Source organism: Shewanella sp. BC20 (genome assembly GCF_003129585.1).
Taxonomy (GTDB): domain Bacteria; phylum Pseudomonadota; class Gammaproteobacteria; order Enterobacterales; family Shewanellaceae; genus Shewanella; species Shewanella seohaensis.
Genome location: NZ_NHRI01000017.1, coordinates 1 through 57,671, shown reverse-complemented (window position 1 = coordinate 57,671; position 57,671 = coordinate 1). Strand labels below are relative to the sequence as shown.

Below are 57,671 nucleotides of genomic sequence, written 5' to 3'. Positions count from 1 at the left end.
GTGTGGCGATATTAGGCCCCTCTGGTTCGGGCAAATCGACACTGCTTGGCTTACTCGCCGCGCTCGATACCCCCACGTCGGGGGAGATTTGGCTCGATGGCCAAGCCCTATCACCGCTCAATGAAGAACAGAAAGCCGCGCTGCGTAAGCAGAAAGTGAGCTTTATTTTTCAATCTTTTATGTTAGTTGATACCTTAACTGCCCTCGAAAATGTGATGCTACCGGCCGAGCTTGCTGGGGTTAAAAATGCCAAGGAGAAGGCCGAGGCCATGCTGGGGCGCGTGGGGTTATCCCACCGTTTGACCCATTTACCTAAACAGCTATCCGGCGGCGAGCAGCAAAGGGTGGCCATTGCTCGCGCCTTCATTTGTGAACCTAAGGTGCTATTTGCCGACGAGCCAACCGGCAATTTGGACAGTGTTAACGGCCATAAAATTGCCGATATGTTGTTTGAGCTGAACCAAGAGAGCCACACCACGCTCATCCTAGTCACCCACGACTTGCAATTGGCGAAGCGCTGCCAAAGGCAACTGGTTATGGACAACGGCCACTTACAGGAAGAGTTAGATTCGACCTCATCGCACAGCGTGAATGACAACCTTGAATTAAGCGCCAAGGAGGCCTAACCCATGGAGCTTAATTTGGCATGGCGCCTGTTTAAGCGCGAGCTGCAACAGGGGCAGTTGTTATTGATTATCCTCGCCATTACCTTGGCTGTGCTGTCGGTCAGCGGTCTTGCGCGTGTCAGCGAGCGCTTGCAGGTCGCGATAAACGGGCAAGCGACCCAGTTTATCGCCGCCGATCGTATTATCGACTCTCCCGTTCAAATTGATGCCAGCATTCTGGCTAAGGCCGACGAGCTTGGTCTTAAGCATGTGACCAATATGCAATTTAACTCCATGGTGTATGCGGGGGATAAGTTTCAGTTAGTCACAGTGCGGGCGGTTGAGTCTGGTTATCCACTTAAGGGCGACATAGAACTTAAAGCGGCCAATGGCCAAGATGAAAAAGCCCAAGGCTTGCCCCATGCCGATGAGGTGTGGTTCGAGAGTCGCTTAGGGGGACTCTTGGGATACCCGAAAACACTGGAGTTAGGCAACAGTGAGTTTCGTTTAAGTCAAGAAATCAGCCGCTTACCCGATGCGGGTTTTAACCCATTCGCTTCTTCCCCCGTGGTATTAATGCGGATTGAAGATGTCGCCAAGACTGGGGTTATCCAACCCGGCAGCAGAGTGACGTATTTGTATCAATTTGTGGGTGAAGAAAGCGCCTTAAGCGCCTTTGAAAATAGCGTTAAACCGCTGCTGAATAATTCCCAGCGCTGGGTCGATGTGCAGTCTGGTGACTCTCCGATAGCGGGCGCGGTGAAGCGGGCGGAGCGTTTTTTATTGCTGGCAAGCTTGCTCGGTATTGCGCTGGCCTGCGCCGCGATTGGGATTGCCGCCCAGCGTTACTGCCAACGTCATTATGATGTGGTGGCTATGCTTAAAACCTTTGGCGCCTCATCAACTCAAATCCGTCGACTATTCGGCATCCATTTACTGCTGGTGACGCTGTTTGGCATTGTGCTGGGGTTAATCGGCGGGGCACTGCTGGATTTAGGCATTAATCAACTGTTACCCCCTGAAATCGCTGCCTATTCGCCGCCGTTGACGCGGCCGCTACTGCTTGGGATCAGCACAGGGCTTATCAGCGCCTTTATGTTTTCGGCCTATCCTTTAATGCGTCTGCTGGCAATTCCACCACTACGGGTCTTACAAAGACAGCTCGAAGGTTTGCAGCTCGGCATGTGGCTGCATTTACTCCTCAGTTTAGGGGCGATGGCACTGTTGGGATATTTGTATTCCCAAAGCTGGGCGCTGACACTCACAGTAGTTGCGGCTGTGCTGCTACTGGGCGTATTGCTCAGTATTTTAGGCTTTGTGATGATCCGCCTTGGTCACAGTGTTGGCATGAAAACCACCAATCCCTTGCAACTGGCACTTGCGGGTTTACGCCGCCGCGCGCGGCAAAATGCGGTGCAATTGGTGGGCTTTAGTGCGGCCTTGGTATTACTACTGACCATTTTGGCCCTGAGGCAAGATTTACTGAACGAGTGGCAAAAACAGCTGCCCGAGAACGCGCCCAACTATTTCTTGGTCAATATCGCCCCCGATGATGCTAAGCCATTAAATGACTTTATGGCGCAAAAAGGCATAGCTGCAACGGATATCTATCCCGTGATTCGCGGCCGCTTGACTCAAATCAATGGTGAAACCTTGATTTCCGACGAACAGGCCCAAGCGGGAGAGAAGGGACGAGTAGGTATTTCCCGCGAGCTTAATCTCACCTGGCGCAACACCTTGCCCGCCAACAACGAGTTGGTCGAAGGGCATTTTAATCAGGCCGCGGATGAGGTTTCTGTCGAGTCAGGTGTTGCCGATCGTTTAGGTCTAAAGCTGGGCGATACGCTGACCTATATGATTGATAACCAAGAGCTTAAGGTCAAGGTCGCTAGTATCCGTGCCGTGCACTGGGAAACCATGCAGCCAAACTTCTTTATGATCTTCACTCAAGAAGCGCTAGCGCCCTTTGCCTATACCTCGATGGCAAGCTTCTACCTCGACGACAAAAAAACGGATGTGCAAGGGAGTGATGCTCCGAAGAGCACAGTGATCCTCGAACTTATCCAGCAGTTCCCAACGGTGTCGATTATCGATGTCGGCGCTATGGTGGGGCAATTGCGGCAGATTATTGAGCAGGTGTCCCTGTCGCTGACGTTGGTCTTGGTTCTCGTCTTACTGGCCAGTTCTTTAGTGCTTATTGCCCAAACCGAGGCGGGAATGGCGACACGCCAGCGTGAACTCGCGGTGCTGCGCACCTTTGGCGCTTCTGGCTGGTTACTGCGTAGCGCCACTGGACTTGAATTTGCGTTACTGGGGGGCATAGCTGGGGTGCTTGCAGTGATAGTGGCCGAATTTGCCCTGTATCTGTTAAAGACCCAAGTGTTTGAACTTAATGTGTATATGCACTGGCCCTGGTGGGGGATTGCCCCTGTCTGCGGTGCCTTGCTAGTTGCGCTGCTGGGTGTTTGGCGCTGCCGCCAATTGCTCAATCAATCCTGCGCCGAATTATTAAAAGCGGGCGCTTAAGTTAAGGTGCGTTAGCGGTTAAGGCAAATGCCGTAATGCCATTATTTTTAAACCACTTTTGTAAAATAAAAAGCACTGGCCTAAACCAGTGCTTTTTTAATGGCGATTATTTGAGTGTTTTAGGTTGAGGCAAAGTTTGAGGCTAAGTTTGAGCATTTGTCACATTGGCTTACAAATGGAAAAAGCCATCATGTTATCCGCGAAGAACTTAGTCGAGATTGATGAGTCTATTTAACGAGCAAGCGTTGCTTACGTCAGGCAATCGATAGCTTAGCACTGTCATCAAACGAGAAGATTGCTGGATTTTGGCCTTAGGGAGATAAACAGAATGTTTAAAAGAATAAGAACATTACTTAGAGATAATCGCTCCATTTTATTGTTTATCAGCCTAATGCTGGTGTTCAGGAGCGCCGTGGCCGATTGGAATACTGTGCCGACAGGCTCTATGTTGCCGACGATTGTTGAGGGCGACCGCATTCTGGTGAATAAGATGGCTTACGATATCAGAGTGCCATTTACCCATATCCCACTCGTTAAGCTTGCGGACCCAACACGTGGGGATATTATCGTGTTCGACTCTAAAAAAGCCGATAAAAAGCTGATTAAACGGGTGATCGCCGTACCCGGTGATACTGTGATGATGCGGGATAATCGCTTGTATTTAAATGGCAAACCACTCGCATATACACAGCAAACATTAAGTGCCTATGCACCAGCGAATGTCACCGAGTGGCAGGAGGATCTCCTCGGCATAGCCCACAGTATTCGACTTAATCCGCAGCCCTCACAGCTGGCTAATTTTGGCCCAGTTACGGTTCCTGGTAACCAGTATTTGGCGCTAGGGGACAATCGAGATAACAGTGCCGATTCAAGAGTCATAGGCTTTGTGCCCAGGGAGGAGATTGTTGGCCGCTCAAGCTCCGTGGTCTTCTCATTGGATTACAACAATTATTACTTGCCGCGGCCAGAGCGCATGATGCGCGCGTTCTAACTTGTCCTTAGATTTCACTCTTCACGAGATATAAAAATGGCGCCCTTATCGGCGCCATTTTTGTTTGATGATAAAGCGTTTTCACAAAACCTTGTGCGATTACATCAAAAAGCTGAGGTAGCCCTGCAATACAATTAAATTGACTATATCGATAAAGAAGGCGCCGACAATCGGTACCACCATAAAGGCTTGCGGAGAAGGGCCTGTGCGTGACACCAGTGCGCCCATATTCATCACCGCAGTAGGGGTGGCGCCCATACCAAAGCCACAGTGACCGCCGGTGATCACCGCCGCGTCATAGTTGCTGCCCATGATTTTAAAGGTCACAAAATAGGCGAATACCGCCAGCACTGCGGTTTGCACCAGCAGGATAATCAGTAGTGGGATAGCCAGATCCAAAATTTCCCACAACTTGAGGTTCATCAAGGCCATAGAGAGAAATAATGACAGCGCCACAGTACCTATCACATCGATACTCTCAGTATGGGGTTTATAACCTCGGGTCACTTCGGTGATATTGGCGATGATAACCCCAAGGAACAGGGCATAGACAAAGTCCGGCATCTTGAGCCAATTCAGCTGATATTCGCTGACAAACACAGTAAACCATTTGGCTCCAGCAACGCAGATCAGCAGTACAAACAGGGTTTCGATGATTGTCTTAGCGGTCACTTGGTCTTCTTCGAGCTGATCGTAGGTGACCAGTTGAGGATGCGTGGCGTGGTGTTTACGGCCCATGCCGTAGCTTGAGACCAGATTGTGTTTGCCAATTAATCGTTGCGCGACGGGGCCGCCGATAATGCCGCCCATGACTAAGCCAAAGGTGGCCGCCGCCATGGCAAGCTCTAAGGTGTTGATGCCGTAGTTTTCGGCAAAGGTTTGTGACCAGGCAACACCTGTCCCATGGCCGCCTGACAGCGTAATCGAGCCAGCGATAAGGCCTAAGATGGGGTCTAAACCGAGGAGGCTTGCAAGACTCACCCCAACAGCATTTTGAATGACGATATAGACCGAAGCGACGCCTAAAAAGATAAACACTTTTTTGCCGCCACTGAGCAGTAGCTTATAGTTTGCAGATAAACCTATCGTACTGAAAAACATCAGCATTAAGGTATTTTGCATGGGTAAACTAAAGGCGAGGGTGATGTCTTGGAAATGTAAAAAGGCCACGACGGCGGCGACGACCAGTCCGCCAACGATAGGTTCGGGAATATTGTATTGTCTAAAAACACGCACATGGCGATTGATGGAATGGCCAATAAACAGCACGAAGATAGCAATTAAGAACGACTCTAGTTCGCCAATTGTATAAGTGGTGTGCATGATAGTTCCTTACAAATGGTTTTGTGGGAATACCGCTGTACTCAAGCTGGCTGTATTCAAGCTGAGTGAGGGCGACCCATCTCGTTATTTAGCATTATCTAATGCTAAGTGTTAAACGCGCGATCTAAGGACAGATTCTTATCAATCCCCAAGACTGGAGAAGGAGTATTAAGCGCGAATATGAACCGTATTGGTGTAGTTGATCAGCATCGCGACAGAGGGTGCGGATACTGAAGATAATGAACTTGCTCGGAGTGTTAACTGTGCTTCAGTGCGGGCGCTAACACGTCAATAGCGATAAGCAAGAGGTGGGGAGTGTAACAGAAAAATGCGTCAATGTCGTTAAATTGTCTTTAAAATCATTGTGTTGCATTTATGTTTTTCGGCTGTTGCCAGATGCGAGTGCTGCATTGCAAAAAATCACGTCGATAAATAAATCGCCACAGGGGATTTTTATCTCTGATTTTCAAGCCATTATTCAGCATGGCGTTAACCCTCGACTCCGCGCTTGGTAACATTTTATTCTCAAGCCAGTTACCGATAATGGCGGAGTCGAAAAAACTGTTAACTCGCGAGTACGTCCCTTAGCGCAGGTTCGAGTCGCTCAAAGCGGAAGCTAAACCCCGCATCTAGCGCATGTTTGGGGATCACAAATTGCCCTTCGATGAGTAACTCCGCCATTTCGCCCATGGCGAGTCGCAGCATCGCGGCTGGAGTTGTGATAAAGGTCGGGCGGTTTAACACTCGACCTAGGGTGGTGGCAAACTCGGCGTTACTGACAGGATTAGGCGCGGTGGCATTGAAAATGCCCTCGCATTCGTCATGGTTGAGTAAAAAGTCTATCAGCGCCACCATATCCTGAATGTGTATCCAACTCATGCCCTGGCAGCCGTGGCCTATTGGTCCACCTAACCCCAATTTAAACGGTGGCAACATCTTCGCGAGTGCGCCGCCATGGCCAAGCACTATACCCGTGCGTAGGATGCAGACGCGGGTTTTGGTGGCGGCTTGCTGCGCGAGTCTCTCCCATTCCTGACAAATATCATGGCTAAATTCGGGGTGTGGGGCTGCGGTTTCATCGATGGGGATGGCGCCTTGGCGGCCATAAAAACCGATGGCTGAACCACTTATCATCACTTTGGGTGGGGTGCAGCTGTGTAAAATCAGTTGGCTCAGTCGCGCCGTGGTATTCCAGCGGCTATCGCAGATGCGCTGCTTTTGCTGCGCGCTCCAGCGTTTAGCAACAATCGGCTCGCCGGCGAGATTTATCACCGCATCGATATGATTTAAATCATCAACTTCATCTAAGGTACTGAGATATTGGTGCTGCGGGCCTAATAGTTGCCGACTGGTGCCGGGGTGGCGGGTGAGCAAGACCAATTCATGCTCATTGGCTAAATGGGCGACTAACTGCTGACCAATAAACCCACTAGCTCCCGTTATCAATATCTTCATCGTCGAGTCCTTGGTTGATGGTTTTCTTTGATTATAAGCAATATACGATAACGGGCTTGCGGGGATCACTTTATTGCTGTTTTTGGTAACACAACTCCATCGACACCGAATCGGCAAAGCGCAGGGCGTGGGGCTTGTCGATTTCGACACTGGCAAATTCGACCCAAGGATGTTCACTGGCGATGGCTAATGTCTGGCTGGTGAGGTTTTCGAGCAGTGAGAAGCGATTGTTTTCAATCAACTCAATGATTTTTTTTGTGATGGTACGATAATTCAGCGCATCGTCGACATTATCACTGTTGCGCGCCTTGTCGGCACAGTAGTGAATGACGACATTGACGATCACATCCTGCCGATTTTGGATTTCATCTTCTTTTATACCGATAAAAGTGCGCAGTCTTAAGTTTTTAATGCGTATAATCGCGGTTTCTGGTTTCATAATGACAATCTAGTTTTATGGCTTAGGTGATTGAGTTTGAGACTTTTCTTGGGCTAGCCTAACAACTTTATCTAAGATCAAGAAGGATTTTTACGCCATGACACGTTCCAATACGCCGTCTGCCGCTTACAAAGGTTTTGCCGTCATGGCCTTTGTGGTGATTATTTTGGCAGGGATAAAGGCCGCCAGCCCGATTGTTGTTCCCTTTGTATTATCCAGTTTTATTGCGGTGATCTGTAATCCGGCGATTGGCTTGATGACCAAATACCGCGTACCTAAATGGCTCGCCGTGATCCTGCTGATGGGTTTTATCGTGTTGATGGGCTTGTGGCTCGCCTCTCTGGTAGGCAGCTCCATTAACGAGTTTTCTAAGCAGTTGCCGCAGTATCGCGATCAGCTGGTGGAGCAGTTTTCTTGGGTGCTGCATAAGTTGCAGGCGCTGAATATCCAAATCTCCAAGGAACAAGTGCTGGCCTATTTCGACCCCGGCATGGCGTTGTCTATGACCACCAATATGCTCTCGGGTGTCGGCAATGTGATGGCGAATTTGTTCCTGATCATTCTGACCATCGTCTTTATGTTGTTTGAGGCGCAATCTTTGCCGAAAAAACTGCACTTGGCACTGGACGATCCCGACATGCGTTTGCAGCAGATTGACCGTTTTCTGCAATCGGTGAATCAATATATGGTGATCAAGACTTTAGTCAGTTTAGCGACAGGCTTGATTGTCGGCGTGGGGCTTGCGGTGATTGGGGTGGATTACGCGCTGCTTTGGGCGGTTATTGCCTTTTTATTCAACTATATTCCCAACATTGGCTCGATTATCGCGGCCATTCCCGCCGTATTACTGGCCTTTATCCAATTAGGCCCCGCAGCGGCTGGCGGTACTGCGCTGCTGTACGTTGCTGCCAATATGGTGATGGGCAACCTGGTCGAGCCTAAATTTATGGGCCGCGGTCTTGGGCTTTCTACCTTAGTGGTGTTTTTATCATTAATTTTTTGGGGCTGGTTGCTGGGCTCGGTGGGCATGCTGTTGTCGGTTCCCTTAACCATGGTCGTCAAGATAGCCCTCGAATCCAGCAAGAGTGGTAGCTGGTTAGCCATTTTATTATCCGACGATGTGGATGATAAACTGGTGAGCCAATCGACAAGCACCGCTCCGATTTCTGAACCTGTCGATACCCATTCAACAGATAATAAGTAGTAGATAATGCAACGTTTTATAGATGCACTTGCGACGATAGAAGTCGGTGAAGATGCCACGCGATTATTCCATGGCCGCGGTGGTTATTACCCCGGCTGCGAACATCTTTGTTTAGATTGGTTCGCGCCAGTATTGTTATTGACCAGTTTTATTCCCCTCGATGCGGCTGAGTTGGCCCAGTGCCAACAGGCGATTACGGCGCGCTGGCAAGCGATACAGCCCAATCGGCCGTTAAACTTGGTGTATCAATACCGCAGTGCAGGTGAAACCTTTAGCCAAGTTCTGGCGGGTGAGGTGCCCGATCCCCATGTTGTCAGCGAAAACGGCGCCCAGTTTCAGGTGCATTTATTGCGGGGACAAAACCACGGTTTGTTCCTCGATATGGCCAATGGCCGTGAATGGGTTAGAGTTCATGCTCGCCATAAGAAAGTGCTGAATTTGTTTGCTTATACCTGTGGTTTCTCGGTGGCAGCACTGCAGGGCGGCGCCGATGAAGTCGTGAACATGGACATGAGTAAAGGGGCGTTAGCCATAGGCAAGCAGAACCATCTTCTCAATGGCTTTAGTGCGGGCGCACGTTTCTTAGGGCACGATATTTTTAAGTCATGGGGTAAGTTACGTAAGTTAGGCCCCTATGACATAGTCGTTGCCGATCCGCCGAGTAATCAAAAGGGCAGTTTCGTGGCGACTAAGGATTACGTGCGTTTGATCAGGCATTTACCAGAGTTGTTAGCCGAGAATGCCGAGGTGCTACTCTGCTTAAATGCGCCGGAACTCGATACTCAATTTTTGCGCCAGCAGGTCGAAGACGCCGCGCCTGCACTCGAATACCTTGAGCGCTTACCCAATCCCGCCGCATTTGTTGATGTTTCTGAGGAGAAATCATTAAAGGTGCTGCGCTACCGCTTAAAGGCGTAAGCCCTCTGGTCTCTTAAACACTTCATAAAATGCCATCATAAGACCTTGAGAGGCTTTATGATGGCGTCTAATGATGTCGCTTCGCGCCTTATCCCATCTTTACTTAACTAGCCTGTTAATAGCTTAATCGCTCTGAGAGTTGCGATTGCCCATGATGTTCAATGGCAAGACTGACATTGTGTGGGTCTAAGTGCTTAAGCGCAGAAATTTCAGCATAGAGCTTATCCTGCACATCGAGCGGGATATTCATTTGATCCATAAACATATGGATCCCCAAGATATCGCCGTGGCTGAATAAGGTAGTGAGTTTTGCGGCTTCAAACTCAATGATGGCATTCATATCGACCTCCTACTCGCATCATTATTTAATTGATAGCAGTTTGTGCCCGTCTTCCTAGATTCTTTGTTTGTAAGCACGCGCTCTTTAGTGCATTAGGCTATATCAACTGAAAGGCTTTCATGTTGAGATACGTTTTTGCGGCTTTTAAAGCGTTATAAACCGTTTTTATCTTTTACATCGAAACAAAACTGAAAGTTTTCTGTAATTATCAATCTGGCTTTGGTATACTCTGCGCCACGGAAATTCCCTTTCCTCATGGGCAAAATGTCAGCATAGAACGGCATGCCTTTGCGACCTTACAAAATCGAGCAGGAGTTGTTATGGAAGTTCATGAATACGAAAACGCTTACTACCAAGTTAAAGACGACGTGATGACGTCTTTACCTGCACAGAGCGAAGAAGAAGCGGTCTAAGTCTTGTAAACCTAAGGTTTACAGTGCGGATTCTGAGTCTGAAGTAACAAATACAAGCACATGAAAATAGCAACCCTAGGGTTGCTATTTTTTTATCCGTTGTGGGATTGCAAGTAGAGTGGGGAAGATCGTTTAGCCATTCACCTTACGTTTTTCAGGCATGAACTCAACGATAATCCATTTGCCGCCAATTTTATGCAGGCGAATGGTTCTGTCATCAATCCAAGGCTGTCCACCCTTTAAGCCCTTCATCTTAACGACGACCATGACGTCTTTGGTGAACTTACGGAAAAAGTCGATATCGATATCATCAATTTCCATTTCGACATTGGTCATCGACAGGCCGAGCATATTACGCTGTACCGCTGCGGCGATGTAATAGTGGGTTAAGACTTCTTTGAGTGGAGCATCGACATATAACTTGGCTTTCTCCACATCTCGGTCAACATAAATGGCGCTAAAAAAGCCGAGACTCACCTCTTCGGGAGTGAGCACGTGCTGCTCTTTGTCTCCAGCATCGCCACAACCAAACAAAAACAATAATGAAAGGAAAAATAAGGTTCTCATGGCTTTTCGTTATAGGTATTTGTCATGAGTATCGCGATTTTAGCGGCTATGTTCAAGTTTTGTAATAATGGCGGTCACTGCCGAAAATGACTTGACTCGGATCGGCTGCCTGTGGCATATCTGAAAGGATGACTTCATTAGGTTATCCACAGAATCTGTGGACAACTATGTTGAAGACTAGAGGGATAATTTTTAAGTGGCTGATTGTATATCAATTTATTTGCTGGTTAAAAAGTGACGCTTTTCTGTGACGCCGTTATCCAGGCATTTCCTTGTGGATATTTTCTTAGTTTTTCTCAGTCTATTCACAGCGTGTGAATTTCCCCAAACAGCATTTTTATGACCTTTTGAGGATATTTTAAGCGTTTAATGCTGTCCGCTTTGTGAGCTTTTTCTTTCGGAAATAAAAAAGCACTGAGGAGTTCAGTGCTTTTTTGATGATGCTTTAGCTAAGTATATTAGGCTTTGCTGGCATCGTTTTGTGACGCTTGAATCGCCGTCAGTGCGATAGTGTAGACAATATCGTCCACTAAGGCGCCGCGGGATAAGTCGTTCACAGGCTTACGCATGCCTTGGAGCATGGGGCCGATACTGATGAGGTCAGCACTACGCTGTACAGCTTTGTAAGTGGTGTTGCCCGTGTTGAGATCAGGGAACACGAATACCGTCGCTTGGCCTGCAACAGGGCTGTTAGGCGCCTTAGAGCGAGCCACGTTTGGCATGACGGCCGCATCGTATTGCAGTGGACCGTCGATCACCAGATCAGGACGTTTTTCTTTCGCGATACGGGTTGCTTCACGCACTTTATCCACATCTGAACCAGTACCTGAGTTACCGGTTGAGTAGCTGATCATCGCTACTCTTGGTTCGATGCCGAAGGCCTTGGCAGATTCCGCCGATTGAATCGCGATATCGGCCAGTTGTTCAGCGTTAGGATCGGGGTTAATCGCACAATCACCGTAAACCAGCACTTGGTCTGGCATCAACATAAAGAAGATTGAAGAGACAAGGCTAGAACCCGGTGCCGTTTTGATCAGTTGCAGCGGCGGACGAATCGTATTGGCCGTAGTGTTTACCGCGCCAGAGACGATGCCATCGACTTCGTTTTGCGCCAGCATCATAGTGCCGAGCACCATGTTGTCTTCTAACTGTTCTTTGGCAACGACTTCAGTCAACCCTTTGTTGCGACGCAGATCGAGCATTGGCTCAACATAGCGATCGCGAACTTCATCGGGGTCGACAATCACAACGCCTTCACCCAGAACAACGTCTTGCTGTGCTGCAATACGTTGAATTTCATCTTTTTTACCTAACAGCACGCAACGCGCGATACCCCGTTCGGCACAAATCGCTGCGGCCTTGATGGTACGTGGCTCATCACCCTCAGGCAGTACCACAGTTTTGTGGGCGGCGCGCGCAAGTTCGGTGAGCTTATAACGGAACGCGGGAGGTGATAAGCGATGTTCCCTTGGAGAGTTTTTGGTCACGCTTTCAATCCAGCTCTGATCGATATGGCTGGCGACGTATTCTTGGACTAAATCGATACGTACCGCATCATCCACTGGCACTTCGTGGTCGAAGCGTTGGATGTTTAGTGACGTCTGCCAAGTGTTGGTATCGATCAGGAATACTGGTAAACCTGTCTCGAAGGCCTGTTCGCACAGTTTTAAAATTTCAGGCTCTGGCTCGTAGCTACCAGTGAGCAGCAGGGCACCAATCTTCACGCCGTTCATGGCGGCGAGGCACGCTGACACAATCACATCGGAGCGATCGCCAGAGGTCACCAGCAGTGAGTCTGTCTTAATGTGGTTGACCATATTGGGCAAGCTGCGGGCGCAGAAGGTGACTTTACGCAGACGGCGGGTGTTCATCTCGCCGGCATTGAGAATGCGGGCACGTAAATGCTTCGCCAGATCCGATGCGCGTGGCGCAACCAAATCGAGGTTGTAAGGCACGCTACCTAAAATGCGCAGTGGGCTCTTACCCGGCAGTTGGAACATGATGGACGCATCTGAGCGTTGTACGCCTTGATGATCGAATACTTCCGATAAGTCTGGGCGAGCGCGACCTTCATCGTCTACCGGTGCGCCAATCTTGTTGATCACGGCACCAATCAGACGTTTGTTGTTTTTGCCGCCCCACGAGTTGTAGGCAATTTCGAGGCGGTTCATCAGGCCAGTTGGCGTGTCGCTGCCGGGGGTGGCAATGAAAATCACGTCCGCATCCATTGCCTTGGCGATGGCGTAGTTCACATCGTCGGCAAAGGGATGGTTACGGGTTGGCACTAAGCCTTCAACAATCAGGGTTTCGGTATTGCTGGCGCATTCTGCGGCGCGGGCAATGATTTGCTCCATTAGCACATCGGTTTGATCGGCGCGGATCAGTGCTTCGGCATGGGCCATGTCGAAAGGCTCTAACGGATTGACCGTGGGCGATTTGCTTAAAATCGTGGTCGAGCGCTCTGGGCCATTATCATTAGGACGCAGCTGGGAAATGGGTTTAAAGAATTGGACTTTTACCCCGTGGCGCTCTAACGCGCGCACCATACCTAGGCTTAAGGAGGTCAGGCCAACTCCTGTGCCTATGGGGATTAACATGATATTTCGAGACATAAAAACCTCTAAGTTCGATGGTTTTTGGCAGAGTGAGTCGTCTCTGCTTTGCTTGTGTTTATTTAGCTGTAGGTCGCTAATAATAAAGCCGTTTGGCAGAGCAAACGGCTTGAATCATCTTATTATTTTGTAATGAGTTTAATCGAATCTTCGGCGATAACCCACTCTTCGTTGGTGGGAATGACCATAGCAACAGTACTGTTGTCAGTGGTGATGATGCCTTTTTTACCGAAGCGGGCCGCTTTGTTACGCTCACCATCCACATGGAAATTGAAGATTTGCAGCATGTTGAGCACTTTCTCGCGGATGATGTCGGAGTTTTCGCCGATACCACCGGTAAAGACCACGGCATCTAAACGACCGAGCGGTACAGTGTAAGACGCGATATATTTCGCCAAACGGTAGCAGAAGATTTCCAGTGCTAAGGTCGCGCCTTTGTGACCATCGGCATAACCTTCTTCGATGCCACGGCAATCGTTAGTCAGTTCAGAAATCCCGAGCAAACCACTTTGCTTGTTCATCAGGTTGTTGACTTCTTCCAGTGTGTAACCCAGTTGGTGCACTAAGTGGTAGATGATAGATGGGTCGAGATCGCCACAGCGTGTGCCCATGACTAAACCTTCAAGCGGCGTCAGTCCCATTGAGGTATCAACGCTCTTACCGCCTTTAACCGCCGTCACAGAGGCACCGTTACCTAAGTGTGCGCAGATCACATTGGTTTCTTCTAAAGGTTTGTTCAACACTTTAGCGGCTTCACGGCTAACAAACAGGTGGCTAGTGCCGTGCATACCATAGCGGCGAATACCGTGCTCACGGTACAGCTTGTATGGCAGGGCGTAGATGTACGCGCGCTCAGGCATGCTTTGGTGGAATGCTGTATCGAACACCGCCACTTGTGGCAGTTTAGGGAAAGACGCAATGGCCGCGCGAATACCGATAAGGTGTGCTGGGTTATGCAGTGGCGCCAGTGAAGAACATTCTTCAATACCTTTGATGACATGCTCGTCGATGATCACAGAGCGAGTGAACTTCTCACCGCCGTGTACGATACGGTGACCCACGGCTTGGATCTGTGCGGCTAATTCAGGTTGACCAGCAAGGATTTTATTGACGATAAATTCAACGGCTTCGCGGTGAGCGGTAAATGCACCTAAAGAGGACTCATGCTTTTCACCGTTGATTTTCCATTTAATGCGCGAGTCTTCTAAGCCAAAACACTCGGCTAGGCCAGAGATCTGATCGTCACCTGTTTGCGCGTCAATGACGGCAAATTTGAGTGAAGAGCTACCGCAATTGAGTACTAAAACCAGTTTATTAGACATGTGTAAACCTTTTGCCATTGTGTTTAAATTAACGATTCAAAATCTTGGGAACGCTTGCGTAATTTGCCATCGCAGTCTTGGGGCGCAGTGCCAGATTGTGCTATGGTAAAAGCAGTGTTCCTCTGTTGTAGGTGTCTAAAATTGAGTATCAATATTCTCAAAACCTTAGGTGATGGTCGTCGCTATATGAAGACTTGGCCTATGGTTAGACAACTAGGTTTGTATTTTCCTGAGTATCGGGTGGTACGCGCCACTCAGCTTGCCATTCTGGTGATGCCAGTGCTGGCGATTTTGGCGAGTGTGAGTCAGATTTATACCTATGGTTGGGCGTTTTTACCCCAAGCCCTCACTATCGCGTTGTTCTTTATTAGCCTGCCGTTGCAGGGCTTATTGTGGTTAGGCTGGCGTGCGCGCCATCCATTACCTTTATCGCTGTTCGACTGGAGTAATCAGTTGAGTGCGAAATTGTCTGCCATGGGCATTCATTGCCAATCCTTGGGCGCTAAGGCGTGTTACCTTGATATGGCGCTCATCTTAAAAATAGCCTTTGAGCGCTTAGATGCCAGTTATTGGGAGGAGCTTTAAGCCTCCCTTGGCGTCTTAATAGACCGCGTTAATCCCCTGTGAGCTAAACACGGCTTTAATTTTTTCCATGGTGTCGCGACTCGGTGGTGCAATACCATCGAGTTGATAGGTTTCTCCCATCGCTTCCCACTTGTGTTTACCCAGCTCGTGGTAGGGCAGGAGTTCAACTTTTTCAATATTCTTCATGGGCTTGATAAATTCGGCCAGTTGCAATGCCGAGGCTTCATCGTCGGTAAATCCACCCACGACCACATAACGTATCCAGGTAGGCTGATTGCGTTTGGCGAGATACTCGGCAAATTGCAGCGTTCTGTGGTTACTGACCTTTGTCAGTTCAATGTGTTTATCGTCATTCATTTGTTTGATATCAAGCAACACCAGATCGGTATGATCGAGAAGCTCATCAATCACTGGCGTGTACTTACGCACAAAGCCGTTGGTATCTAAACAGGTATGAATGCCTTCTTTTTTACAGGCTTTAAAAAGTTCGGCGACAAACTCCGCCTGTAATATGGCTTCGCCACCGCTGGCGGTCACACCGCCGTTGCTGGCATCGAGGAAGGGGCGGTAGCTAATGATTTGGCTCATTAACTCGTCGACCTGTACTTCTTTGCCACCATCAAGATCCCAAGTATCACGGTTATGACAATACTGACAGCGCATTAAACAGCCCTGCATAAAGGTGATAAACCGTATGCCTGGACCATCCACTGTGCCAAAGGATTCCACTGAGTGGATCCGACCGGTAACTGCCATTGTGACTCCTGTTGAAATAAGTGAGGCTGTAGCACATTGTACTACAGCCTTACCTAATTTAGCTTACAGACCTTTTGTGAAAGTACGTGTGATCACGTCTTGCTGCTGCTCTGGGGTCAAAGAGTTAAAGCGTACTGCGTAACCCGATACCCGGATGGTCAGTTGCGGATACTTGTCAGGGTTAATGACCGCATCCTCAAGCATTTCACGGTTCATCACGTTAACGTTCAAGTGTTGACCGCCTTCGTGTCCTTCGTTGTGGGCGAAATATCCGTCCATCAACGCCGCCAGGTTAGTACGGCGACCATCTTCATCTTTACCTAGAGCATTAGGTACGATAGAGAAGGTGTAAGAGATACCGTCCTGAGCGTGGGCAAAAGGCAGTTTCGCCACTGAGGTTAAAGAGGCAATCGCACCTTTCTGATCACGGCCGTGCATTGGGTTTGCACCCGGTGCAAATGGCGCACCTGAACGGCGACCGTCTGGCGTGTTACCGGTTTTCTTACCATAAACCACGTTAGAGGTAATGGTCAGAATTGACTGAGTTGGGATAGCGTTGCGGTACATTTTACGGTCGCGGATCTTCGACATAAAACGTTCAACTAGGTCACAGGCGATATCGTCGACGCGTGGGTCGTTGTTACCAAATTTTGGATAATCACCGCTGATCTCAAAGTCGACGGCAATGCCGTTTTCATCACGTACAGGTTTAACTTGAGCGTACTTGATAGCTGACAGTGAGTCGGCTGCGATAGAAAGCCCTGCGATACCACAAGCCATGGTGCGACGTACGTCTCTGTCGTGCAGCGCCATCAGCGCAGCTTCGTAGGAGTACTTGTCGTGCATGTAGTGAATAGCGTTGAGTGCTGTGACATATTGGGTTGCTAACCAATCCATCAGGCCGTCTAAGCGATTCATCACGTCATCGAAGTTCAATACTTCGTCGGTGATGGGGTCGGCTTTTGGCGCGATTTGGATTTTCAGTTTTTCGTCAACGCCGCCGTTGATCGCATACAACATGGTTTTGGCCAAGTTTGCACGGGCGCCGAAGAACTGCATGTGTTTACCCACAACCATTGGGCTCACGCAGCAAGCGATAGCGTAATCGTCAGATTGGAAGTCAGGACGCATTAAGTCATCGTTTTCGTACTGGATAGAGCTGGTGTCGATAGACACTTTCGCACAGTACTTTTTAAAGCCTACAGGCAGTTTGTCAGACCAGAGCACAGTGATGTTTGGCTCTGGGCTTGGGCCCATAGTGTATAAGGTGTTTAAGAAACGGAAGCTGGATTTGGTTACCAGTGTACGGCCATCTAAGCCCATACCGCCGATAGATTCAGTTGCCCAAATTGGGTCGCCTGAGAACAGCTCATCGTATTCTGGAGTACGTAGGAAACGCACCATACGCAGTTTCATCACGAAATGGTCAATCATTTCTTGAGCTTGTTGCTCAGTGATGATGCCGTTTTTCAGATCGCGCTCGATGTAGATATCGAGGAAAGATGAGGTACGGCCTAAAGACATTGCCGCGCCGTTTTGGCTCTTCACAGCGGCTAAATAACCGAAGTAAGTCCATTGGATCGCTTCTTGAGCGTTTGTCGCTGGGCGAGAAATATCGAAACCGTATTTCGCGGCCATTTGTTTCATTTGACCAAGAGCGCGGTGCTGCTCAGCAATTTCTTCACGCAGTTGGATAACGTTAGATAAATCTTCGCCCGCTTCGAACTGCGCTTGCAGTGAGCTGAACTGGGCAAATTTATCTTTCATTAAGAAGTCGATACCGTACAGTGCTACGCGGCGATAGTCACCGATAATACGGCCACGACCATAGGCATCGGGTAAACCGGTTAATACGCCGGATTTACGGCACGCCATGATTTCTGGAGTGTAGACGTCGAATACGCCTTGGTTGTGGGTTTTACGCAGTTCTGAGTAGATGTATTTTACATCGGCGTCGAGTTCGCGGTCGTAAGCGGCACATGAGCCTTCAACCATGCGAATACCACCGTTAGGTAACATAGCGCGCTTGAGCGGCGCATCGGTTTGTAAACCAACGATAGTTTCTAAATCTTTATTGATATAACCCGCGTCATGGGAAGTGATGGTAGAGACCATCTTAGTATCGAAATCAACTGGCGCGTGGGTACGGTTTTCTTGCTTGATGCCTTCCATCACTTTGTCCCACAACTTGGTTGTGGCTTCGGTGGCACCGGCTAGGAATGACTCGTCACCTTCATAGGGAGCATAGTTTTGTTGAATAAAGTCACGTACATTGACTTCAGATTTCCAATCGCCAGGGGTAAAACCTTCCCATGCGTTGGCAAACAGTTCAGTTTTGTCGGTCATCGTACTAATACCTTTTGGTTGAGATAAAGGTCATTGGCGCTCATGGGGCAAACCATGTTGAGTATAGGCCAATCGCTATTTCCTGATTAAAGCTCCCTTCAAGATGACGCCCTATGATGGGAACTGGAACTTGGGGATGTTTATCGCGCCAAGTGTCTGTCTATTGATACCCGATAAGATGACAAATATTCGTTTAACTTGGATTATCGGTTATCGATAACTCTTTTATAAATTGGTAAGACCAATTATCCACGAGCATATTAACATAGCTCTTATACTCTCGCATCTTAAACGGGCGAGTTTGTGCCCGGTTAATCGCAAATTTGCTAGCAAGGTAGCATTTTTTTAGCACAATAAGGTTTAAAGCACGCTTTTGCTGGCCGATTATGGGCCAATGTCATCGCTTATTTGATTGACTGTCGCGCTTTTAACCGATGAAAGCTATCACCGTATCGATTGATTTTGATTGTTTACGATTTAGGCAGCCTTTGGCCTGATAAAACCGCCATCGCAAAAGGCTTGTTTATACGGAATGCTGGGCGGTAGTAGGGCATTTGATAGAAATAAGCCGACATGAAATCGTTTCATTTGAGGGGATGGAAAACATGATTGTTTTTACTTAAATGAATGCAGTTCGAACAAGAGCTTGTCACCAAGTCGTCATCTAGATTATGGAAACTCGGCCTCTATAAGGTTAAATCTGCTTCATCTTAGCTAAAAATGCGCTTTAAAAGCGCCATGGCAAAAAGGTGAAAAGTGATTAAAATTGGTATGACCAATTAACCTTTTGTGTTTATGGCTTCAAAAATTTTACATTTTACCTGTGAATAGCATCACGCTTTGGCAAACTCTGCTTCACGGCCAATGCGATTTGTATGTTACAAAGCGTGACTTTAGTGAGTCATCATTTAAGCAAGTCTTAATGTAAATTTTGATTGGTTTGATCTGCGCTTGGGCGCTGTAGGAGAGACCTATGTTGCAAGTTCGCGTTTGTTTATCGGTTTTGGGAGTACAGTTATGAAAGACTCACATGCTAACGCTCCACAAACATCCTCGACTGGCCATGAGCCAATACAGGTTTCTTCACACTTTAGTTGTTATCACCAAGCCGAAATTTACGGCAAAAGCAAAGTGGTTAAGGCGCCTTGGCAATCCTTTGGTTTAGCAGTATTTGCTGGCGCTTTTATAGCCTTAGCCTTTGTGTTTTACCTGACTGTCACTACGGGTGCTGGTGATAGCGCCTGGGGCTTAGTGCGCTTGGTGGGCGGGATAGCCTTCAGCTTGGGCTTAATTTTGGTGGTGATTTGTGGTGGCGAGCTGTTTACCAGTTCGGTGCTGAGCAGCGTTGCATGGGCGCAAAAACAGGTGACCACCAGTGAATTGCTTAAATGCTGGAGCCGCGTGTATATAGGCAATTTCGTCGGCGCCATGTTAATGGTTGGCTTGATCATGGCGGCGGGCTTATATGAGCTCGATGGCGGTAACTGGGGCTTAAACGCGCTAAAAGTGTCGCAACATAAGCTGCATCATACTTGGGTGCAGGCATTCAGCTTAGGTATTTTATGTAACATGTTGGTGTGTCTGGGCATTTGGATGACCTTCGCTAGCCGCGAATCCCTAACCAAAGCAATTTTACTGATCCTCCCTGTAGCCATGTTTGTCAGCAGTGGCTTTGAGCACAGTATTGCAAACCTGTTTATGGTGCCGCTTGGGATCACTATTCAGTCGGTCGCCAGCCCTGAGTTTTTTGCTTCTTTAGGTGTAACCCAAGAGCAATTTGCCGATTTAACCGTGGCAAACTTTGTATTCAATAACTTAATTCCCGTGACCTTAGGGAACATTGTCGGTGGCGGCGTGATCGTTGGCCTCGGTTATTGGTGGATTGAGCAAGGCCAAATTGCCTTACCCGATCCGCAAAAATCCCATCAGGCACACTTTTTTGCATCGCCTCTGCATACTGAAAAGGCGAAAAATAGCCAAGAAAGTAAGTAAGAGAGTCAGTTACTTAGGTTTGTGATAATTGTTCCTTGAGTGACTGTTTGCCTTAGGCTTATAAAATATGCCCAGTGTTACTGGGCTTTTTTTGCTGTATTCGCCGTTGCAGACATTTTTATGCGGATTGCTTGGGTGTGATAGATGTAAGCATTTTGCGTATTCATGCAAGTGAATGAATATTTTATGTACTGATTTACAGCGCTTTAGTTTATAGTGCGGCCTTTTCCGTTTGACATAAAATGGCGCATCTATGACGACTCCACCCTCGACGACTCAGCCAACAGAAGCAGCTCAGACTGCTATGGCACCATCTGCTTCTCACGCTCCCTCATCCTTTCAAATGCCCGATACCTTAGTGATCATCTTTTTTGTGGCATTACTTGCGGGATTAATGACTTACTTTATTCCGATTGGGTCGTTTCAAACCCAAGAGGTGCATTATCTGGCCGATGGCGTCGATAAAGCGCGGACAGTAGTCGACCCTAATTCATTTGCCTATCAATTGGATGATGCGGGCGAACCTAAGCTGCAACCCGTGGCACTGTTTAAAGGCGAGGGCGGGGTTGGCTTTTTTAACTTCGCCTTTGAGGGCCTAACCTCGGGGTCTAAATGGGGCAGCGCGATTGGCGTGATCATGTTTATGCTAGTGATTGGCGGCTCCTTCGGGGTGGTGATGGCCACAGGCACCATAGATAACGGCATCTTAAAGTTAATCGATAAAACCCGTGGCAATGAAAAGTTATTCATTCCGGTGATATTTACCCTGTTTTCCCTCGGCGGCGCCGTGTTTGGCATGGGAGAAGAGGCCATTGCCTTCGCGATTATTATCTGCCCACTTATGATCCGTTTAGGGTACGACGGCATCACCACTGTGATGGTGACCTATGTGGCGACCCAAATAGGTTTTGCCAGTTCTTGGATGAATCCTTTCAGTGTGGCAATTGCCCAGGGCATTGCGGGGATCCCGGTTCTTTCTGGCAGTGAGTTTCGCTTCCCTATGTGGCTCGGGTTCACATTGCTTGGCATCGTTTTTACCATGCGTTACGCCCATCGCATTCAGCAGCAACCCATTCTTTCCCATAGCTATCAGTCCGATGCTTATTTCCGTGAGCACCATGCTAATACAAAGCTCGAGAGCCGCTTTAATCTTGGGGATGTGTTGGTGCTGTTGTTGTTAGTGTTAACTATGGTGTGGGTGATTTGGGGCGTTGTGGCAAAAGCGTGGTTTATCCCCGAGATCGCCAGCCAGTTTTTTACCATGGGCATAGTGGCCGGCGTTATTGGCTGCGTGTTTAAGCTCAATGGCTTAACGCTTAACAAGGTCGCGCAGAGTTTTAAGGATGGCGCTAAAACCATGTTAGAGCCAGCCCTTTTAGTGGGATGCGCCTCAGGGATTTTACTGCTCCTTGGCGGCGGTACACCGACTGAACCGAGTGTGCTTAATTCGATTCTGAACAGCGCTGGCGGGGTGATTGGCCATCTGCCGGATGCACTTTCGGCGTGGTTTATGTTGTTGTTTCAATCCGTATTCAACTTTTTCGTGACCTCAGGTTCAGGGCAGGCCGCACTGACGATGCCACTAATGGCTCCTCTCTCTGATATCGTTGGTGTGACCCGCCAAGTGGCGGTATTGGCCTTTCAACTAGGCGATGGCCTCACCAATATCATAGTGCCCACCTCAGCATCTTTAATGGCAACCCTTGGCGTATGCCGCGTCGATTGGGGCAACTGGTTGAAATTTGTATGGCGTTTTATGTTACTGCTGATGTTGGTCTCAAGCGTACTGGTGATTGGCGCGCACTATCTTGGATTTAACTAGGTGCCGGGATTTAACTAGGTGCGCGGATTTCGCTGGGCGCTGGGGTTCACCTTAAGCTGCGGGTAAATAGGCGCTAAGGTTAACTCAGTTAATTGGTTAAATAGGAGATAAAAAAACGGCATCCGAGGATGCCGTTTTTGTGTGGTTTTCTATCTTCCTATAGGGAAATTAGAATTTCACTTCACCTTCAATAAACCATTCACGACCACGTGCATCATAAGATGAGCGGTTATAGTGTGGCCAACCCGTGTCTGTTGGGTCAAAGTTTGGTCCAGCATTGAACAAGTTCATTACGCCGCCCGTGACTTTAATTGAATCGGTAATGTTATAAGCCGATGTTAAGTTCCACTTAGTTTGCGAGGCAATTTCGTTTGCACTTTCATCAAACGGTTGACCTTTGTCCAAGGCAGCTTTCTTAAATGATTTATAGCCCACACCATGCATTCTAGCGGTGTGGTAAGCACCTAATGTGGTTTCAAAATCATTAACGTACCAACCTAGAATGATATTGGCCTTGTATTGTGGTAAGCCACCATCGTCAATATCATCATCGATTGCTGCAGTAGGATCGGTCTGACCTTCAGACAGTAAAATATAAGTACCGTTGAAGTTCAATTTCAGTTCGCCAAAATCGCCAACATCCCAGCCATAACCTGCAGTTAAGTCAAGACCACGGACTTTCTGATATGCAAGGTTTTGAGCAACGGTATTAATGTGAGTAATAGTACCTAATGCATCACGGGTGATCATATTTTCGTACGTTTCATACTCACGAGCGGCTTTACTGGCAGAAATGTCACTCACCATGTCATCCAGTTTCCACTCCCAAATGTCTAAAGACGCATTTAGGCTCTCACCACCATAGACGGCACCGATATTGGCCGTGTAGCCTGTTTCAGCTTCTAACTCTTTGTTAGCGCCAGTGGTGATGTCAATGTTCAGCTCGTTACAAATTTTATGAATATTTGGATCCGAGTTTGGCTGAGATGGCGTACCACCTAAGGCTTGGCATTGCTTAAAGTCAATTATGTTACTGTAAGCTTTAGTTGCATCGCCATAAACGCGGTGCATATCTGGAGCGCGGAACACTTTACTCACAGAGCCACGTACCAGCAGTTCATCAATTGGGCGGTATTCAACAGTTAACTGAGGTGAAACGTTACCACCGAAATCATCATATCTGTCATAGCGAAGCGCAGCATCAACAACTAGATTGTCAACAACTGGAAGTTTTAATTCCATGTATGTTGCCCAATAAGAGCGTTCACCTGAACCCGATGAGCCACCACGGCTTAAAATATTGCCTTTTACAGACTCAGAATCAGATTCTGAGGCGTAATCTTGGATGGTGTATTCCGCACCAAAAGCGAAATCAGCTGGACCAGCTGGTAACTCAAATGCTGGACCTGAAATGTTGGCTTGAACGTTTTTCTGAGTCGATTGGGCTTTTTCAAATGGCGTGTACGCAACGCTCTTCACATCATCTTTACTGATTGATGATAATAAAGAACGGCCATTTGTACCTTCGGCTAAGTAGTTGAATAATCCACCAACGGTCGCAAAACCACTGCTGTACACATCAACGTTAGTACGGCCGTAATTGATAGAGGTATCCCATGAGTAATCATCAGCAATCACGCCCTCTAAACCAGCAGTGAAGAAGTAGTTGCGTGTATTGGTTTCGCCACCGCGGTTACCAAACTCGTGTAAGCGACGAATGTATTTATAGTTACCATTTTCGGCATTTTTAAAATCACCACCGAGGCCTGTGCTCTTGTCGAATGTCTTGGTCAGTGAATCATCTAAATCAACACCTAATGTGATTTTGTCTCCAGCAACATTGACTGTGTAGTTATCGATACCCATAGGTTCAATAAGCGTTGTTGATTTCGCTTGTGCAAAATCAAGACGTCCTACAAAGCTTAAATTATCTGTGAGTTCATAGTTAAAGTTAGTCGAACTGATAAAGCGGGTACTTTCTGGTGACAGATCACGCCACTTAGAGCGGTCATAGCCACATGCGCTTCCTGTCCAAAGGAAACCGCCAGCTTCACATTCACTTGCCGTTAGTACACGTTGGCCTTTTGGTATCGTCCCGCCAGCTGGTTTTATGCCTGTAATGCCAGCACCATAAGAGCTGTATTGTGAATATTTACTATAAGGTACTTTGTCAGTATCTAAACCAAAAACGGCACGGTCCGTGGCTGCTAAGCGTTCAGTATCAGTAAGTTCGATAAAGGTCGATACGTTACCACGTTCAGAAGATGAACCCAGAGATAAGGCGATACGGTCACTTTGTCCACCACCTTCAGTGGTGTCACCATGACGATATTTTAAAGCAACGCCTTCGAAGTCTCTTTTTAAAATAATGTTAACTACACCACCAACAGCATCGGCACCATAGATTGCTGAACCGCCAGATTGTAACACTTCGATTCTGGCAACGGCTTCCATTGGTAAGTTTGCAGTATCAACGAAGTTATCAGTACCGCCTGCTGGCTTAGGATATTGATTTAAACGCTTACCGTTAATCAGAGTTAATGTTCTGCTGGCACCTGCGTTACGTAAACTGATTGATGATGCTGCTGGAGTAAAACCATGTACTGACTGAGTAGTCATTGCACCAGTGGTTGAAGTTAGGCTTTGTAATGCATCTTGCACGTTAGTAAAGCCTTGCTTAGCCATATCATCAGCACTTAATACGGTCACTGGTGTTGCAGTTTCCATATCGGTACGTTTAATACGTGAACCTGTTACTTCAATTCGTTCAACTTTAGCACCGTCTTCTGCAGCAATTGCTACTGAAGTTGATAATGCTACAGAGGTTGCTCCACCAATTAACGCAAAGCGAATCGCTTTGGCTAATGTTACATTAGCACGCATTTTATTCTCCCTTACTCTTATTGTTCATTTTTATTTTTATTAAATGGATTCTTTTGTAATGAAAGAGTGTTCCATTTAATTAGGCTCAGGATATAAACACAAGAAAATAACAAGTGCAACAGCCGTTATTTTTGATTAAATGTTAAAAAGTTGATTATGAAAATATTTAACAAGATTTCATATTGTTTATTCTGGCATGTTTTCGTCTTTAAATGGGTTGTTTTGTTTCTTAGTTGTTTGATTTGTTGCTTATTTGTTTTGCTTTGGATTTTATTGGTTTCTTAATTGGTTTTTATTTGTTTCTTGGAATGGTTGCGTTTTATTTTAAAATAAAAATATATATTTTATAGTCCATTGTACTGTTTGATTTTATGGTTTTTGAATTTAATGGTTGGCGTATTGTTTATTTTCTCTCTGGGAAAGTTTTTAAATTGAAAAGGCATCTTTTTATTTTTGATGGAAATTTAAGCAAGGTTTGTGCGTTTTAGATTCTTAAGGAGTGTTAAATAAATATCGGGATTGAATATAAATTCAATCCCGATATTCTGTATGCCATATTATTAAATTATTTTTGTTTATTAATTAATCTATTTAGTTATACGGTTATCTATACTGATTATTTATACTCAACATGCTGGTTGGTAAAAATATAATCAATTGGGTTGGGTAAGTAATGGATTAAATACCGTATAGCGACATAACAAACGACTAAGGTTGCAACACCGAGTTCGAAGTCGGCAAGTAATTTTACCCATTGGCTGAGCTCGTTCATTTGACTAAATTGCGCGAGCCAATGAGCGGTTTTAAACAGTGCCGTCGCGCCGATCACCATGGGAAAGGTGAATGCAGCATAGCCAGGGCTAAAGGGTAATTTGAGCAGATGAAAAAAAGCGAGATAAATCACTGCAGTCATCAATACCGCAATACTGGCCAATACGGCGACCAAGGCAATCGAAGGTTGCTCGCACACAGTTAAGTAGCCCGCTAAGGATAAACTGGCTGGCGCGGCGAGGATGGCAATCGTTGGTTTAGCGGCATCGGGCACGGCCTGACAGAAGATTAATCGATAGAGCATCAATGGCAACATGACTAAATATGCGAACATGCCGAAGGCCAAGATCAAGTTCACTAACCAAGGCGCTCCATTACTTGGGAAGGATACTGCCGCCACTATGATGCCAATGGGTGGCACAAACCAGCTGGGCACCATATGTTCGAGTTGGAAGTCGATAGCGCGGTAGTAAATAAAGGCGCCTAAAAAGATGACATGGATAACAATGGCGGTTAGCCAGAGGGTTAAGCCGGCATGGGGGAAATAATGGCCGAGTAGGTTCGACACTACCATCAAGGCCATGGCGAATGTCGGGATCACACTACCGACGACCGGATGGCTGAGTTCGTTTTTCAGCACAGAGGGATGCAGTATAAATTTTGCCGCAAGCAGCATGAGTAAGACTGAGGCGATGGCTGCCCCTGTCAGTTGGCCCCAACCATTGAGTGAGGGCGCCACACTCTCCCAAGTCCAACCTAAGCTTGCAATCGCGAGGGCGAGTCCGCCCATAGGGCTAGGTAATTTTGCTGCCTGTGCTGTCCAGCGTTTACGTTTTGAAGTCATGTTTGTTACCTCTCAACACTGACATTAATTCGATGTGTCTATCTGTTAATGTCAGTGTATGGTCGAGAGTTTGATAAATAAAATTGATTAATTTTATTCAGAAATTCAAATTTTCTAATGCTTAAGGTTTTCGTTTACACCGCAGCAAAGTATGCCCAAGACCAAGGTTGTCAGTGTCTTCATCGACATATAAGCCCGCTTGATGTAGTAACGTTATCAAGTCCTTAGAGTGGTACATACGGCTATTGCCATTGGCCATTGCAGTAAAATACAAGCTAGTCGCATTGACGCAATAGGCTGAGGCGGCGGAGGGTTGTCTGTCCCAGAAGGTTTCGACAATGAACAACTGACTGTTTGGCGTCATCGCCTGAGCGGTGCGTTGCAAAATACTGAGGATTTGCTCCAAAGAGAAGCAGTCGAGGAACTGGCTCATCCAATAGGTATCGGCGCCTTCGACAAAGGGGCGTGATTCATCGAGCAAATCGGTGGCAAAGGTATGGATCCGCTCGGCAAAGCCATGCTTGGCAGCATTGTCTTTGGCTACGGCTAATTGGCCTGGGAAGTCCATCAGGGTGACTTCAACCTCTGGATCAAACTCGCAGCAGCTTAGCGCCCATTTCCCCGTATTTCCGCCAATATCGACTAAATGCTTGGGCGAATGGGCAAACACTAAGGGTAAAATCTGCGGAAAAGCGTGATCAGAATAATAGTGATCGAAGGCAAACCAGCTGGCCTTTGCCTGAGCAGGTAAATCCTTAAGGGCGGGGTAAATCGTCTGCCAATCGCCAAATACCGCTAAGCCCGCGGGTTTACCCGCGACTAGTGCCTTATCGAGTTGAAACAGTCCCTGATAACACACGTCCTGCACAAAATTGAGGTTAATGGCCGCCATATCATCGTGCAGTAAAAAATAGCCTGTTTTATCGAGCACATAGGCATCGCCATTGAGCCATACCAGTCCCATACTCAATCCCATATCGAGTAAGACGCCAAGGGCATACTCGTTTAACACACTGATTTGCGCGAGTTGGGCAATGCTTACCCCTTGTTCGCCTGCTTGATCAATGGTGGCTAATACTTCAAATTTCAGCAGGCAATGGGCAACCTGAAAACTGATGGGGCCAAAGGCGATTTTTTGCGCCTCAAATTTGGCATCAAAGGCATTTAAGGCTTTCGGGGTGTGATAGAAGGACATAAATTGACTGAGTTTACAAAGAAATACAGCCTTTATAGCGAAGTTAACGGCAAAAGTCAGAGCAGCGATGGAAAACTATGAACTAGCTCCAACTTAGTGGATAAATGCAGATCTAAGGGGCGGTTAAGCGGTGTTCATCGCGATTACCTATAAATTTCAGCCATAAAAATACCCAGACAATGCTGGGTATTTTTGCAGGCCGAATCGCCTGATTACTGAATGTTCTCTTCGTCGCCAAACTGGCCTTGGAACAGTACCGAAGATAAGTAACGCTCGGCAGCCGAAGGCAGGATAACCACAATGTTTTTATCTGCAAATTCAGGCAGAGCCGCGATGCGGTTAGCCGCAACCACAGCTGCACCAGAAGAAATACCGACTAAAATGCCTTCTTCTTGCATTAAGCGGCGCGCCATGTCGATGGCTTCATCGTTGGTGACGGTTTCAACGCGATCGATTAACTCAAGATCTAAGTTACCAGGGATAAAACCTGCGCCAATACCTTGGATTTTGTGCGGACCTGGTTGCACAGGTAATCCCGCTAGGGTTTGGGTGATAACCGGTGAGTCAGCGGGTTCTACCGCAACAGAAGTAATGGCTTTGCCAGCCACTTTTTTCAGGTAACGGCTCACGCCTGTGATAGTACCGCCAGTACCTACACCCGCAACAAACACATCCACAGCACCATCTGTATCGTTCCAAATCTCTGGACCTGTGGTTTTTTCGTGGATTTCAGGGTTAGCAGGGTTATTAAACTGCTGCAGCATAATGTATTTTTCAGGCGCTGATTGACGGATTTCTTCCGCTTTATCGATAGCACCTTTCATGCCTTTTGCACCTTCGGTCAGCACTAGGTTTGCACCTAAGGCTTTAAGCAGTTTACGACGCTCTAAGCTCATTGTATTTGGCATAGTTAACGTCAGCTTGTAACCACGGGCGGCCGCCACATAGGCTAAGGCAATCCCGGTATTACCTGAGGTAGGCTCAATCAGTTCGTGATCTTTGGTGAGCAGGCCTTTTTTCTCGGCATCCCAAATCATATTGGCACCGATACGGCATTTGACACTGAAACTTGGATTACGTGCTTCGACCTTTGCCAGCACTTTACCTTGGCTTACGCGGTTTAAACGCACTAACGGGGTGTTGCCAATAGTATATGAATTGTCTTCGAAAATTTTGCTCATGGATTGCTTGCTCCTATGTTTGCACTATTGAATCATAATCGCCTGTGGCGCATTTAGAAGTGATTGTTTGTTCTTCTTTATTCGATTTGGTTATTAAAGATAATCCTGTTATTCGCAAAGCCCAATTGGCTGTGGGTTTAACTGTGTTAACCTCTTGCTAACATCAATAAAAAATTACGCGTATAAAAGAATAACCACTTGATGTTTCACTTATAAAACCGCTATCGGAACCGGATTGCCATACTATGAAGCAACAACAAACGGACTTGGGCAAAGATCCAAGAACTATGGTCACCCCTAAGGCATTCACTATTGCCGAATCTGTGCTTTACACCCCGCTAGCGACGCCATTAAGGCGGGCGCTGGCGATGTTAATCGACGGTTTATTCATCACTATTTTAGCCGAACAAATGGATTGGCTGTTTGTTCTGCTGGTGGTGGGGATTATTTATATCGAGAAACGCAGTCGCCAATTTGGCCGCTTACTCAAATGGGGCCTTTATGCTGCCATGCTGGGATTAATGCTCTTTAGCTCGGCGGGAAATTTGTGGAATTTCCATCAATCGAATCAATCCACCCGCGAAAAGGTCTCCGCGCCCCAGGATATTAACGCTGTTGTTAAGGCGATTCCAGATCTTGTCTCCCTAGGACTCTGTGACAATACCGATTGTGCTCGTGAACAGATCCGTGCTTTGCAGCAGACACTCGAAAATGTGCCCATGGAGGGAATGTCGGCAGCTGAGCGCCGCGATATGGTATTAGATACTTTAGCGAGCACGGAGTTATCCGATGCCGATAAAGCGCTGTTACGTGATGAAATGATGGCGGGCAGCCTCTGGCCCGAGGTGAAGGTGTTTGAAGTCACCCTAGACTCCACCAAGGGCTCTGTGAAAAATTCAGCAAAGGATTTAGCTAAGGATCCAAACACATTATCATCGCTGCCACAGCTAAATCAGTCGTCCACAGGTAAGCTTGATGCCGTTCCCGTATCTGAACCGCGAACCGATGGATTAGCCCACGTTCAAACCGATAATCGAGCGGCCATGCAAAACGCTCCCTTAGTTCCTGACATCAATCTCAATCCAGCACATCAAACTGAAAGCCGCAACAGTGAAGCCGATGAGGAAGAGAGTGACACCCGCAGTGTGCTGGCGTGGATCAAAGGCTTTATGAGCGATATGGGCTTAGGTTTTGGCTGGGCCGCATTTTACTTCACTGTGTTTACCGCCAAATTTGATGGTCAGACCTTAGGTAAGAAACTCTTAGGCATCCGCGTTATCCAACTCGATGGCGCTAAAATTAGCCTTTGGGGAGCATTTGGCCGTTATGGCGGTTATGCAGCGGGCTTCACGACGGGCTTACTGGGCTTTATGCAGATATTTTGGGATGCCAATCGGCAGGGGATCCAAGATAAAATATCTTCCACAGTCGTGATAGACTTAGCGCAAATGCATAAAAAGCAACAATTAGAGCAGCAACAGGCGCAGGCTGAACACGCATTGGCCGCCGTGCCAACACAGAATAATGCGACGTCTGCTCACCTTACAACAAGCACCCGTTCGGAGCACCTATGAAACAGGTCGTTATTTCTGGCAGCGGTTTATTTACGCCGCCACACAGTATTTCAAATGAAGCTTTGGTGGAGAGCTTCAACGCCTATGTCGATATGTTTAACCTTGAAAATGCAGGATTAATTGAGCAGGGCCATGTCGAGCCGCTGTCTTATTCCTCCAGTGAGTTTATCGAGAAGGCCTCGGGCATCAAACACAGATATGTGATGGTTAAAGACGGTATTCTCGATCCTGAAATCATGATGCCGCTTATTCCTGAGCGCAGCAGTGACGAGTTATCTATGCAGGCCGAAATTGGGGTTGAGGCGGCAGTGATGGCGCTTAAACAAGCGGATGTGAAGGCCGAGCAAATCGATTTAGTGATCGTTGCCTGTGCTTATACGCAGCGCGCTTATCCAGCGATGGCGATTGAAATCCAGCGGACACTGGGGACCCGTGGCTATGGCTACGATATGCAGGTTGCCTGTTCTTCGGCCACCTTTGCCATTGTGGCTGCCGCCAATGCGATTGCAACGGGCTCGGCGTCACGGGTGTTAGTGATTAACCCCGAAATTTGTTCGGCGCAGGTGAACTACCGTGACCGTGACAGTCACTTTATCTTCGGGGATGTGGCGACTGCTATGGTGCTTGAAGAGCAAAGCCTAGTGGCCGCTAATAAGGGCTTTAACATTGTTTCAAGTCGTTGTTTTACAGATTACTCGAACAATATTCGCAGTAATTTCGGTTTTTTAAATCGCTGCGATCCAAGCTCGGCGCATCAGGCGGATAAGTTATTCCACCAACAGGGCCGCAAAGTCTTTAAAGAACTGTTGCCGATGATTTATCAACATTTAGACGAGCATTTGGCCGAGCAATCTCTTACGCCACAGTCCTTTAAACGTTTGTGGTTGCATCAAGCCAACATCAATATGAACCAATTTGTGGTGAAAAAGCTGCTAGGGGATGAGGTAACGCCTGAGCAAGCGCCCGTAGTGCTCGACGAGTATGCCAATACCGCCTCCGCTGGCTCTGTGATTGCCTTCCATAAATATTCCGCTGACTTTAATGCGGGCGATTTAGGGCTATTAAGCTCCTTTGGTGCGGGTTACTCCATCGGTAGCGTGATCCTGCAAAAACGCTAAATTGACTAAAGCCCCATTATCAGTAATGGGGCTTTAGCTTTTATATCAGCATATTGATAAAACGGCTTGATGCGGTACCTTAGCCGAAAATGCCTTTACTCAGACAAGGCAGTTAGCGGCCTAAAAACGCTTTTTTCTTTAAAGCCTCAGTAGCAATACGAGAACCTGTCACCATGACGCTTCTTCATCCTGATTCGGATATTCCGTTTCATCCCAATCCTAGTTGGTTTCTTGGCGCTTTTAATTGTTATGACCGCGAGGAAACGCTCGGGGAAACACTCAATCGCTACGATCCTTTAGATCCCGCGCAGCTGCAAGCACTGTACGATGCTTATGTGTTTGATGAGTTTGGTGAACAGTTAGGATTTACCTCTGCCCACAGGGTCGCAATGGCGACAAATCTAATCGCTGCGCTGAGCGAGACAAACCATGATTTCGCCATTTATTTAGCGATTGATGAAAGCGAGGAGGAATGGTGTTTTCCTTCAACGTGGGTATTCCCTAAGCCACGCTATCCCTTTGAGCAGGCGTATCTTGCGCTGCTGCGACATTGGGGAGTGGAGCTCACTGCAATAGGGATTGCGCTTCCCAGCCCAAGCTTATTGGGTATCCATGAGTCTTAGTTAGCATTCCGATTTAAGCCCACAAGCTTTGCTGCGGGCTTAGTGCAAAACCTTTCAGCCTAAAGTAACCAGGCGTAACTTAGCTTCATAAAATAGGTCTTCTCATCCCGAGTTAGCCGCGTGAGCTCATCATCCGAGGTTAAACTGTCGGAATAGCCCAAATAGAACACGCTCTGGGGATTGAGTTTGTAGCCGTAGAGGATTTCATTCCCTAAGTGCGCCTCTTCGCTATCGGGTGTCGAATACAAATACTGCGCAAGGTTACGCTCGATTTGGGTGTATATGCTCGATAGGCGAATAAAGCTGTGCAGACTTAATTGCCAGTGCAGACGCACATCCGAGAGATTTGCGCTAAAGAGTTTATCCTGCTCGACTTCCATATGTTGATATTGATGGGAAACATCCACCGATAGGCCGTTGGCAATTTTCCATTTGAATATCGGATTGATTAAGGTTTTTGTGCCTAATCGATCGTTAAGGAAGTCAATCTCATCGCCGTAATGGATCTCCAGCTCAAGACTCAGGGCCGAGGTGGGCGTAATCGCGCCGTAAAGCCAGCCTTGGGTTTCTTGGTATTGATTGCTGTTACCTAACACTGCCAGTTGCGCGCTGTCATGGCGTGGGCCGACGCGTTCCCGGGTTTCTATCCCAAAGGATAACTCACTCTGCAGCGTGCCATACATTTCCCAAAAGATTTCAAACTCTTGCTCTAGCTGCTCCCCAGCTTGATTGTGGGTGATATCCCAGTCGCCGCCGAATTTAATCTTGTTAAATACGGTTTCGGGATACCAAATCAAGCCACCACCGGCCATAAAGGTGCGGTAATCAATTTTTTCTACAAAGCCTAAATCGGCGCGAAAATCAGGAGACACGTCGTGGTACTCGCCGTAGGCAAACCAATCGAGGGCGTTGTGTTCATAGGTCAGTTGATACAGGGCGCCACTGAAATCCCGATCCGATTGGCTACGTAACACTTGCTCATTCACTTGGCATTGGCCGAGCTCACAGCTTAACGGCGTTTGGCCGCAGAGTAGCCCTTCTGTCAGTTCTCCCTCCACATTGCCGCAAAACTGTTGATACAGGGCAGTAGGGTAACGTGTCTGCGACTGGGCAACTTGAGCGGTAAAAATATCTTGGGCTGTCGGTTGGTATTTCGCATCTAAGCTCATGACATAATTGTGATAATCATTTTGCTCGGCAAATGCTGTCAGTTGGTTGTCGGCACTGCTCTTGGCCGTAATAAGCCCACCAAAGGAGAAGGTTTTATCCATGTCGAAGCGGTAACGTGCCGCCAGATTGAGGCTTTCCTCCGCTAAGGAGGTGATCTCAGAACTTAAATTCCCTGGCATCAAGAAGGTAGTTTGGCTGTCATTGGCGGCCAGCAATGCCCAAGTGTGTTGCTCGGTTTGGCTGGTGAGTTTAAGCCCATAGTCCGGCGATACAATATTGCGGGTATGCAGCAGATTCACTTGGGTATCGAAGTAGTCTTTATTGTCGAGGAAGAAGGGGCGTTTCTCATCAAAAAACAGCGCAAAAGTGCTGTTGATATCGAGCTGGCCAGCATCAGACTCCACCTGGGAAAAATCGGGATTTATGGTGGCATTTAGCAATGTGCGTGAGTTGATACCCCAGCGTAAATCGAGCCCGGGTTCATAGTTACTCTCGGTTTGCCAGCCATTTGCGCTTTTTTGCTCATTGCGGTTGGCGACAAAGGACGGGGTAATTTGCAGATCTTGCCCTTGCTTGGCGGAGGCTAAGCCCGTGGCGACGCCGAGCTGACAGAGCTGGCAACTGATGTTGCGATCGATTCTATGGGTAGAGATGCGATGGTTTTCATTGCGTGGATAGTAGCGGATCAGCTCAAATCCCCATTCTTGAACGGGCTTTTTATCGTCAAAGTTAAATAGCCGTAATGGCAGCTCGACTTCAACTTGGTAACCCTCGGCGGTGATTTTACCAGCGGTTTTCCAAATGCCATCCCAAGCTTCGCTCTCTTCGCCCGTGAGCTCATTCTCTATCGAGTCTAGTTGCACGCCCAGTGGGTTGATAAAAAACTGATAGGCCAAACGGGCATTGTTAAAGGTATCGAGTTTAATCCCCACCAGATCGTCGCCCCAAAGATTATCCCTGTCCTTGAGGGTGGCGCGGATATGTTGTGGCAGACTGTCTTTGGCGGTAAAGGCCACAAATAGGCTGGTTTGGGTCGCGTAGATTCTGGCCTCGGTGTAAACGGGCGCCGCCGTGTTTTCTCCGGGCTGAGTTTCATAGCGTAGCTCGGCCTGCGCCGCATGCTGCCACACTGCCTCATCAAATTCGCCATCAATATTGGCGGCATCTTCTAAGGTTGGAATCGTTAATTGAAATTGGCTGGCAGAGCCCGCCAAGCTTGGCGAACTGAGAAATACCGCAGTCGATAACACTAAGGGGAGAAACGTCTTCAACAACAAGGCCCAAATCATTCTAAAATGGCGCGCAGTGTGCCAGAAATTGCGCGTTAACAAGAGTGGGCAATTGTTACAAGAATTGTATTAAAAATAGCTGAAAACTAAGGCGGCACTGGATGGCGGGCATCCAGTGCTTTGGGGGGATTATTCGGGAGAAACCACAGGATTACGGTAAGCTTCGCGGTACTTATCGACCCACATGGCGGTGGCACCACAAATCGCCACAGGCATCACAATAAAGTTCACCACAGGGATCATCGAAAACAGGGTCACAGTCGCACCAAAGGTAAAGCTGGTGCCGCGGGTTTGATTAAGGGCAAAGCGCATATCCTTGAAGCTGACCTTGTGGTTATCAAAGGGATAGTCGCAGTATTGAATCGCCATCATCCAAGCGCTGAATAAAAACCATAAAATTGGCGCTAAGGTTTGCCCCACCATGGGCACTAAAAACAGCAGCAAAAATACCAGCGCACGGGGCAAATAGTATTTGAGTTTGATCCATTCACGGCCAAGAATGCGCGGTAAGTCTTTGACGACGTCCATGCCCGAGCCCGTATTCATCGGTTTGCCGGTCAATAACTGCTCGACCTTTTCGGCCAGCAAGCCATTAAAGGGCGCGGCCAGCCAGTTCATCACCGAACTAAAAACAAACGCCAGCATCACCAACATAGTGGTCACCGCTAACGGCCAGAGCAAAAAGTTAAGCCAACTTAAGTATTCGGGGAGCTGGGCATTCATCCAAGTGAAGAGCACATCGAGCTGCCCAATCGCCACATAGATAACAGCCGCAAACAGCACTAAGTTGATCATTAAGGGAATAAATACAAAGGTGCGCAGGCCTTTACGTTTGATTAAACCAAAGCCATCGAGAAAATAATTCACACCACTTTTACCCTGCGAAGGGGAGGAGGATTTCTGTGTCATATCGTCATTCCAAAAAAGTTGAGATACAGCGTGAGATACAGATAACTGCGATTGTGATCAACTCGTCGCGAGATGACAAGCTAAAAGCCATATGAATTCAATAAAAAGCGTTACAAAATACTGCCTGCTTTGCTAAAGTTGGCCTCAGAATTCTATGACACGACTCGGGCTAATATTGGCCTGCATCCCTATTGGTCATCGCCCTGATGGCTTTTTATACTGAGACGCGCTAACTGGCACCATGAGATTAAAACAAATAAAACTTGCCGGCTTTAAGTCGTTTGTCGATCCCACCAAAATTCCGTTTTTACAGGCATTAAGCGCCATTATTGGCCCAAATGGTTGCGGTAAGTCCAACGTGATTGACGCTGTGCGTTGGGTGCTGGGCGAAAGTTCGGCAAAGCATTTGCGCGGCGACTCCATGAGTGACGTGATTTTTAACGGCTCCAGCGCCCGTAAACCCGTGTCTGTGGCGGGCGTTGAACTGGTGTTTGAAAATAAAGAGGGCCGCCTTGCGGGCCAATACGCCAGTTATGAAGAAATCTCGGTAAAACGTCAGGTGAGCCGTGATGGTGAGTCTTGGTATTTCCTCAATGGCCAAAAGTGCCGCCGCAAAGATATCACCGATCTGTTTATGGGCACCGGGCTTGGGCCGCGCAGTTACGCCATTATCGAACAGGGCACGATTTCACGTTTAATCGAATCTAAACCCCAAGATTTACGGACTTTTATTGAAGAAGCCGCGGGGATTTCCCGCTATAAAGAGCGGCGGCGTGAAACGGAAAACCGTATCCGCCATACCCGCGAAAACTTGGAGCGTTTAGGGGATATTCGCAGCGAGTTAGCCAAACAACTGGAAAAACTCAGTCAGCAGGCCAAGGCGGCGAAGCAATATCGTGAGCTGAAGCAAGCTGAGCGTAAAACCCATGCCGAGCTGCTGGTGATGCGCTATCAAGAGCTGCAGAGCCAAATGGCGAGTCTATCGGAGCAGATTAGCTCACTCGAGCTGCAACAAGCGGCGGCACAGTCCTTAGCGCAAACCGGCGAGTTAGAAAGCACCGAGTTGCAAGTCACTCTTTCGCACCTAGCCGAGCAGGAACAGCAGGCGGTCGAAGCCTATTACCTGACCGGTACCGAAATCGCCAAGCTTGAGCAACAGTTACAGAGCCAAAAGCAGCGCGACGCCCAGCTGCGTAATCAGCTTGAGCAGTTGAGTGAGCAAATCATTCAAAACCAAGCCAAATTAGCCGCTTACCAAGCCAGCTTTCAAGCGCTTGAGGCGGAGCTTAGCCAACTTGCGCCGCAACATGAGTTGCAGCAAGAGATGCTCGATGAGCTGCAAGCCCAGTGGGAGATGAGCGTTTCGCGCAGTGAGGCGCAAAGTGAAAGCGCCAGAGTGCTAGCGGCGGCCGTCGCTCAGCATAAGCTGCAATTAGAGTTACACCGCAGCAAACTGGCTCATCAGCAGCAATTAAATGCCCATAAAACCCAGCTACACCAAGAGCAACAACAAGAGTTGGCCTTGCTTAATGCGCATGCCCTCGAAGATAGCAGCGCATCACTTAATGATGAGATTGCCCAGTTAGAACAAGCATTAGCTGAACAAGTTGAAATCAATCAAGAGTTTGAATCCACTCTGGCTGCCGATACTCATGCGTTAGATTTGGCGCGCGGTGAGTTTGAACAATTATCACAGCGTTTAACCTCGATGCGGGCACGCTTCGACCTGGTTGAACAATGGCTCGCGAAACAAGAAGAGTTAAGTGTTAAGCCGCAGCTGTGGCAAAGCATTCAAGTGGAAAATGGCTGGGAAGCCGCAGCAGAGCTTGCGCTGCAGGGATTGATGACGCTGCCCGTGGGCGTTAACGCCAATGAGATAGGGTTTTATGCCGATGCTGCCTTGTCGGCGGATGTGCATCTCGATGGCTCTCCCATCTTAGGCGCTAAATTGAACCTTGCCCCTTGGCTTAAGGGACTCAAATGGGCCGATAATCTGGCCAGCGCGCAAGCACAAGTGGCGAGCTTGACGGCCGATGAGCGAATAGTGACCGCCGACGGTTACTTGCTCGGCAAAGGTTTTTTGATTGCTAAACAAGACAATAGCGAATCTTTGGTGCAATTGAGTAAAGAGCAAACCCAGCTGAGCGAGGCTATCACTGACTGTGAGCAGGTGAAGGCCATACAGCAGGCAAAGCTCGATGAATTAGCGCAGCAATTAACTCAAGTGCGTGACAGCTTAAGCCAAGGCACTAAACGCTTACACCAGTTGCAGCTCGATAAAGCCACTAAATCTACCCAGCTTAATAACGCACAGGCGCAGGCCAAACAGCGTGAAGCTAAACGGGGGCAACTCGCAGAAACCGTTGCACGAAGCCAGACCGAGTTAGCCGAGCTTGCCGCGCAGTTAATGCTGCTTGCGGAGCAAGAGGATGAGCTGGCAGAGGCGCTAGAGTCAAGCCTTGAGAAGCAGCAGCAACAAAGCCAAGATGCGCAAGGGGATATGGCCCGCCATCAAGCCTTGAAGGCACAAATTGGCGATGCCGAGCGGCGCTTAACGAGCCTCAATGCCAGTCTGCAATCGATCGCTACTCGGATGGCGGTGAGCACAGAACAAATTGAATTACAGCGTGTACGTGTCAGTGAATTAGTCCACTCAAAGGAAACACTGTCAGCCCAACTTGCCAACGTCGCGGCACAAGAGGGCGATCAGCAAACGGCGCAGCTCAGCGAACAACTGGCGCAGTTACTCAATCAACAGCAGAGTCAGCAACAGGCACTTAAAAGCCTCAGGTCACAACAAAGTTCGCTCACTGAAACGCTAAACAGTATAGGATTAAAGCAAAAACAAGAGCTTGGTAAGCTTGAGGGCTTGACTCAAAGCCTCAGCACGTTAAAGTTACGTCGTGAGGGATTAAAAGGGCAGGCCGATAGCCAATTAGCGGCGCTGTCAGAGCAACAAATTGTGCTCGCCCAGATTGTCGATTCCCTGCCTGCGGATGGGCATCCCGACAAGTGGCAGCGTGATTTGGATCAGATCCGCCAAAAAATTATTCGCTTAGGGGCGATAAACCTCGCGGCGATCGAAGAATTCGAACAACAAAGTGAGCGAAAATCCTATTTGGATCATCAAGATGAAGATCTAAATAACGGTCTGGCCACCCTAGAGGAAGCCATTCGGAAAATCGATAAGGAGACCCGCACTCGCTTTAAGGCCACATTTGATGCGGTAAACGAAGACCTAGGGCGTTTATTCCCTAAGGTATTCGGTGGCGGACGCGCATATTTAGCGCTGACGGAAGACGATTTATTAGAAACGGGCGTGACCATCATGGCCCAGCCGCCAGGTAAGAAGAACAGTACCATCCATCTTCTTTCCGGTGGTGAAAAAGCCCTAACGGCTTTATCATTGGTATTCGCGATTTTCAGGTTGAATCCAGCTCCCTTCTGTATGTTAGACGAAGTGGATGCGCCTTTAGACGATGCCAACGTAGAACGATTCTGTCGATTATTGAAGGAAATGTCGCAGAGCGTACAGTTTATCTATATCAGCCATAACAAAATTACGATGGAGATGGCTGATCAACTTATCGGTGTGACTATGCATGAGCCGGGTGTATCCCGTATAGTCGCAGTAGATTTAGAGCAAGCGGTGGCAATGGCCGACGCTTGATAACTAGAAGAAAGACAGGGTCACCAATGGAAGATTTGCAACTAGTATTGTTCGTTTTAGGCGCCATAGCCATAGTTGCTGTGCTGGTGCATGGATTTTGGTCTATCAGAAGACAACAACCTAAGTCATTGAAAGATAGTCCGATGGGCAATTTCTATAAAAAGCAGGCCGAACGTGGCGAGGGTGCGCCTAAGCGTGTCGATGCCGATGGTTTCGACGCCGATGGGATTGGTGCCGTCAGAGTCCGTAAAGCAAATGAAGCCCATACCCCAGAGGCACCTGCGTTTAACCCTTATTTAAAGCAAGAAGCCAAAGCACAACCGCAACCCGTGGAACCCGTGCAAGTTGAACCTAAGCCGCTGTTTAAGCAAGAGCCAAGTATGGCGCAGCCTGATTTTAGTCTGCAATCCCCCACGGCCAAAGAGCAACACCGCGGTCCTAAAGCATCACGCCAAGAGCCCGTATTACAAGGCCATTCTGCCAATCTAGCCCAAGCCCATGTAGGGCAATCCCATGCGGCCATGGTGGCGCAAAAAGCCGCCGAAGAACAACGTGCGCAGGTGCAAATGCCTACGCAAACCGCTCTTTTCGATGAGGAAGAGGCGTATGAAGAAGAGCAACCACAAGCCGTTGAACAGGCTGATGATGATTTAGGCGAGCCACGCGATGTATTAGTGCTGCACGTAGTGGCGAAAGAAGGTCAGCAGCTTAATGGCGCCGAATTGTTACCTTGCTTCTTAACCCTTAATTTTAAATATGGCGATATGAATATTTTCCACCGCCATGTGGATAATGCTGGTAATGGTAAGGTGTTGTTCTCCATTGCGAATATGGTAAAACCTGGGATTTTTGACCCAGACAATATGGAACAATTCAGCACCCAAGGCGTGGTGTTCTTTATGACCTTACCTTGCTACGGTGATGCGCTAATGAACTTCTCCATCATGCTTAACTCGGCGCGCCAATTGGCGGATGATATCGATGCGGTCGTGCTTGATGGTCAGCGTCAGCCTTGGGGCGAGTTTACTAAGCAAGATTATTTACACCGCATTCGCGCAAACGCTTAATGCAACGCCGCGAGACTGCGGTGATAGACAGATGGGGCCGCTAAATGCGGCCTCATTTTTTGCAACTTTTTGATGCTTAAGAATTCTGGATAATGAATATGCAAGACATTCAACTCGATAAACGCCTATCTGAACTGCTTTCTCAAGCTGTCACGCCACAAAATGTGCAGCCATTGATGCAGGCGCTCTGCCAATCTCTGAATGAACACAATATTCGTTACTATGTCGATGATGCGCCAAGCATTACCGACTCCGAATACGACAGATTAATGCAGCGTCTGAAACAACTTGAGGCCGAGTATCCTCAGTTTGTTGCTGCCGACTCGCCCACCCAAAGAGTGGGCGGCATGGCGCTGGCAAAGTTTGAACAAATTACTCACCTTAAACCCATGTTAAGTCTTGATAATGCCTTCGATGAAGCGGACTTTAGCGCGTTTCATAAGCGTGTCAGCGACAGAGTTGGCCAAGTGAGTTTTTGCTGCGAGCCTAAGCTCGATGGTTTGGCGGTGAGTATTTTGTATCGCAATGGGGTGCTTGAACGCGCCGCGACCCGTGGCGATGGCACTGTGGGCGAAGATATTACCGAAAACGTTAAAACCATTAAGTCAATTCCGCTCAAACTGCGCGGTGACGACTATCCCGAATTGGTTGAAGTGCGCGGCGAAGCCTTTATGCCCAAGGCGGCATTTGAGGCGCTAAATGAGCGTGCACGCTTAAAGGATGAAAAACTGTTTGTGAATCCGCGTAATGCGGCAGCGGGCAGCTTACGTCAGCTCGACAGTAAAATTACCGCGTCACGGGCGCTGTCTTTTTATGCCTACGCCTTAGGTGTGGTGGAGCCGACTTCCCATGAGCTTGCTAAGACGCATTATGAGCAATTGCAGCAACTTAAATCATGGGGGCTGCCAGTCAGTAGCGAGATTAAAGTCTGCGACGAACTCAGCCAAGTGTTTGCCTACTATCAAGATATATTGACTCGCCGCAGCGATTTACCCTTTGAAATCGATGGTGTGGTGATGAAGGTGAACGATATCGCCCAGCAGCAAACCTTAGGGTTTGTGGCCAAATCTCCCCGCTGGGCGATTGCCTATAAGTTCCCCGCGCAGGAAGAAATGACCCTGCTCGAAGGCGTAGATTTTCAAGTGGGCCGCACTGGCGCGGTGACTCCAGTTGCGCGCCTAAAACCTGTGTTCGTTGGCGGCGTGACAGTGTCGAACGCGACTTTGCACAATGCCGATGAAATCGAGCGTTTAGGTGTGATGGTGGGCGATACTGTGATTATTCGCCGCGCAGGCGATGTGATCCCGCAAATTGTGGCCATAGTGCCAGAGCGCCGCCCAGAAGATGCGAAGGCGATTGCCTTCCCACAACACTGCCCCGTTTGCGGCAGTTTAGTTGAGCGATTAGAAGGGGAGGCCGTGGCCCGTTGTAGCGGCGGCTTATTCTGTGAGGCGCAGCGTAAAGAGGCGATCAAGCATTTTGCCTCCCGCAAGGCATTAGATATCGACGGCATGGGCGATAAAATTGTCGAGCAGTTGATTGATAAGGAGCTGGTGCAAAGCCCGGCTGACTTATTTAAACTCACCGCCTCTATGATGACCATGCTCGACCGTATGGGAATGAAGTCGGCCACCAATCTCGCGCTGGCGATTGAAGCGGCTAAAACCACGACTTTGCCTCGTTTCCTCTATGCCTTAGGCATTCGTGAGGTGGGTGAGGCCACGGCGGCGAACCTGGCGACTCACTTTGGTAACCTAGAGGCACTGCGCGTGGCCACCATTGAGCAACTTATTCAAGTTGAAGATATTGGTGAAGTGGTTGCCCAGCACGTGGCGCATTTCTTTGCCCAGCCCCATAACCTAGAGGTGATCGATGCTTTGATTGCGGCTGGCGTCAACTGGCCTGCGATTGCAGCGCCAAGCGCCGATAAGCAGCCATTAAAGGGGCAGACTTGGGTGTTAACGGGTACCTTAAATCAACTCAACCGTAACGATGCTAAGGCGCAGCTACAGGCCTTAGGCGCCAAAGTCGCGGGCAGTGTGTCGAAAAATACCGATTGCTTAGTCGCGGGCGAAGCGGCGGGGTCTAAGCTTGCCAAAGCGCAGGAGCTTGGCGTGAAAGTGATTGGCGAGGATGAATTATTGGCTCTTCTGGCTGCAAATAGCTAAGTCGCTGTCGCTTAGTGTATAAAGCCCTGCCTTGCGGGGCTTTTTTATGGCTAGGTCTTAAGCGCTACATTTGAATTATTTATGTTAGCCATTGAATTTAGCCGTTACGCCACCATCTTGTTTATATTGCTTTAGTTTTTACTAAATGGATTGCGATTGAATTTTAGTCACATCACTTGGCTCGATGATAAAGGCCATATCAAACCACCGATTTTTTTATATGCCATTCTGGCTTTTCTCGCCCGTGGCTGGTGTATTTTTATTGCCTCTCTGACCCAAGCCAGTGACAGAGCTGAGTTAGTGCGGCTCTTCTATCCCGAAAAGTCTGACTTTTTACTTGCACTCGCGGCGGGGCTGGGTGCCGTGGCGCTGTATTTTGTGGTACTGGCGGAGCGGCGCCGTTCGCCCTCATGGCTGCGACCAGTGTTTGTCCAGCTTAAATGGGGATTGTGGATATTATTATTACTCGATGCGACCTTACTCACGCAGCGATTAATACACGGGCAATTTTTATTCCATTGGAGTTTAGCCCTCGACGCCTTAGTGCTGTTCTGGTCGTGTTTGTATGTCTACAAGTCAAAACGCCTCGGCTATTATCTAGCTGACTGGCCGAAAGAGACTGTGACATCGGTAAAAGCAGACTAAGGTCATCTCGTTGTAATTTCAGCTTTTTATCAAATATCTAGTCACTGAGGGATAATTTGTGTGTACTATCCCTCAGTTTGATAAGCATTTTTTCACTTATAGCTTACTGATTTTGTTGAATCATCTATAGTTATATGTACTTAGCTTAAATGTGCGGCCAAAGAAGCCAAAAGATGTGCTTCTTGCGTGCATGAAAGGAGTCATATTGCGTGACAAAAGTTGCCCAACGAAAACTATTACTTTCAGAACTTCAACTTGGCATGAGAGTCAAGTTGCCTTTGTCATGGACGAATCACCCTTTTTTATTTAACCGTGTGGATATCAGTAGTCCCGCTCATATTGAGATGATCCGCGGACTCGGCGTGCCCTATGTGTATCTAATTTCAGGCAATAGTGATGAACTCGAATCGACGGATGAAGAGGAAGAAGTCGAAGAGATTGAAGAAGCGCCACCGGAGCGTGACTTAAAGGCCGATACCCGTAAGGCGATGCGTTTAAGTCAGAAGCGTTTCTTAGAGAGCGTTAACCAGTGCCGCAATGTGTATGGCAAAGTGGTCAGCGACCCCGAAGGGGCTTATCGCTTATCTGCTGCCTTAGTGGAAGATTTACTCAGCCATCTTCAAGAGGTCGAGAAACCTTTCCTCACTTTGGTCGGAATGGATGAAAAAGAGGTCAGTGTGACTCAGCACGGCATCTCGGTAGCAGTATTAGCCATGATGATAGGTCAGGCACTCGATTTGCCGGCGCGGGATTTGCGCGATATTGCCTTGGGGAGCCTATTCCACGACATTGGTAAACTCAAAGTCCCCGATGTGATCCGCCGTAAACGGGGGGCGCTTACTCCCCATGAGGCCAATTACCTGCAAATGCACCCGAACTTTGGCTATGACATGCTGAATCGCTCGGGACTCTTTCCAAAGGAGGTGCTGAATATTGTGCTGCACCACCATGAGTTTATTGATGGTTCAGGCTTTCCCGATGGGCTCTCGGGGGCCAAAATCCCTATCATCACTCAAATAGTGAGTCTGGCGAACGATTACGATCAGCAGCTCAGTGGCCAGCAGGCGTCTTCACCGCAGGTGGCTTTAGGTTATTTATTTAAAAATCGTGCGAGTAAACATGCCGAATCCTTAATTGCTGTGTTAGTTAAGATTTTAGGTATCTATCCGCCGGGTACTATCGTCAAGCTATCCGACGACACTGTCGCTAAGGTGATTATGACCACTAAAGAGGTGAGTCAGCCGCAGGTGTGGGCTTGCAAAGAAGATGGTAGTGAGGCCTCGTTACGTTTTTTAAGTGATGAAGGGGTGACAGTACAAAAAGCCATTCGCGCGGAGGAGTTAACCGAGGGCGCGATCCGCACCTTGCAAATGGATAAAGGTATTAGTTTTTATTTTAGCTCGTTCCAAGCTTGAATCCCGCCACCTGAGTTCCGTATGCTATTGGCCGAAATACCTTGGGGTGTCGGTCAAAGGAAATGGAGTTGAGTGTGGCAGATCAAAAAAGTGTTGCGGTTGTCGGTTGTGGTTGGTTTGGCTTTGCCCTTGCTAAACACTTAGTGCAAGCGGGTTATCGAGTCACTGGCGCTAAACGACACACAGAGGAGTTAGCGCCTCTCACTGAGGCGGGGATCCATGGGTTCCAACTGCAACTCGGGGATGACGCTGACGTTCTCCCCGACGCGCAAGCTTTAAAGGACTTGTTTCAGACAGACTTTCTTGTCGTCAATATTCCTCCGCGCCTCAAACATGGCAATACCGCCTATCTTCAAGAATTACAGCAGTTAATTGCGTTAACCCAAGGCTGGCACTATCAAGGCATAGTGTTTATCAGCACCACGGGCGTTTATCCTTCCCTCGACCAATCTATGACCGAAGCGGATGCACAGGCTGAATCTGCTTCATCACAGGTGTTATTGGATGCCGAAGCCTTATTTACTCGCCAACCGGATAGTTGCATCGTTCGTTTTGCCGGTTTGGTTGGACCCAAACGTCATCCAGGGCGCTTCTTTGCCGGTAAAACCGATGTGGCGGGTGGCAATGTTGCGGTCAATCTAGTGCATTTGCAGGACTGCGTTGCGGCGGTGAGCTTGATTATTGCTGCAAAGGCAAAGGGGGAAAAGATCGCCGCAATTTATAATCTTTGCGCGCCAGAGCATCCCTCGCGAAGCGAATTTTATGTGGCCGCCGCCGAGTCCTTAGGATTAGCGGCGCCACAATTTAATGGGCTGCTACAACCCAGCAAAGTTATTCTAGGAGATGCGATCGTCCGCGAGCTTGGGTTTGAGTATCAGTTTGCTTCGCCCCTTGCGATGCTGGCGGCCTGTTAGTGGGTGATTTAGCGCCTATTGTTAACAAATTTTTAAGAACCTTGGCCATCTTTTGAGGTATCTTAATGGCCTGTGCGTGTTGCAAACGACTTACGATTCAATGATGCAGTCACTAATAAGAAGAGAAAATATGAAAAGCCTAACTCATTTTGTTCGACCTTTGGCGGCGCTGGCCTGTGGATTGGTGTTAAGTGTGAGCTTTGCACTGCAGGCGGCGAGTTTTGAAGAAGGGAAGGATTACGTCACTGTTGCTGGGATCAGCGAAGCACAAAAGCCTGTGCTGCGTGAGTTCTTCTCCTATAACTGCCCACATTGCTACAAGCAGGAACCCTTTATCGCTTCCACGGTAAAACTCTTAGGCAAAGATCTGGCCTTCGAGCGTACGCCGGTGGGCGCGGGGCGTCCGGCATGGGAGCTGAGTCAATTAGCCTATTTTGTCGCGCAAAAGCTGAAAATGACCAAGCAAGTGCACGAAGCGATTTTTAAACAAATCCATGAAAAAGGTGAGCAGTTTACACGCCCTGAACAGGTTAAAGCCTTCTTTGTGGCGCAAGGTGCTAAAGCCGATGATGTCGATGCGGCGATGAACTCTGTCGATGCGAAGTTTTCCGTGATGAATTACGACTCGCAGGCAGAATTATCGGGCATTAAAGGCGTTCCTTCTTTATTAGTCAATGGCCGCTATTTAGTGACCTCTAAGGTACACACTCCTGAAGAATTAGCCGAGCTAGTAAAATTCTTAGCCGCCAAATAATAAGCTTGAACTTGCGTCTATGCTGGCGCCAATATATTTGTTTCCCATAACCCAGCGATGCTGGGTTATTTTTTTGCCTTTTTACTGGCACTTCTTAGCGGAAATCCTTAGCTTTCTGACGGCAATTTATCTCTCTGAAGTACGATATTTTATTTATTTCACAGCCAGTTACTGTTACTCATCTACCTCATCTTGCCGTCCTACTAGCATGGCATTTGTGCCGTTTCTAGCCTTAGGATCTTCGACATTGGTCTAAGCTGCTCAAAAAATAACTTTTGCATCAAAATGTAAAATCATTGTTAACTTTATGATTTTAAATACTATTCAATTTTTTCTGGTGTGAGGCACTTCTCAAATTAGACTAAGGTCTTGATTGTGGTCACTCCAGCTGTTGCTAGATTTAACAAGACTTAAAAATAAAACAGCACAGGGGAGTCGCTATGGCATTTGAAAACAACGATAAAGCAAAAGGTTACTGGAATGAGAATTTACGTCTTGTTTTAGGCCTATTGGCTATTTGGGCCGCAGTCTCATTTGGATGTGGCATTCTATTGGTTGATGTACTCAATGAAATCCATTTCATGGGCTTCAAGTTAGGTTTCTGGTTTGCCCAACAGGGATCTATGTATGTCTTTGTTGCGCTTATTTTTGTCTACGCGGCAAAAGCCAACGCCTTAGATAAAAAATATAACGTACAAGAAGACTAAGGAGAACGGAAATGGGTGTACAAGGATTAACTTATCTGATTGTGGGGCTGTCGTTCGCGCTCTACATTGGGATCGCGATTTGGTCCCGCGCGGGTTCGACTAAAGAGTTCTATGTTGCGGGTGGCGGTGTTCACCCCGTTGTTAACGGGATGGCAACGGCAGCGGACTGGATGTCTGCGGCATCCTTTATTTCGTTAGCGGGTATTGTTTCTTTCGTCGGTTATGACGGCAGTGTGTACCTGATGGGCTGGACGGGCGGTTATGTATTATTAGCCCTGTGTATGGCGCCGTATTTACGTAAATTTGGTAAGTTCACTGTGCCTGATTTCGTGGGTGAGCGTTATTACTCCCAAGCGGCGCGTACGGTAGCGGTTATTTGCGCTATCTTCATCTGCTTTACATACATCGCTGGCCAAATGCGCGGTGTGGGTGTGGTATTCTCGCGCTTCCTCGAAGTGGACGTGGACACCGGCGTGTATATCGGTATGGCCGTGGTGTTCTTCTACGCTGTGCTCGGCGGTATGAAAGGGATTACCTATACTCAGGTTGCCCAATACTGCGTGCTAATCTTCGCCTTTATGGTGCCTGCGATTTTCTTATCTGTGATGATGACGGGCCATATCATTCCTCAAATTGGTTTCGGTGCTGAATTACTCGATGCTGCCGGGAATAATTCTGGGGTTTACCTGCTCGAGAAGCTGAACAATCTGTCTGCGGATCTAGGCTTTGCACCTTACACCGATGGTTCTAAGAGCATGATCGACGTGTTCTGTATTACTGGTGCTTTAATGGTTGGTACTGCGGGCTTACCCCACGTTATCGTGCGTTTCTTCACTGTACCTAAAGTGAAAGATGCGCGTGTATCAGCTGGTTGGGCGCTGGTGTTTATCGCCATCATGTACACTACTGTTCCTGCATTAGCGGCATTCTCTCGCGTTAATATGATTGAGACCATTAACGGTCCTGATCAAAAAGGTGTTGCCTATGAGTCTGCACCAGATTGGATCAAAAACTGGGAAAAAACCGGTCTGATCAAATGGGATGACAAAAACGGCGACGGCAAAATCTACTATGCTAAAGGCAAAATGGAAGATGCTGCTAGCCCTAACGAAATGAAGATCGACAACGATATCATCGTATTAGCAACGCCAGAAATCGCGAATCTCCCAGCTTGGGTTATCGCACTGGTGGCAGCGGGTGGTTTAGCGGCAGCGTTATCTACCTCTGCGGGTCTGTTACTGGTTATTTCGACTTCAGTGTCACACGATTTACTGAAGAAGAACCTGATGCCAAATATCTCTGACAAGAAAGAGCTGATGTACGCTCGACTGGCGGCTGGTATCGGTATCGTGATTGCGGGTTACTTCGGGATTAACCCTCCAGGATTCGTGGCAGCGGTAGTGGCATTCGCCTTCGGTCTGGCGGCATCCTCTCTGTTCCCAGCCATCATCATGGGGATTTTCTCTAAGACGATGAACAAAGAAGGTGCAATCGCAGGTATGGTGATCGGTCTACTGTTTACTGCCGCTTACATCATCTACTTCAAGTTTGTGAACCCAACGGCTAACGTATCGGCGAATTGGTTCCTCGGTATTTCGCCAGAAGGTATCGGTATGGTTGGTATGGTGGTGAACTTTGCGGTAGCGGCTATCGTCTGTAAAGTAACCGCCGCGGCACCTGCCCATGTACAAGATATGGTTGAATCTATCCGTTTCCCTAAAGGGGCGGGAGAGGCTAGCAGCCATTAATCTCTGCAGGATTTAGCTAAGTAAGATAAAAGGACGCATTGGCGTCCTTTTGTTTTTATGGCGTCAGCGCAAGCTTAAGGCTGACTTTAGTCGTATATGGCCCAACAATTGTGCGCGCTATAGTGGAATAAAATTCACCTAAAATAAGGTGTTGCTATGAACGCCAGCGAATTACAACCCGTTGTGCAGTTTTTAACATCCACAGCCCCCTTCGATACGCTACCCAACGAGATCATCTTACGTTGCGCTAAGGCTGTGACCGTTGGTTACTACAGTAAAGCCTCGGGTTTTGTGAAATTTGATGCCGATGCGCCGAAATTGTATCTGGTGCGCAGCGGTGCCTTTGAGGTGCGCGATCCTGAAGGGGTGTTAGTGGATAGGGTCGCCGAAGGGGAGTTTTTTGGCTTTTCGACGCTGTTGTCTGGGGAGAAAGTGGTTAATCGGGTCGCGATTCTCGAAGACAGTTTGGTGTATCACCTACCGCAGGCATTGTTCGATCAACTGCGAAGCGAGAGTCGACACTTCGATAAATTTTTTACCCGCGCCTTTGCCAAGCGGTTACGTCACGAGGCGCGATTTAAAGCGAAAGATCTAACGACCACCAGTCGAATCAGTACCTTAATGTCATCTTCGCCCATTATGATCGACGCCCACGCCAGTGTGACGCAAGCGGCGCTCTTGATGCGTAACTCACGGGTATCGTCCTTATTGGTCACGGACAATCACAAGCTAGTGGGGATTTTAACGGATAAGGATCTGCGTAACAGGGTGCTGGCTGCTGGGCTCGATGGTCGCATCGCCGTGCATCAAGCCATGACCACATCGCCGATTTCGATTTCATCCAATGCGTTGATTTTCGAGGCGATGTTATTGATGAGTGAGCATAACATTCATCACTTGCCGATCATTGATGAGCAAAATACCGAGGAAGTAAAAGCCATTGGTATGGTGACCAGTACTGACATTTTGCGCGGTCAAGGTTCGCAGCCCCTGCTGCTGATTGGTGAAATCGAGCGGCAGCGGGATCTCGCCAGCCTCATTAGCGTCAGTAAACAAATCCCCTTGTTATTGCAAAATTTAATCAGTGCCGATGCTAGGGCTGAGGAGATTGGTCGGGTACTGACCTCGGTCACAGATGCGCTAACGCGGCGCTTGATTGTGCTCAATCAGCAAATTCTCGGTGAGGCGCCGATGGCATTTTGCTGGTTAGCCTTTGGCTCGCAAGGGCGACAAGACCAAGCCGCCTGTTCGGATCAAGATAACGGCTTACTGGTGGCCGAGGAAATGGATGATTATGCCAAAGGCTATTTCGATGCCTTGACCCATGCGGTTTGCGCGGGGCTAGATCAATGTGGTTATGCTTTTTGTCCCGGTAATATCATGGCACAGAACCCCCAGTGGCGAATGTCGCTCAAAGCGTGGCAACAGGTCTTTGAAAAGTGGGTGGTCACGCCTGAGCCTAAGGCATTGATGCATGCGAGTATTTTTTTCGATATGCGCTCAGTGTTTGGCCCGCAATCCCTGTTCGACGCCCTACAAGATACAGTGCTGGCACAAACCAAAGACAATGATATTTTCCTCGCGGGGATGACGGGCAATTCCCTCGTCGAGTCGCCACCCTTAGGCTTTTTTCGAAAATTTGTGTTAGAGCGCGATGGCAGTGAGGTAAAAGGCATTGATTTAAAACATAAAGGAAATGCGTTAATCAACGATATCGCCCGCGTGTATGCGCTGTCGGCGGGGATTAAGGAAGTGAACACCGCCAAACGGATCCGAGCGCTGATGGACGCCAATATTCTCAATCGTAAGGATGCGCTTAACTTGGCCGATGCCCATGAATTTATTGCCCATATGCGTTTATCGAATCAAGGCTACCAACATACACAGGGGCTGAAGATCAGTAATTATTTGTTACCCGGCCATTTATCCTCTTTAGTGAGGCATCAACTGCGGGATGCTTTTAAAGTGGTCCATGATGCCCAGTCGGGGATGAAGATGAAATTTATGCGGAGCTTTTAATGGGGCCTTGGTGGGTGAACGCAAAGCTGCGCTGGCGTGCGTTACGCTGTCAGCATCAGCTATTTAAGGATTATTACCAATCCTTAGTGCCATTGTTGGAGTTACCCATTAGTCGGGCGCCTTTGATGGCGATGGATTTGGAGATGACAGGACTCGATCCCTTACAGGACCAAATCTTAAGTATTGGGCTGGTGCCGATTGAAAATGGGGCGATTCCCCTGATAGGCGCACAGCAAAAACTGGTGCAAATTCAAGGCAGTGTGGGGCAGAGTGCGACAATTCATGGGATCCTCGATAATCATTTAACCGAGGCGGTAACCATTGAAGAGGCGATGGCATGGTTTGTGGCGCAAACCCGTGGTCATGTGTTGGTTGCGCACCATTCCCCCCTCGATTGCCGTTTCTTACAGCAAGATATCTTGTCGATTTATCATCAAGCGATTGTACTGCCTGCGATCGATACCTTGCTGCTGGAAAAACACCGCTTGCTACGCGAACACTCAGTGCTTAAAGAAGGCAGCTTGAGGCTTGGGGCATGCCGTGAGCGATATGGATTGCCGATTTATGGCGCCCACAGCGCCCTGACTGACGCACTGGCCTGCGGCGAACTGTTGTTGGCACAGGTGGCAAGTATGGGTGGCGCTGAGGAGTTAAAGGTGGGTGAATTACTGGCTTACTCACGCTAAAGATGTGTTAGCGCCCTCGCTGCAGCATGATTGTCTCTGCGCCTAAATCCCTTTGTCTAATTTTCTTGAGCTGAATATCTAAACCTGATGCATGTCGTGAGAATTGAGTGCTAACCAAAGGCGGCTTTAGAAAGCGTACGAAGGAATGTTCATTCGGCAGGTTAGTCTTTCGATAAATCGGCTTCTAATTCAAGACATAAGCGACGTAATTCCTCGATACGCTCGGCATTCATCTTAGAGCGAGCCACCAATTTCTCCGTGAGCTGAGTCGCTTCCTCTTGTAATTGCCTGCCCTTGTCTGTGAGGGAAATAACCTTTTTGCGTTCATCCAACTCAGATAAGTTACGGGTGAGTAAGCCTTTCGATTCCAAGCGCTTAACAATTGGGGTCAAGGTGCTGGGATCTAAACGCGTGTCGTTAGATAACTCTTTGAGACTGACATCGTTCACGTACCAGAGTGAGTGCATCACTATGTACTGAGGGTAGGTGAGATCGTATTCGTCAAGGATAGGACGAAAGGCTCGCACTAATGAGTTGGTCGCCGAATAGAGTGCAAAGCACACGTTGTCTGATAATTTTTGAGCCATATCGCTTACCCAGGATGAACAATGAAGGTCGATGTTAACAAATTCTACGTTGCAAAAATAGTTTGTGTGCAAAATATTTTTAGGCGTAACAGTTGATTTGTGCGTCACTTGTGGGTAGTTTATTGGCAAACAGTTTGTGCGCAAACTATTTGCAAGCTAATAAGTTTAGTTCATTGTCGAAATATCACTCTCTGTTTGCAGAGTGTCCGACGTAATAGAGGTTAAGTATATGATAAGCAGTCAAATTCATTTAGCATCACGCCCTATTGGTATGCCTACTCTGGCAAATTTTAAACAGGTTGAGGTGACATTGCCCGCCTTAAAAGCCGGAGAAGTGCTGGTTAAAAATACTTGGATGTCAGTCGATCCCTATATGCGTGGCCGTATGATGGACAAGGATTCCTACATTCCACCCTTCCAGATTGATGCGGTTATGGACGGTGGAGCCATAGGTGAAGTCATTGAATCACTCAATCCGCAATTCCCCGTGGGATCAAAAGTGAGCAATGTCAGCGGCTGGCGCAGCGCCTTTATCAGTGATGGGCTGGATCTCACCTTATTGCCTTCAGCGAATATTCCTGAGCAGTACTTTTTAGGTGTACTTGGTATGCCCGGATTGACCGCTTGGGTGGGTCTAATGACAATTGCGAAATTAACCCCCAAAGATACCGTGTTTGTTTCTGCTGCATCGGGCGCGGTGGGCATGGTTGTCTGTCAAATCGCTAAGCTTAACGGCTGTAAAGTGATTGCTTCGGTTGGCTCGGATGAGAAGGCTGAATTAGTTAAAAGTCTGGGTGTGGATGCGGTGATTAACTATAAAAAAGTCACTGATTTAACTCAGGCTTTGCGTGACGCGGCGCCCGATGGCATTGATGTGTATTTTGAGAATGTCGGCGGCGCTCACCTTGAAGCCGCATTGAATGTGCTGAACGAATATGGCCGTATTTCTGTATGTGGGATGATTGCCGGTTATAACGCGCAGACGCCAGTTCCAGGTCCAAGCAATCTCTTAGCCATCATCACCAAAAAGTTAACCATACAGGGCTTTATTGTGATGGATTACTTTGACCAGTTTGAAGAATTCATCGCTCAAATGGCGCAGTGGCTGCAGGCGGGTAAAGTGAAATCGCAAGAAACGGTTTACCAAGGTTTAGAGCAAGCCCCAGAGGCGTTTATCGGCCTGTTCGAAGGCAAAAACAAAGGCAAAATGCTAGTTAAACTTTAATCTTGCTGTACTCTTACGGCTTAGTATTAAGGTGCAATCCGATGCACCTTGATGTCGTAAATAAAGTCATCGTTTGAGCTGAAGCCTGTTTTTACAAAGGCTTCAGTTTTCCTTTTCTTTCACAATCAAGCAGGCTAAGTTTGTGCTCTGGCTAGCGATTTCAGCTTTAATTCACGCTTATCCCACTACACTGCAACATCGCAGTCCTAGAAGCTCAATGCCCCGTTAAAAGGTAAGTTACCCGTATCATGCTTGGGGACCTTTGCGGGAAACTTGGCAATTCAGTGGAACTGTACTTCACTCTTATTATTAAGAATTCAAAGGCTAAGGCCTACCGACACAAGGATAGATTTAATGAACACTGGGTTTAAAGAAAGGTGAGGGTCAGAAGGAGGCGCAAACGCCATCCGACTTTCTTGACCCCCTATCTATTAACGACGCATTTTACAGATAACTGATGCCATAAGGGGATGAGGATGCCATTACCGTTACTTTGGCTAGGCAGCGCGGCTATGGGGGCGTTATTGCTCGCAGATGAGCGTGAAAAGCGCCAGCAGCTTGAGCGTGACCGTTTATTAGGCAAGGCGCCACGGCAAACGACGGGCAACCAAGCCATGATTGCTGCGCCAAGTCAGTGGCAAAAGGGCTTTAAACAAGTCTCGCCGCAGCCTGGCAGTATCGTCTGCTGCTATGTGTTTGGGGTCATTGAACATACGGGCATTTGGTTGGCGGATGATTGCCTCGTCGAGCTACATGGCTCCGGGCTGATACGGGCGGTATCGGTAAAGCGGTTTTTAGCGGAGCGTACTGGTAGCCAAATCTATATTGCCTGTAATCATCAACATCAACCACTGATTGCCAGTGATATGGTGAGCCGCGCCGAGCGGGCCATTTATCAATATCGAGAATATGATTTGTTCGATAACAACTGCCATCGATTCGTCTGGTCATGTTTGTGTGGTGAAGAGGTTGCCATAAAAAGCTTTAACGAATTGAATCAAAAACTCGCGGGCTATTTTAAGCAGGGGATTTACTGGGATGAAATGCGTCGCGTACCTGAAGAGATAAAAATGTAAAAGGCCATCCGAAGATGGCCTTTTATCCGTGTTTGGGATTAATTACTTACAGAAATAATCTACAGCACGTTTAACCAGCTCAATGCCACTCAACTCGCAAGGAGGCAGCTGGGCATCACTCACTTGAACCGGCGTTACGCGCTCGCCCCATTGCAATAACAGCGCTGCTGAGGTTAACCCCGCACCGAAAGCACAAGATAGAATGGTTTGGTTTGGCTTAATTAACCCTTTTTCCAACGCATCGCAGATAGCGATAGGGATAGTGGCCGCGGAGGTGTTGCCATAGTTAGCGATGTTCACGAAGGCTTTTTCTTTAGGGATCTTCATGCGGCTAACGAGGGTGTCGATAATGCGCTCGTTCGCTTGGTGTGGGATCACTAAATCGACTTCATCCTTATCGACGCCACATTTCTCCAGCACTTGATTGCTTAACTTATTCATACCATTAATGGCACGTTTAAAGATTTCTTGGCCATCGAACTGAATATAAAAATCTAAGGACTCGGCGGAGAATCTATCCATCGCTGTACCAAAACCGGCTTTTAAGATATCGCGACCTTCAGGATCGTTATTCAGCTCATAACCTAACACACCGCCCGGAACATCGGTTGCTTCCACAACAACTGCGCCCGCGCCATCACCAAACAACACTGCGGTTTCACGGCGTGACCAATCGAGGTAGAAAGATAAACGTTCGGCGCCTACAACTAGTACTTTTTTGCACTGACCACTCTTGATCTGTGAGCTGGCTAAGCCTAAGCCATACAAAAAGCCACTGCATGCCGCGTTGATATCGAAGGCTGCGCAACTTGCGCCAATATTCGCTTGGACTGTGGAGGCAATATTAGGGATCAAGGTATCTGGGCTGGCGCTGGCTAAAATGATCATATCAATTTCGCTGCCGTCAATGCCCGCCGCTGCAAGGGCGCGTTTAGCGGCAACCGATGCTAACTCAGAGGTATTCACATGGCTGATATGACGCTGGCTGATCCCGGTACGGCTTTTAATCCATTCATCGGAAGTTTCGATAAAAGTGGCAAGATCATCGTTAGTCAAAGTGGCGGGAGGAACACATTTTCCCCAGCCAGTGATAGTGGCGTACTGCATGGTGTTTTCTCTCAAATAAAAAAGGCAGAACCTGAAGTGCTGCCTCAAATCGACAACAAAGCTTATCGGTATAACGAATGACAGTCCGTGATCTAGACCACCTGTTTGGCGACGAGATCCCGAATTGTCATTGCGGCATGCAAAATATGATGTCGCAGCAACGCCGTGGCTTTCTCTGTTTCTCTTTGTTTGCAATAGTTGAGCAGTTCACGGTGCTCGTGCTCTGCTGCGGGAATGCCTCCTGCGAGCAGCAATTGCAAACGGATATATCTATCGCAGTTAGTATTGAGGCCGTGGACAACCTCTAGCGTATGTGGACGATTGGCGGCTTGATATAAACAGGTATGAAACTGTGTATTTAGCTCGCTCCAACTGGCGACGGCATCTTCATGTTTAAAGGCCGATTCCAATTGCTCCAATACGCGTTCTGCTTTTATTAAGTCTTCTTCTTGAAGTCGTGGTATGGCTTTGGCGAGTAGATCGGTTTCGATCATGGCGCGTAATTCAAAAAGCTCAGTCACTTGTTCAACGGATAATTCGGTCGCGGTCGCCCCTTTATGGGGTTCGAACTTCACAAGCCCCTCCGCCTCAAGTTGTAGTAAGGCTTCTCTCACGGGAATGCGGCTTACATGTAAGGCTTCGGCTAAGGCGCTTTGTCTGAGTGGTTCCCCTGCGGCTATATCACCAGAAAGAATTTTCTCTCTCAGCACTTCTACAACTAATTGGGTGCGGGTTTTATGGACTATAGGCGTAGTTCGACTCATTATGACCGTCTATTTTTAGGTGTTTTATTGTTATCCGTGCAAGATTACCGTTAAAAACAGCACAAATAAAGGGAAAAGCTCGATTGAATACCGCATCCCTTGAGCCTAAAAAAGCATTATCGGACGATTTTATCGGCGAAATGCATCGGGATAAGTACGATTTAATACGGTTTTACGCCCGCGTTGGTTGAGATAAGCCGGAACTTGTTCAAACTGCGTCATGTCGCAGACAACTTCGCGGTGCAATTTCTTGCAATGGATGGAATAATAGTGAAATTACGCATTAAGCGCTGTTTATAGTGAGTGGAGTCGTACTGTGAGTACAGTCAATCGAGCCGTATTTTTAGACCGTGATGGTGTGATCAACAAAGATCATGGTTATGTGCATCAGGTGGATGACTTTGAATATATAGAAGGGGTGTTTGAAGCCTGCCTCGCCTTAAAGCAAATGGGATACAAATTGGTGGTGGTCACCAATCAGTCGGGGATTGCCCGTGGCATGTATACTGAAGATCAATTCCACAGTCTCACCGAATGGATGGATTGGAACTTTGCCGATAAAGGTGTCGACCTTGATGGCATCTATTATTGCCCGCACCATAATGAAAAAGGTCTCGGTGAATATAAAGTCGATTGCGATTGCCGCAAGCCAAAACCTGGCATGCTACTCGATGCGGCAAAATTCCTGAAAATCGATTTGTCGCAATCGGTGATGGTGGGCGATAAAGCAGACGACATGCTTGCGGCCAAAGCGGCAGGGGTCCCGACACGTATCCTCGTCCGTACTGGTAAAGCCATTGCTGATGATAGCGAGGCGTCTATGGTGCTCGATAGCATTGCCGATGTACCGGGTTTTTTAAAGAAGTAGCCTATTCTTGCAACTTAAAGCGTGCATCAATCTATTTGAACCGTGAGATTGAGCTCGAACCGAGAGCTTAACAATAACAAAAAGTGCAGTATTTACTTTATCGTTTTGCTGTGTGACCCGTGCTAATGGCGTTATTAGGGCGATAGAGATAGCCAAAGTGATGAAAATTACAGCGAATTAGGCGCTAAAACTGATGTTTGGTTTAAAAATTACGCACTCACATCGCTTTTTCTCATTATTTTGTCGAAAGGGGTTGCGGTAAAATCTGACATCCCTATAATGCGCATCCACTGGCCCAGCGGGGTCAACGGTGAAAGCCAAAAGCGTTAAACGCTCAAGGCAAATAACCATGCTCTTTAACAATTTATCAAGCAAATCTGTGTGGACACTCACAGGTGTTGAGTTAATCGAAATTACTCTGCCGTTTGGCGAGTAATCAAAATTTAAATCAATGAATGAGTGTTCATAGCAATATGTG

The 57,671-nt window shown here is 47.9% G+C and carries 44 protein-coding genes (1 of these 44 running past the window's edge); 25 read left to right on the top strand and 19 right to left on the bottom strand.

All coding sequences use genetic code 11. The annotated features are described in order from the left end of the window. The 3 genes from CBX96_RS16610 to lepB form a co-directional block, all read left to right on the top strand. A protein-coding gene (locus tag CBX96_RS16610; protein WP_109287429.1) for an ABC transporter ATP-binding protein crosses the window boundary here: on the top strand, nucleotides 1-626 show its 3' portion. Its footprint begins 124 nt before the window's first position; 626 of the gene's 750 nt are visible here — the last part of the coding sequence; its start codon lies off the left edge, out of view; the stop codon is at nucleotides 624-626. Nucleotides 627-629: 3 nt separating this feature from the next. Then, entirely contained in the window at nucleotides 630-3,131 is a 2,502-nt protein-coding gene (locus tag CBX96_RS16605; RefSeq protein ID WP_109287428.1) for an ABC transporter permease, read from the top strand. Nucleotides 3,132-3,459: 328 nt separating this feature from the next. Beyond that, nucleotides 3,460-4,122: a signal peptidase I gene (lepB, locus tag CBX96_RS16600; protein WP_109287427.1), complete on the top strand. Its 663-nt coding sequence runs from the start codon at nucleotides 3,460-3,462 to the stop codon at nucleotides 4,120-4,122. Between the two features lie 99 nt (nucleotides 4,123-4,221). Here the strand turns inward: lepB and gltS are convergent, their stop codons facing one another. The 3 genes from gltS to folX form a co-directional block, all read right to left on the bottom strand. Continuing rightward, the gene (gltS, locus tag CBX96_RS16595; RefSeq protein WP_086903895.1) at nucleotides 4,222-5,445 is read right to left on the bottom strand and encodes a sodium/glutamate symporter; all 1,224 of its coding nucleotides are present in this window, start codon (nucleotides 5,443-5,445) and stop codon (nucleotides 4,222-4,224) included. 564 nt (nucleotides 5,446-6,009) lie between these two features. Beyond that, a complete protein-coding gene (locus CBX96_RS16590; RefSeq protein WP_109287426.1) occupies nucleotides 6,010-6,900 on the bottom strand; it encodes a TIGR01777 family oxidoreductase in 891 nt (296 codons plus the stop codon). A gap of 70 nt (nucleotides 6,901-6,970) precedes the next feature. After that, nucleotides 6,971-7,339, bottom strand: coding sequence for a dihydroneopterin triphosphate 2'-epimerase (gene folX, locus CBX96_RS16585; protein ID WP_011622266.1), 369 nt, complete (start codon nucleotides 7,337-7,339; stop codon nucleotides 6,971-6,973). Between the two features lie 97 nt (nucleotides 7,340-7,436). Here folX and CBX96_RS16580 point away from each other — a divergent pair, with 97 nt between their 5' ends. Both CBX96_RS16580 and CBX96_RS16575 read left to right on the top strand, forming a co-directional pair. Beyond that, nucleotides 7,437-8,543 carry an AI-2E family transporter gene (locus CBX96_RS16580; protein WP_011716596.1) on the top strand — a complete coding sequence of 369 codons (1,107 nt, stop codon included), beginning with the start codon at nucleotides 7,437-7,439 and terminating at the stop codon, nucleotides 8,541-8,543. 6 nt (nucleotides 8,544-8,549) lie between these two features. Further along, complete coding sequence (locus CBX96_RS16575; RefSeq protein ID WP_109287425.1) at nucleotides 8,550-9,461, top strand: class I SAM-dependent methyltransferase; 912 nt, start codon at nucleotides 8,550-8,552, stop codon at nucleotides 9,459-9,461. Nucleotides 9,462-9,576: 115 nt separating this feature from the next. Here the strand turns inward: CBX96_RS16575 and CBX96_RS16570 are convergent, their stop codons facing one another. The 4 genes from CBX96_RS16570 to ackA form a co-directional block, all read right to left on the bottom strand. Next, entirely contained in the window at nucleotides 9,577-9,801 is a 225-nt protein-coding gene (locus tag CBX96_RS16570; RefSeq protein WP_011622269.1) for a hypothetical protein, read from the bottom strand. Between the two features lie 545 nt (nucleotides 9,802-10,346). Further along, on the bottom strand, nucleotides 10,347-10,781 hold the full coding sequence (locus CBX96_RS16560; RefSeq protein WP_011622271.1) for a hypothetical protein: 435 nt from the start codon (nucleotides 10,779-10,781) through the stop codon (nucleotides 10,347-10,349). 458 nt (nucleotides 10,782-11,239) lie between these two features. After that, a complete protein-coding gene (gene pta / locus CBX96_RS16555) occupies nucleotides 11,240-13,393 on the bottom strand; it encodes a phosphate acetyltransferase (protein ID WP_109287424.1) in 2,154 nt (717 codons plus the stop codon). Nucleotides 13,394-13,515: 122 nt separating this feature from the next. Further along, entirely contained in the window at nucleotides 13,516-14,715 is a 1,200-nt protein-coding gene (ackA, locus tag CBX96_RS16550) for an acetate kinase (protein WP_086903899.1), read from the bottom strand. Nucleotides 14,716-14,856: 141 nt separating this feature from the next. On the opposite strand from ackA, the gene yfbV reads away from it, so the two are divergent. Beyond that, the gene (yfbV, locus tag CBX96_RS16545) at nucleotides 14,857-15,300 is read left to right on the top strand and encodes a terminus macrodomain insulation protein YfbV (RefSeq protein WP_083757889.1); all 444 of its coding nucleotides are present in this window, start codon (nucleotides 14,857-14,859) and stop codon (nucleotides 15,298-15,300) included. A 15-nt stretch (nucleotides 15,301-15,315) separates the two neighbouring features. Here yfbV and pflA read toward each other — a convergent pair whose 3' ends face one another. Further along, a complete protein-coding gene (gene pflA / locus CBX96_RS16540; RefSeq protein WP_109287423.1) occupies nucleotides 15,316-16,056 on the bottom strand; it encodes a pyruvate formate lyase 1-activating protein in 741 nt (246 codons plus the stop codon). A 63-nt stretch (nucleotides 16,057-16,119) separates the two neighbouring features. Then, on the bottom strand, nucleotides 16,120-18,402 hold the full coding sequence (gene pflB / locus CBX96_RS16535; protein ID WP_109287422.1) for a formate C-acetyltransferase: 2,283 nt from the start codon (nucleotides 18,400-18,402) through the stop codon (nucleotides 16,120-16,122). 1,017 nt (nucleotides 18,403-19,419) lie between these two features. Here pflB and focA point away from each other — a divergent pair. Together focA and yfcC are read left to right on the top strand one after the other, a co-directional pair. Further along, nucleotides 19,420-20,394: a formate transporter FocA gene (gene focA, locus CBX96_RS16530; RefSeq protein WP_109287421.1), complete on the top strand. Its 975-nt coding sequence runs from the start codon at nucleotides 19,420-19,422 to the stop codon at nucleotides 20,392-20,394. Nucleotides 20,395-20,647: 253 nt separating this feature from the next. Further along, nucleotides 20,648-22,216, top strand: a complete 1,569-nt coding sequence (gene yfcC, locus CBX96_RS16525; RefSeq protein WP_219930420.1) for a putative basic amino acid antiporter YfcC — start codon at nucleotides 20,648-20,650, stop codon at nucleotides 22,214-22,216. Between the two features lie 168 nt (nucleotides 22,217-22,384). On the opposite strand, the gene CBX96_RS16520 is transcribed toward yfcC, so the two are convergent. The 4 genes from CBX96_RS16520 to cysK all read right to left on the bottom strand — a co-directional run bounded on the left by CBX96_RS16520 (nucleotide 22,385) and on the right by cysK (nucleotide 29,090). Continuing rightward, nucleotides 22,385-25,099, bottom strand: a complete 2,715-nt coding sequence (locus CBX96_RS16520) for a TonB-dependent siderophore receptor (protein WP_109287420.1) — start codon at nucleotides 25,097-25,099, stop codon at nucleotides 22,385-22,387. A 616-nt stretch (nucleotides 25,100-25,715) separates the two neighbouring features. Further along, nucleotides 25,716-26,714, bottom strand: coding sequence for a TDT family transporter (locus CBX96_RS16515; protein WP_109287419.1), 999 nt, complete (start codon nucleotides 26,712-26,714; stop codon nucleotides 25,716-25,718). Between the two features lie 121 nt (nucleotides 26,715-26,835). Then, the gene (locus CBX96_RS16510; protein ID WP_109287418.1) at nucleotides 26,836-27,909 is read right to left on the bottom strand and encodes a methyltransferase; all 1,074 of its coding nucleotides are present in this window, start codon (nucleotides 27,907-27,909) and stop codon (nucleotides 26,836-26,838) included. Nucleotides 27,910-28,121: 212 nt separating this feature from the next. After that, a complete protein-coding gene (gene cysK / locus CBX96_RS16505) occupies nucleotides 28,122-29,090 on the bottom strand; it encodes a cysteine synthase A (RefSeq protein WP_011622282.1) in 969 nt (322 codons plus the stop codon). Nucleotides 29,091-29,335: 245 nt separating this feature from the next. Here cysK and CBX96_RS16500 point away from each other — a divergent pair, with 245 nt between their 5' ends. The 3 genes from CBX96_RS16500 (at nucleotide 29,336) to CBX96_RS16490 (ending at nucleotide 32,405) form a co-directional block, all read left to right on the top strand. After that, nucleotides 29,336-30,664, top strand: a complete 1,329-nt coding sequence (locus tag CBX96_RS16500) for an RDD family protein (protein ID WP_109287417.1) — start codon at nucleotides 29,336-29,338, stop codon at nucleotides 30,662-30,664. Next, on the top strand, nucleotides 30,661-31,782 hold the full coding sequence (locus CBX96_RS16495; protein WP_109287416.1) for a beta-ketoacyl-ACP synthase III: 1,122 nt from the start codon (nucleotides 30,661-30,663) through the stop codon (nucleotides 31,780-31,782). Before CBX96_RS16500 ends, CBX96_RS16495 begins: the two co-directional genes overlap by 4 nt. 173 nt (nucleotides 31,783-31,955) lie before the next feature. Next, nucleotides 31,956-32,405 carry a hypothetical protein gene (locus CBX96_RS16490; protein ID WP_109287415.1) on the top strand — a complete coding sequence of 150 codons (450 nt, stop codon included), beginning with the start codon at nucleotides 31,956-31,958 and terminating at the stop codon, nucleotides 32,403-32,405. A 59-nt stretch (nucleotides 32,406-32,464) separates the two neighbouring features. On the opposite strand, the gene CBX96_RS16485 is transcribed toward CBX96_RS16490, so the two are convergent. After that, complete coding sequence (locus CBX96_RS16485) at nucleotides 32,465-34,864, bottom strand: DUF5916 domain-containing protein (RefSeq protein WP_181382225.1); 2,400 nt, start codon at nucleotides 34,862-34,864, stop codon at nucleotides 32,465-32,467. Nucleotides 34,865-34,993: 129 nt separating this feature from the next. Beyond that, entirely contained in the window at nucleotides 34,994-35,773 is a 780-nt protein-coding gene (gene cysZ / locus CBX96_RS16480; RefSeq protein WP_011716611.1) for a sulfate transporter CysZ, read from the bottom strand. Nucleotides 35,774-36,014: 241 nt separating this feature from the next. On the opposite strand from cysZ, the gene smc reads away from it, so the two are divergent. From smc to CBX96_RS16425, 11 genes are all read left to right on the top strand, one after another. Further along, nucleotides 36,015-39,443, top strand: coding sequence for a chromosome segregation protein SMC (gene smc / locus CBX96_RS16475; RefSeq protein ID WP_109287414.1), 3,429 nt, complete (start codon nucleotides 36,015-36,017; stop codon nucleotides 39,441-39,443). 26 nt (nucleotides 39,444-39,469) lie between these two features. Beyond that, nucleotides 39,470-40,510 carry a cell division protein ZipA gene (gene zipA, locus CBX96_RS16470; protein ID WP_109287413.1) on the top strand — a complete coding sequence of 347 codons (1,041 nt, stop codon included), beginning with the start codon at nucleotides 39,470-39,472 and terminating at the stop codon, nucleotides 40,508-40,510. Nucleotides 40,511-40,608: 98 nt separating this feature from the next. Further along, on the top strand, nucleotides 40,609-42,678 hold the full coding sequence (ligA, locus tag CBX96_RS16465) for an NAD-dependent DNA ligase LigA (protein WP_109287472.1): 2,070 nt from the start codon (nucleotides 40,609-40,611) through the stop codon (nucleotides 42,676-42,678). A 156-nt stretch (nucleotides 42,679-42,834) separates the two neighbouring features. Beyond that, nucleotides 42,835-43,323, top strand: a complete 489-nt coding sequence (locus tag CBX96_RS16460; RefSeq protein ID WP_109287412.1) for a DUF2919 domain-containing protein — start codon at nucleotides 42,835-42,837, stop codon at nucleotides 43,321-43,323. Between the two features lie 209 nt (nucleotides 43,324-43,532). Then, complete coding sequence (locus CBX96_RS16455) at nucleotides 43,533-44,738, top strand: HD-GYP domain-containing protein (RefSeq protein WP_109287411.1); 1,206 nt, start codon at nucleotides 43,533-43,535, stop codon at nucleotides 44,736-44,738. 62 nt (nucleotides 44,739-44,800) lie between these two features. After that, on the top strand, nucleotides 44,801-45,652 hold the full coding sequence (locus CBX96_RS16450) for an SDR family oxidoreductase (RefSeq protein ID WP_109287410.1): 852 nt from the start codon (nucleotides 44,801-44,803) through the stop codon (nucleotides 45,650-45,652). A 130-nt stretch (nucleotides 45,653-45,782) separates the two neighbouring features. Then, nucleotides 45,783-46,406 (top strand): thiol:disulfide interchange protein DsbA/DsbL, encoded by a 624-nt coding sequence (locus CBX96_RS16445; protein WP_109287409.1) that lies wholly within the window; start codon nucleotides 45,783-45,785, stop codon nucleotides 46,404-46,406. Between the two features lie 440 nt (nucleotides 46,407-46,846). Then, on the top strand, nucleotides 46,847-47,113 hold the full coding sequence (locus tag CBX96_RS16440; RefSeq protein ID WP_011622295.1) for a DUF4212 domain-containing protein: 267 nt from the start codon (nucleotides 46,847-46,849) through the stop codon (nucleotides 47,111-47,113). 11 nt (nucleotides 47,114-47,124) lie between these two features. Further along, nucleotides 47,125-48,861, top strand: a complete 1,737-nt coding sequence (locus CBX96_RS16435) for a sodium:solute symporter family protein (RefSeq protein WP_086904649.1) — start codon at nucleotides 47,125-47,127, stop codon at nucleotides 48,859-48,861. 156 nt (nucleotides 48,862-49,017) lie between these two features. After that, on the top strand, nucleotides 49,018-50,880 hold the full coding sequence (locus CBX96_RS16430) for a DUF294 nucleotidyltransferase-like domain-containing protein (protein ID WP_089068058.1): 1,863 nt from the start codon (nucleotides 49,018-49,020) through the stop codon (nucleotides 50,878-50,880). Then, complete coding sequence (locus CBX96_RS16425; protein WP_109287408.1) at nucleotides 50,880-51,566, top strand: exonuclease domain-containing protein; 687 nt, start codon at nucleotides 50,880-50,882, stop codon at nucleotides 51,564-51,566. Before CBX96_RS16430 ends, CBX96_RS16425 begins: the two co-directional genes overlap by 1 nt. Before the next feature lie 161 nt (nucleotides 51,567-51,727). Here CBX96_RS16425 and CBX96_RS16420 read toward each other — a convergent pair whose 3' ends face one another. Next, the gene (locus CBX96_RS16420) at nucleotides 51,728-52,153 is read right to left on the bottom strand and encodes a MarR family winged helix-turn-helix transcriptional regulator (RefSeq protein WP_086904652.1); all 426 of its coding nucleotides are present in this window, start codon (nucleotides 52,151-52,153) and stop codon (nucleotides 51,728-51,730) included. Between the two features lie 229 nt (nucleotides 52,154-52,382). Between CBX96_RS16420 and CBX96_RS16415 the strand changes: the two genes are divergently transcribed. Both CBX96_RS16415 and CBX96_RS16410 read left to right on the top strand, forming a co-directional pair. Then, the gene (locus CBX96_RS16415) at nucleotides 52,383-53,378 is read left to right on the top strand and encodes an NADP-dependent oxidoreductase (protein ID WP_109287407.1); all 996 of its coding nucleotides are present in this window, start codon (nucleotides 52,383-52,385) and stop codon (nucleotides 53,376-53,378) included. A 476-nt stretch (nucleotides 53,379-53,854) separates the two neighbouring features. Further along, a complete protein-coding gene (locus tag CBX96_RS16410) occupies nucleotides 53,855-54,454 on the top strand; it encodes a lecithin retinol acyltransferase family protein (protein WP_109287406.1) in 600 nt (199 codons plus the stop codon). A 42-nt stretch (nucleotides 54,455-54,496) separates the two neighbouring features. On the opposite strand, the gene CBX96_RS16405 is transcribed toward CBX96_RS16410, so the two are convergent. Together CBX96_RS16405 and CBX96_RS16400 are read right to left on the bottom strand one after the other, a co-directional pair. Next, nucleotides 54,497-55,561 carry a ketoacyl-ACP synthase III gene (locus CBX96_RS16405; protein ID WP_086904655.1) on the bottom strand — a complete coding sequence of 355 codons (1,065 nt, stop codon included), beginning with the start codon at nucleotides 55,559-55,561 and terminating at the stop codon, nucleotides 54,497-54,499. 92 nt (nucleotides 55,562-55,653) lie between these two features. Then, nucleotides 55,654-56,325, bottom strand: a complete 672-nt coding sequence (locus tag CBX96_RS16400; protein WP_011622303.1) for a GntR family transcriptional regulator — start codon at nucleotides 56,323-56,325, stop codon at nucleotides 55,654-55,656. Between the two features lie 316 nt (nucleotides 56,326-56,641). On the opposite strand from CBX96_RS16400, the gene gmhB reads away from it, so the two are divergent. Continuing rightward, nucleotides 56,642-57,193: a D-glycero-beta-D-manno-heptose 1,7-bisphosphate 7-phosphatase gene (gmhB, locus tag CBX96_RS16395; RefSeq protein ID WP_109287405.1), complete on the top strand. Its 552-nt coding sequence runs from the start codon at nucleotides 56,642-56,644 to the stop codon at nucleotides 57,191-57,193. A gap of 177 nt (nucleotides 57,194-57,370) precedes the next feature. Here the strand turns inward: gmhB and CBX96_RS21605 are convergent. Continuing rightward, a partial coding sequence (locus CBX96_RS21605) for a hypothetical protein (protein ID WP_219930419.1) occupies nucleotides 57,371-57,671 on the bottom strand: 301 nt, incomplete at its 5' end.

What these genes read in the sequence shown, in the direction of transcription:
- CBX96_RS16605 (WP_109287428.1), top strand. Translation starts at nt 630, where the DNA reads ATGGAGCTTAATTTGGCATGGCGCCTGTTTAAGCGCGAGCTGCAACAG.
- lepB (WP_109287427.1), top strand. Translation starts at nt 3,460, where the DNA reads ATGTTTAAAAGAATAAGAACATTACTTAGAGATAATCGCTCCATTTTA.
- gltS (WP_086903895.1), bottom strand. Translation starts at nt 5,445, where the DNA reads ATGCACACCACTTATACAATTGGCGAACTAGAGTCGTTCTTAATTGCT.
- CBX96_RS16590 (WP_109287426.1), bottom strand. Translation starts at nt 6,900, where the DNA reads ATGAAGATATTGATAACGGGAGCTAGTGGGTTTATTGGTCAGCAGTTA.
- folX (WP_011622266.1), bottom strand. Translation starts at nt 7,339, where the DNA reads ATGAAACCAGAAACCGCGATTATACGCATTAAAAACTTAAGACTGCGC.
- CBX96_RS16580 (WP_011716596.1), top strand. Translation starts at nt 7,437, where the DNA reads ATGACACGTTCCAATACGCCGTCTGCCGCTTACAAAGGTTTTGCCGTC.
- CBX96_RS16575 (WP_109287425.1), top strand. Translation starts at nt 8,550, where the DNA reads ATGCAACGTTTTATAGATGCACTTGCGACGATAGAAGTCGGTGAAGAT.
- CBX96_RS16570 (WP_011622269.1), bottom strand. Translation starts at nt 9,801, where the DNA reads ATGAATGCCATCATTGAGTTTGAAGCCGCAAAACTCACTACCTTATTC.
- CBX96_RS16560 (WP_011622271.1), bottom strand. Translation starts at nt 10,781, where the DNA reads ATGAGAACCTTATTTTTCCTTTCATTATTGTTTTTGTTTGGTTGTGGC.
- pta (WP_109287424.1), bottom strand. Translation starts at nt 13,393, where the DNA reads ATGTCTCGAAATATCATGTTAATCCCCATAGGCACAGGAGTTGGCCTG.
- ackA (WP_086903899.1), bottom strand. Translation starts at nt 14,715, where the DNA reads ATGTCTAATAAACTGGTTTTAGTACTCAATTGCGGTAGCTCTTCACTC.
- pflA (WP_109287423.1), bottom strand. Translation starts at nt 16,056, where the DNA reads ATGGCAGTTACCGGTCGGATCCACTCAGTGGAATCCTTTGGCACAGTG.
- pflB (WP_109287422.1), bottom strand. Translation starts at nt 18,402, where the DNA reads ATGACCGACAAAACTGAACTGTTTGCCAACGCATGGGAAGGTTTTACC.
- focA (WP_109287421.1), top strand. Translation starts at nt 19,420, where the DNA reads ATGAAAGACTCACATGCTAACGCTCCACAAACATCCTCGACTGGCCAT.
- yfcC (WP_219930420.1), top strand. Translation starts at nt 20,648, where the DNA reads ATGACGACTCCACCCTCGACGACTCAGCCAACAGAAGCAGCTCAGACT.
- CBX96_RS16520 (WP_109287420.1), bottom strand. Translation starts at nt 25,099, where the DNA reads ATGCGTGCTAATGTAACATTAGCCAAAGCGATTCGCTTTGCGTTAATT.
- CBX96_RS16515 (WP_109287419.1), bottom strand. Translation starts at nt 26,714, where the DNA reads ATGACTTCAAAACGTAAACGCTGGACAGCACAGGCAGCAAAATTACCT.
- CBX96_RS16510 (WP_109287418.1), bottom strand. Translation starts at nt 27,909, where the DNA reads ATGTCCTTCTATCACACCCCGAAAGCCTTAAATGCCTTTGATGCCAAA.
- cysK (WP_011622282.1), bottom strand. Translation starts at nt 29,090, where the DNA reads ATGAGCAAAATTTTCGAAGACAATTCATATACTATTGGCAACACCCCG.
- CBX96_RS16500 (WP_109287417.1), top strand. Translation starts at nt 29,336, where the DNA reads ATGAAGCAACAACAAACGGACTTGGGCAAAGATCCAAGAACTATGGTC.
- CBX96_RS16495 (WP_109287416.1), top strand. Translation starts at nt 30,661, where the DNA reads ATGAAACAGGTCGTTATTTCTGGCAGCGGTTTATTTACGCCGCCACAC.
- CBX96_RS16490 (WP_109287415.1), top strand. Translation starts at nt 31,956, where the DNA reads ATGACGCTTCTTCATCCTGATTCGGATATTCCGTTTCATCCCAATCCT.
- CBX96_RS16485 (WP_181382225.1), bottom strand. Translation starts at nt 34,864, where the DNA reads ATGATTTGGGCCTTGTTGTTGAAGACGTTTCTCCCCTTAGTGTTATCG.
- cysZ (WP_011716611.1), bottom strand. Translation starts at nt 35,773, where the DNA reads ATGACACAGAAATCCTCCTCCCCTTCGCAGGGTAAAAGTGGTGTGAAT.
- smc (WP_109287414.1), top strand. Translation starts at nt 36,015, where the DNA reads ATGAGATTAAAACAAATAAAACTTGCCGGCTTTAAGTCGTTTGTCGAT.
- zipA (WP_109287413.1), top strand. Translation starts at nt 39,470, where the DNA reads ATGGAAGATTTGCAACTAGTATTGTTCGTTTTAGGCGCCATAGCCATA.
- ligA (WP_109287472.1), top strand. Translation starts at nt 40,609, where the DNA reads ATGCAAGACATTCAACTCGATAAACGCCTATCTGAACTGCTTTCTCAA.
- CBX96_RS16450 (WP_109287410.1), top strand. Translation starts at nt 44,801, where the DNA reads ATGGAGTTGAGTGTGGCAGATCAAAAAAGTGTTGCGGTTGTCGGTTGT.
- CBX96_RS16445 (WP_109287409.1), top strand. Translation starts at nt 45,783, where the DNA reads ATGAAAAGCCTAACTCATTTTGTTCGACCTTTGGCGGCGCTGGCCTGT.
- CBX96_RS16440 (WP_011622295.1), top strand. Translation starts at nt 46,847, where the DNA reads ATGGCATTTGAAAACAACGATAAAGCAAAAGGTTACTGGAATGAGAAT.
- CBX96_RS16435 (WP_086904649.1), top strand. Translation starts at nt 47,125, where the DNA reads ATGGGTGTACAAGGATTAACTTATCTGATTGTGGGGCTGTCGTTCGCG.
- CBX96_RS16430 (WP_089068058.1), top strand. Translation starts at nt 49,018, where the DNA reads ATGAACGCCAGCGAATTACAACCCGTTGTGCAGTTTTTAACATCCACA.
- CBX96_RS16425 (WP_109287408.1), top strand. Translation starts at nt 50,880, where the DNA reads ATGGGGCCTTGGTGGGTGAACGCAAAGCTGCGCTGGCGTGCGTTACGC.
- CBX96_RS16420 (WP_086904652.1), bottom strand. Translation starts at nt 52,153, where the DNA reads ATGGCTCAAAAATTATCAGACAACGTGTGCTTTGCACTCTATTCGGCG.
- CBX96_RS16415 (WP_109287407.1), top strand. Translation starts at nt 52,383, where the DNA reads ATGATAAGCAGTCAAATTCATTTAGCATCACGCCCTATTGGTATGCCT.
- CBX96_RS16410 (WP_109287406.1), top strand. Translation starts at nt 53,855, where the DNA reads ATGCCATTACCGTTACTTTGGCTAGGCAGCGCGGCTATGGGGGCGTTA.
- CBX96_RS16405 (WP_086904655.1), bottom strand. Translation starts at nt 55,561, where the DNA reads ATGCAGTACGCCACTATCACTGGCTGGGGAAAATGTGTTCCTCCCGCC.
- CBX96_RS16400 (WP_011622303.1), bottom strand. Translation starts at nt 56,325, where the DNA reads ATGAGTCGAACTACGCCTATAGTCCATAAAACCCGCACCCAATTAGTT.